Annotated in this window: 45 protein-coding genes (1 of these 45 running past the window's edge); 30 read left to right on the top strand and 15 right to left on the bottom strand. The window is 61.0% G+C overall.

From position 1 onward, the window contains the following. Positions 1–248: 248 nt before the first annotated feature. The 7 genes from ebgR (at position 249) to G5287_RS08030 (ending at position 9,884) form a co-directional block, all read left to right on the top strand. A complete protein-coding gene (gene ebgR, locus G5287_RS08060; protein ID WP_005342046.1) occupies positions 249–1,214 on the top strand; it encodes a transcriptional regulator EbgR in 966 nt (321 codons plus the stop codon). 321 nt (positions 1,215–1,535) lie between these two features. Next, a complete protein-coding gene (ebgA, locus tag G5287_RS08055) occupies positions 1,536–4,610 on the top strand; it encodes a beta-galactosidase subunit alpha (protein ID WP_421231132.1) in 3,075 nt (1,024 codons plus the stop codon). Continuing rightward, on the top strand, positions 4,607–5,062 hold the full coding sequence (locus G5287_RS08050; RefSeq protein ID WP_421231131.1) for a beta-galactosidase subunit beta: 456 nt from the start codon (positions 4,607–4,609) through the stop codon (positions 5,060–5,062). The genes ebgA and G5287_RS08050 overlap by 4 nt, the downstream gene beginning before the upstream one ends. A 103-nt stretch (positions 5,063–5,165) precedes the next feature. After that, on the top strand, positions 5,166–6,611 hold the full coding sequence (locus G5287_RS08045; protein WP_073348617.1) for an amino acid permease: 1,446 nt from the start codon (positions 5,166–5,168) through the stop codon (positions 6,609–6,611). A 76-nt stretch (positions 6,612–6,687) separates the two neighbouring features. Continuing rightward, the gene (locus G5287_RS08040; protein ID WP_005342042.1) at positions 6,688–7,026 is read left to right on the top strand and encodes a tRNA-binding protein; all 339 of its coding nucleotides are present in this window, start codon (positions 6,688–6,690) and stop codon (positions 7,024–7,026) included. A gap of 166 nt (positions 7,027–7,192) precedes the next feature. Then, positions 7,193–8,638, top strand: a complete 1,446-nt coding sequence (locus tag G5287_RS08035; protein WP_421231130.1) for an amino acid permease — start codon at positions 7,193–7,195, stop codon at positions 8,636–8,638. 295 nt (positions 8,639–8,933) lie between these two features. Next, positions 8,934–9,884 (top strand): bile acid:sodium symporter family protein, encoded by a 951-nt coding sequence (locus tag G5287_RS08030; protein ID WP_058056266.1) that lies wholly within the window; start codon positions 8,934–8,936, stop codon positions 9,882–9,884. 79 nt (positions 9,885–9,963) lie between these two features. On the opposite strand, the gene ovoA is transcribed toward G5287_RS08030, so the two are convergent. Next, entirely contained in the window at positions 9,964–12,114 is a 2,151-nt protein-coding gene (gene ovoA / locus G5287_RS08025) for a 5-histidylcysteine sulfoxide synthase (protein ID WP_421231129.1), read from the bottom strand. Between the two features lie 363 nt (positions 12,115–12,477). Here ovoA and G5287_RS08020 point away from each other — a divergent pair, with 363 nt between their 5' ends. Beyond that, positions 12,478–13,200 carry a head GIN domain-containing protein gene (locus G5287_RS08020; RefSeq protein ID WP_421231128.1) on the top strand — a complete coding sequence of 241 codons (723 nt, stop codon included), beginning with the start codon at positions 12,478–12,480 and terminating at the stop codon, positions 13,198–13,200. Positions 13,201–13,250: 50 nt separating this feature from the next. Here G5287_RS08020 and fghA read toward each other — a convergent pair whose 3' ends face one another. Together fghA and G5287_RS08010 are read right to left on the bottom strand one after the other, a co-directional pair. Then, positions 13,251–14,087 carry an S-formylglutathione hydrolase gene (gene fghA / locus G5287_RS08015; protein WP_421231127.1) on the bottom strand — a complete coding sequence of 279 codons (837 nt, stop codon included), beginning with the start codon at positions 14,085–14,087 and terminating at the stop codon, positions 13,251–13,253. A gap of 51 nt (positions 14,088–14,138) precedes the next feature. Further along, positions 14,139–15,266 carry an S-(hydroxymethyl)glutathione dehydrogenase/class III alcohol dehydrogenase gene (locus G5287_RS08010; RefSeq protein ID WP_421231126.1) on the bottom strand — a complete coding sequence of 376 codons (1,128 nt, stop codon included), beginning with the start codon at positions 15,264–15,266 and terminating at the stop codon, positions 14,139–14,141. Positions 15,267–15,385: 119 nt separating this feature from the next. On the opposite strand from G5287_RS08010, the gene G5287_RS08005 reads away from it, so the two are divergent. Next, entirely contained in the window at positions 15,386–16,291 is a 906-nt protein-coding gene (locus tag G5287_RS08005) for a LysR substrate-binding domain-containing protein (RefSeq protein ID WP_019446199.1), read from the top strand. A gap of 120 nt (positions 16,292–16,411) precedes the next feature. On the opposite strand, the gene G5287_RS08000 is transcribed toward G5287_RS08005, so the two are convergent. Further along, positions 16,412–17,275 (bottom strand): YicC/YloC family endoribonuclease, encoded by an 864-nt coding sequence (locus G5287_RS08000; protein ID WP_005342032.1) that lies wholly within the window; start codon positions 17,273–17,275, stop codon positions 16,412–16,414. A 147-nt stretch (positions 17,276–17,422) separates the two neighbouring features. On the opposite strand from G5287_RS08000, the gene rph reads away from it, so the two are divergent. The 9 genes from rph (at position 17,423) to G5287_RS07955 (ending at position 26,887) form a co-directional block, all read left to right on the top strand. Beyond that, positions 17,423–18,139 (top strand): ribonuclease PH, encoded by a 717-nt coding sequence (gene rph / locus G5287_RS07995; protein WP_005339589.1) that lies wholly within the window; start codon positions 17,423–17,425, stop codon positions 18,137–18,139. Between the two features lie 75 nt (positions 18,140–18,214). Continuing rightward, positions 18,215–18,868: an orotate phosphoribosyltransferase gene (gene pyrE, locus G5287_RS07990; RefSeq protein WP_010676102.1), complete on the top strand. Its 654-nt coding sequence runs from the start codon at positions 18,215–18,217 to the stop codon at positions 18,866–18,868. Positions 18,869–19,048: 180 nt separating this feature from the next. Further along, positions 19,049–21,478, top strand: coding sequence for a heavy metal translocating P-type ATPase (locus tag G5287_RS07985; protein ID WP_421231125.1), 2,430 nt, complete (start codon positions 19,049–19,051; stop codon positions 21,476–21,478). After that, positions 21,479–21,868, top strand: a complete 390-nt coding sequence (gene cueR, locus G5287_RS07980; RefSeq protein ID WP_106844324.1) for a Cu(I)-responsive transcriptional regulator — start codon at positions 21,479–21,481, stop codon at positions 21,866–21,868. Positions 21,869–21,995: 127 nt separating this feature from the next. Further along, positions 21,996–23,150 (top strand): GGDEF domain-containing protein, encoded by a 1,155-nt coding sequence (locus G5287_RS07975; protein WP_216952339.1) that lies wholly within the window; start codon positions 21,996–21,998, stop codon positions 23,148–23,150. Positions 23,151–23,180: 30 nt separating this feature from the next. Next, complete coding sequence (locus G5287_RS07970) at positions 23,181–23,444, top strand: YihD family protein (protein WP_005339598.1); 264 nt, start codon at positions 23,181–23,183, stop codon at positions 23,442–23,444. 155 nt (positions 23,445–23,599) lie between these two features. Then, positions 23,600–25,051: a cytochrome c oxidase accessory protein CcoG gene (gene ccoG, locus G5287_RS07965; protein WP_005357450.1), complete on the top strand. Its 1,452-nt coding sequence runs from the start codon at positions 23,600–23,602 to the stop codon at positions 25,049–25,051. Positions 25,052–25,151: 100 nt separating this feature from the next. Further along, positions 25,152–26,141: a serine/threonine protein kinase gene (locus G5287_RS07960; protein WP_204477875.1), complete on the top strand. Its 990-nt coding sequence runs from the start codon at positions 25,152–25,154 to the stop codon at positions 26,139–26,141. Positions 26,142–26,278: 137 nt separating this feature from the next. Next, positions 26,279–26,887 carry a thiol:disulfide interchange protein DsbA/DsbL gene (locus tag G5287_RS07955; protein WP_005339604.1) on the top strand — a complete coding sequence of 203 codons (609 nt, stop codon included), beginning with the start codon at positions 26,279–26,281 and terminating at the stop codon, positions 26,885–26,887. Between the two features lie 72 nt (positions 26,888–26,959). Here G5287_RS07955 and pncB read toward each other — a convergent pair whose 3' ends face one another. Beyond that, positions 26,960–28,138: a nicotinate phosphoribosyltransferase gene (gene pncB, locus G5287_RS07950; protein ID WP_323913142.1), complete on the bottom strand. Its 1,179-nt coding sequence runs from the start codon at positions 28,136–28,138 to the stop codon at positions 26,960–26,962. 89 nt (positions 28,139–28,227) lie between these two features. After that, complete coding sequence (locus tag G5287_RS07945) at positions 28,228–28,863, bottom strand: nicotinamidase (RefSeq protein WP_005357452.1); 636 nt, start codon at positions 28,861–28,863, stop codon at positions 28,228–28,230. A gap of 74 nt (positions 28,864–28,937) precedes the next feature. On the opposite strand from G5287_RS07945, the gene G5287_RS07940 reads away from it, so the two are divergent. After that, on the top strand, positions 28,938–29,588 hold the full coding sequence (locus G5287_RS07940) for an NUDIX hydrolase (protein ID WP_005339607.1): 651 nt from the start codon (positions 28,938–28,940) through the stop codon (positions 29,586–29,588). After that, positions 29,585–30,091, top strand: coding sequence for a DUF523 domain-containing protein (locus G5287_RS07935; RefSeq protein ID WP_319919241.1), 507 nt, complete (start codon positions 29,585–29,587; stop codon positions 30,089–30,091). The genes G5287_RS07940 and G5287_RS07935 overlap by 4 nt, the downstream gene beginning before the upstream one ends. Here G5287_RS07935 and G5287_RS07930 read toward each other — a convergent pair. From G5287_RS07930 to G5287_RS07920, 3 genes are all read right to left on the bottom strand, one after another. After that, positions 30,016–30,981 (bottom strand): acyltransferase, encoded by a 966-nt coding sequence (locus G5287_RS07930; protein ID WP_421172651.1) that lies wholly within the window; start codon positions 30,979–30,981, stop codon positions 30,016–30,018. The two genes, G5287_RS07935 and G5287_RS07930, sit on opposite strands and share 76 nt — an antisense overlap. 6 nt (positions 30,982–30,987) lie before the next feature. Next, a complete protein-coding gene (locus G5287_RS07925; protein ID WP_158110869.1) occupies positions 30,988–31,887 on the bottom strand; it encodes an acyltransferase in 900 nt (299 codons plus the stop codon). Positions 31,888–32,013: 126 nt separating this feature from the next. Further along, positions 32,014–33,528, bottom strand: a complete 1,515-nt coding sequence (locus tag G5287_RS07920) for a YifB family Mg chelatase-like AAA ATPase (RefSeq protein ID WP_421172650.1) — start codon at positions 33,526–33,528, stop codon at positions 32,014–32,016. 384 nt (positions 33,529–33,912) lie between these two features. On the opposite strand from G5287_RS07920, the gene ilvG reads away from it, so the two are divergent. The 5 genes from ilvG to ilvA all read left to right on the top strand — a co-directional run bounded on the left by ilvG (position 33,913) and on the right by ilvA (position 40,300). Continuing rightward, a complete protein-coding gene (gene ilvG / locus G5287_RS07915) occupies positions 33,913–35,559 on the top strand; it encodes an acetolactate synthase 2 catalytic subunit (protein WP_421231124.1) in 1,647 nt (548 codons plus the stop codon). Further along, the gene (gene ilvM, locus G5287_RS07910) at positions 35,556–35,834 is read left to right on the top strand and encodes an acetolactate synthase 2 small subunit (RefSeq protein WP_005342011.1); all 279 of its coding nucleotides are present in this window, start codon (positions 35,556–35,558) and stop codon (positions 35,832–35,834) included. Before ilvG ends, ilvM begins: the two co-directional genes overlap by 4 nt. A 12-nt stretch (positions 35,835–35,846) precedes the next feature. Further along, positions 35,847–36,791 (top strand): branched-chain amino acid transaminase, encoded by a 945-nt coding sequence (locus G5287_RS07905; protein ID WP_146062453.1) that lies wholly within the window; start codon positions 35,847–35,849, stop codon positions 36,789–36,791. A gap of 143 nt (positions 36,792–36,934) precedes the next feature. Then, a complete protein-coding gene (ilvD, locus tag G5287_RS07900; protein ID WP_139741313.1) occupies positions 36,935–38,776 on the top strand; it encodes a dihydroxy-acid dehydratase in 1,842 nt (613 codons plus the stop codon). Positions 38,777–38,779: 3 nt separating this feature from the next. Then, complete coding sequence (gene ilvA / locus G5287_RS07895; protein WP_216949828.1) at positions 38,780–40,300, top strand: threonine ammonia-lyase, biosynthetic; 1,521 nt, start codon at positions 38,780–38,782, stop codon at positions 40,298–40,300. A 49-nt stretch (positions 40,301–40,349) separates the two neighbouring features. On the opposite strand, the gene G5287_RS07890 is transcribed toward ilvA, so the two are convergent. Beyond that, positions 40,350–40,802, bottom strand: coding sequence for an HPP family protein (locus G5287_RS07890; protein WP_421231133.1), 453 nt, complete (start codon positions 40,800–40,802; stop codon positions 40,350–40,352). A gap of 76 nt (positions 40,803–40,878) precedes the next feature. Between G5287_RS07890 and G5287_RS07885 the strand changes: the two genes are divergently transcribed. From G5287_RS07885 to mgtA, 3 genes are all read left to right on the top strand, one after another. Then, positions 40,879–41,445: a TetR/AcrR family transcriptional regulator gene (locus G5287_RS07885; protein ID WP_182963048.1), complete on the top strand. Its 567-nt coding sequence runs from the start codon at positions 40,879–40,881 to the stop codon at positions 41,443–41,445. Between the two features lie 126 nt (positions 41,446–41,571). Beyond that, the gene (ompA, locus tag G5287_RS07880; RefSeq protein WP_421231123.1) at positions 41,572–42,666 is read left to right on the top strand and encodes a porin OmpA; all 1,095 of its coding nucleotides are present in this window, start codon (positions 41,572–41,574) and stop codon (positions 42,664–42,666) included. Between the two features lie 1,230 nt (positions 42,667–43,896). Next, the gene (mgtA, locus tag G5287_RS07875; protein WP_421172645.1) at positions 43,897–46,659 is read left to right on the top strand and encodes a magnesium-translocating P-type ATPase; all 2,763 of its coding nucleotides are present in this window, start codon (positions 43,897–43,899) and stop codon (positions 46,657–46,659) included. A 127-nt stretch (positions 46,660–46,786) separates the two neighbouring features. Here mgtA and G5287_RS07870 read toward each other — a convergent pair whose 3' ends face one another. From G5287_RS07870 to G5287_RS07850, 5 genes are all read right to left on the bottom strand, one after another. Then, positions 46,787–47,896 carry a YeeE/YedE thiosulfate transporter family protein gene (locus tag G5287_RS07870; RefSeq protein ID WP_227341751.1) on the bottom strand — a complete coding sequence of 370 codons (1,110 nt, stop codon included), beginning with the start codon at positions 47,894–47,896 and terminating at the stop codon, positions 46,787–46,789. A 129-nt stretch (positions 47,897–48,025) separates the two neighbouring features. Then, the gene (rarD, locus tag G5287_RS07865; protein WP_216952315.1) at positions 48,026–48,949 is read right to left on the bottom strand and encodes an EamA family transporter RarD; all 924 of its coding nucleotides are present in this window, start codon (positions 48,947–48,949) and stop codon (positions 48,026–48,028) included. A gap of 118 nt (positions 48,950–49,067) precedes the next feature. Next, the gene (locus G5287_RS07860) at positions 49,068–49,238 is read right to left on the bottom strand and encodes a hypothetical protein (protein ID WP_005341999.1); all 171 of its coding nucleotides are present in this window, start codon (positions 49,236–49,238) and stop codon (positions 49,068–49,070) included. 125 nt (positions 49,239–49,363) lie between these two features. Beyond that, positions 49,364–50,860: an aldehyde dehydrogenase gene (locus tag G5287_RS07855; RefSeq protein ID WP_421231122.1), complete on the bottom strand. Its 1,497-nt coding sequence runs from the start codon at positions 50,858–50,860 to the stop codon at positions 49,364–49,366. 125 nt (positions 50,861–50,985) lie between these two features. Further along, positions 50,986–51,528, bottom strand: coding sequence for a cupin domain-containing protein (locus tag G5287_RS07850; RefSeq protein WP_042012327.1), 543 nt, complete (start codon positions 51,526–51,528; stop codon positions 50,986–50,988). Positions 51,529–51,714: 186 nt separating this feature from the next. Between G5287_RS07850 and G5287_RS07845 the strand changes: the two genes are divergently transcribed. Further along, complete coding sequence (locus G5287_RS07845) at positions 51,715–53,046, top strand: aspartate aminotransferase family protein (protein ID WP_216952313.1); 1,332 nt, start codon at positions 51,715–51,717, stop codon at positions 53,044–53,046. Positions 53,047–53,127: 81 nt separating this feature from the next. Further along, a protein-coding gene (locus tag G5287_RS07840) for a CoA-acylating methylmalonate-semialdehyde dehydrogenase (protein ID WP_421206309.1) crosses the window boundary here: on the top strand, positions 53,128–54,091 show its 5' portion. 533 nt of this gene lie beyond the right edge of the window; the window shows 964 of its 1,497 coding nt (coding positions 1–964); the start codon lies at positions 53,128–53,130; the stop codon falls past the right edge of the window.

Genomic DNA, 54,091 nt, shown 5'->3' with positions numbered 1-54,091 from the left:
TCCCATGCCGAACTCAGAAGTGAAACGCGGTAGCGCCGATGGTAGTGTGGCATTCGCCATGCGAGAGTAGGACACTGTCAGGCACCTATTTAGAAGAGGCCTCCCATCCGGGAGGCCTTTTTGCATTTCTGGGTTCCAAAAATCTGCACCGCCGCCGGCATTTTAGTAAAAGTGCTGGGCTATCAAGGGATTGCCCGTTACTCTTTAGCCGTTACCGATTAACACGTGATGCTGCCAGCGAGGTATTGATGGCTACGTTGAAGGAAATTGCACAGGAAGCGGGGGTTTCTCTCGCGACGGTATCCCGGGTACTGAACGAGGATCCCAGCCTGAGCGTCAAGGAAGAGACCAAGCAGCGGATCTTCGAGATTGCCGAACGGCTGGAGTACAAGACCAGCAGCGCCCGCAAGGGGGTGCACAAGAGCAAGCTGCACTTTCTGGTGGTCTATGCCTATCCCCAGAGTACCGAGGTCAACGACCCTTACTATCTCGCTATCCGTTATGGCATCGAGACCCAGAGTGCCCGCCTCAATATCGAACTGACCCATCTCTACAACTGTGGTGAAGGGCGTGAATTGAGCGCCGTGGATGGCATTCTGGTGGTCGGCACACTCACAGCCGAACGTCTCGTCCAGCTAAGGGCTTGTTCCAGCCAGCTGGTGTTTGTCGACTGCCGTTCACAGGGAGAGTTCGACTCGGTCGATGTGGATCTCGCCCTGATCAGCCAGCAGGTCGTCGATTACTTCATCGCGCAGGGGCACCAGCGTATCGGTTATATCGGTGGCCAGGATGAGAATCCTGATCTGCGCGAACTGGCCTTCCGGGATTATGGCCAGCGGCTGGGGGTGGTGCAGGAGAGCGATCTCTATCGCGGCGACTTCTCCAGCGCCTCCGGCTACCAGTTGGCGAAGGAGATGCTGGCAGGGGATTGGCCCAAGGCGCTGTTCGTCGCCTCCGACTCCATCGCCATCGGTGTGCTGCGTGCCATTCATGAGAAGGGACTGGCGATTCCCCAGCAGATCGAGCTTATCAGCGTCAACGATATCCCGACCGCCAAGTTCACCTTCCCGCCGCTCTCTACGGTGCGGATCCACTCCGAGTTGATGGGCTCCCAGGGGGTCAATTTGCTGGTTGAGCGGCTGCGAGACGAGCGTGATATTCCACTTCGGGTGCTGGTGCCGAGCAAGTTGACCCTGCGTGGCACCACCCGCTGATTTTAGTAAAATAAGTCACTTTTTAGTCGCGCCATCTTGCGGTGGTGCGACACCTCTCCCAAGCAAACCTCTTTCCCATATCATCCAGTAACTTCATATCATATTGTTTTATAGTTGATTTTATTGCTAACCAGCCAACTCTTATCAACATCCATGCCACTCATCCATATCTTGCCCTCCTTTATCTCCCGCTTCTGATCTCGCTCACAAAACCATCTGTTCATTGTGATCAGGTTAAAACTTTACCAATCCAAAGCTGATATTTAGTAAATGTTTATCTAGAGTTTACCCAGTTAACGTTGCCTTGTTCCGGGAGGACATGTGAATAACTGGGAAAACGTCCAATTCGTTGGTGAAAACAGGCTGGCTCCGCGCGCCTACTTCTTCTCTTATGCCGACCACGCGCTGGCGGCCACTATGCAGCGCGAGCTGAGTCGCCGTTTTCTGAGCCTTGGCGGCCAGTGGCAGTTCCACTACTTCGACCACCCCCTGCAGGTGCCGGAGGCCTTCTATCACAGCCCCATGAACGAGTGGAGCCAGATCACCGTGCCCAACATGTGGCAGATGGAGGGTCATGGCCAGCTGCAGTACACCGACGAAGGTTTTCCCTTCCCCATCGACGTGCCCTTCGTGCCGACCAACAACCCCACCGGCGCCTATCAGCGCAGCTTCACGCTGAGCCCGGCCTGGGACGGCGAGCAGGTGATCATCAAGTTTGACGGGGTGGAGACCTACTTCGAGGTCTATGTGAACGGCCACTACGTCGGCTTCAGCAAGGGCAGTCGTCTCACCGCCGAGTTCGATATCAGCGCCTACGCCAAGGTTGGGGAGAACCTGCTGTCGGTGCGGGTGATGCAGTGGGCCGACTCCACCTATATCGAAGATCAGGACATGTGGTGGATGGCGGGGATCTTCCGCGACGTCTATCTGGTGGGCAAACCGGCCGCCCATGTGCAGGACTTCTTCATCCGCACCGCGCTGGCCGATGACAATCAGAGCGCTACCCTGAGCTGCGATATCCAGCTCGAGAACCTGGGGGCGGCCGCCCGTGATCACCGTCTGGTCTGGTCCCTGCTGGATCAGGGCAGCGAGATCGCCAGCGGCTCCCTCGACCATCTCGCCATCGACGGCAAGTGTGATTGCCACTTCACGCTGGATCTGGCCAACCCCCATCTGTGGAGCGCCGAAGACCCTTACCTCTACCAGCTGCAACTCTCCCTCTACAACGGTCGGGGTGAGCTGCTGGAAGTGATCCCGCAGCGGGTCGGGGTGCGTGAAATCAAGGTCAAGGATGGCCTCTTCTACGTCAACGGCCACTACCTCAAGCTGCACGGGGTGAACCGTCACGACAACGACCACCTCAAGAGCCGTGCGGTCGGCATGGACCGTGTTGAACGCGATATCGTGCTGATGAAGCAGCACAACCTCAACTCGGTGCGCACCGCCCACTACCCGAACGACCCGCGCTTCTACGAGCTGTGTGACCAGTACGGTCTGTTCGTGATGGCGGAGACCGACGTGGAGACCCACGGTTTTGCCAACGTCGGCGATCTCAGCCGCATCACTGACGATCCCTTCTGGGAGCCGGTGTTCGTGGATCGCATCGAGCGCCACGTGCACGCCCAGAAGAACCACCCCTCCATCATCATCTGGTCGCTGGGCAACGAATCCGGCTACGGCTGCAACATCAGGGCCATGTACCAGCGTTGCAAGGCGATCGACCCGACCCGGCTGGTGCACTACGAAGAGGATCGCGATGCCGAGGTGGTGGATGTGGTCAGTACCATGTACTCACGCGTCTCCCAGATGAACTGCTTCGGCGAGTTCCCGATGGCCAAGCCTCGTATCCTCTGCGAATATGCCCACGCCATGGGCAACGGCCCGGGTGGCCTCAGCGAATACCAGCAGGTGTTCGACCGTCATCCCCACATTCAGGGTCACTACATCTGGGAGTGGTGCGATCACGGCATTCTGGATCAGGACGAGCAGGGGCGCCCTGTCTACAAGTACGGCGGCGACTATGGCGACTACCCCAACAACTACAACTTCTGCATGGATGGCCTCATCTATCCGGATCAGACCCCGGGGCCTGGCCTGCGCGAATACAAGCAGGTGATCTGCCCGGTCAAGGTGCGCGCGCTGGATCTGGCGAGCGGCAAGCTGGCGGTGGAAAACCGCTACTGGTTCTCCACTCTCGACGACATCCGCCTGCTGGTTGAAGTGAAGGCTGAGGGCGAGCTGCTGGCCAGCCAGCAAATCCGGCTGGAAGGGGTAGCTCCCGGAGCCACCACAGAGTTGCAACTCGAACTGCCATCTCTCGATGGGCGGGAAACCTTCGTCCAGCTGCGGGTCATCAAGGTCACCGCCACCCGCTACAGCGCGGCGGAGCACGAGCTGGGCCAGTACCAGTTCCAACTGAAGGCATCGACTCGCCAGCTGCGACCCTTTGCCAATCCCAACGCTACTGCGCTGCAGATTGCCGACGAGCGCCTCGCGCTGACCTTGAGCGGCAGCGGCTTTGCCCTGCGCTTCTCGCGCCTCGACGGCAAGCTGGTGAGCTGGCAGCAGGATGGAAATGAGCTGATTGAGCGCTCGCCGCGCCTCACCTTCTTCAAGCCGATGATCGACAACCACAAGCAGGAGTACGAGAGCCTGTGGCACCCGAACCACCTGCAGATCATGCAGGAGCACTTCCGCACCTTAAGCTGGCGTCAGCTGGGCGAGGCGGTCGAGGTGACGGTCGAGAGCCTGATCGCGCCGCCGGTGTTCGACTTCGGCATGCGCTGCCGCTACGTCTACACCCTGAGCCCGAACGGTCAGCTGCACGTTGCGCTGTCCGGTCAGCCCTATGGCGGTTATGACGACATCATCCCCAAGATCGGCTTCGAGCTGGGCATTCGTCAGGATCTCGACCGGGTGCACTACTACGGCATGGGCCCGGGGGAGAACTATCAGGACAGCCGCCAGAGCAACTGGATCGACAGCTTCCAGAGCACAGTCAGCGAGATGTGGGAGCACTACCCCTTCCCGCAGGATAACGGCAACCGCCAGCAGGTGCGCTGGGCGACCCTGACCAACCGCCACGGCGCCGGTCTCTACGTGCGGCCTGATGCCCCCATCAACCTGAGCGTCTGGCCCTACAGCTGGGAGCATATCCACGCGGCGCAGCACATCAACGAGCTGGAACCGAGCGGTTATCTCACCCTCAATCTGGATCACAAGGTGCTGGGACTGGGTTCCAACTCCTGGGGCTCCGAGGTGCTGGACTCCTGGCGGGTGCGCTTCGAGCCGTTCAGCTTCGGCCTGACCCTGCTGCCCATCGCCCGTGGCAACCTCAATCCGGCTGCGCTGGCCGGGCTCGATCTCACCATCAACGGCGGGAGGAACCTCGCATGATCATCCTGGACAACCTGACCCTGTTCAAAAACATCTACCGGGAGGGCAAGAAGTGGGGCCGCTGCGTGGAGGCCATCAACAACCTGGCCAACCTCAAGCCCGGTATCTGCCACTCCATCGGTGACTCCCTCACCTATCGCTTGCAGGAGGGGGCCAGCCCGGTCACCTCCCTGTTCGAGGGGCAGCGCCGCTACTTCGACGTCCACTACTACCTGGAAGGGGCAGAGACGGTGGAGTGGGCAGCCAAGAGCGAGCTGCGGGTCGAGCAGGCCTATGACGACACCACCGACCGCGAGTGGCTGGCAGGTGAGGTGCGTGAGCGCCAGCAGGTCGGCAAGGGTCAGGTGGTGATCTTCGAGAACGATGAGGCTTACAGGTTTGTCGGCGACGGGCCGGTGAGCAAGGTGATCATCAAGGTCACCGTCGAAGGCGGCTACTTCAAGAACAAATAACAAGCCGCCGGTTCTGCACTGATAAAAGCCGGAATGGCGGGGCTCACCCTACAACCCATGCCCCGCCCTTTCGCTGAGATAACTACAGGTCTGGAGATGCACCATGTCTGATTCCAAACGGAATACGATAGGCAAGTTTGGTCTGCTGTCGCTCACCTTCGCGGCGGTATTCAGCTTCAACAACGTCATCAACAACAACATCGAGATCGGTCTGGCCTCGGCCCCGATGTTCTTTCTGGCCACCATTTTTTACTTCATTCCGTTTTGCCTGATCATTGCGGAGTTCGTATCACTGAACAAAAACTCCGAAGCAGGGGTGTATGCCTGGGTGAAGAGCTCCCTCGGCGGTCGCTGGGCCTTTATCTCCGCCTACACCTACTGGTTCGTGAACCTGTTCTTCTTCACCTCGCTGCTGCCGCGGGTTATCGCCTACGCCTCCTATGCCTTTCTCGGCTACGAGTACATTCTCACACCGGTGGCGACCACGGCATTGAGCATGGTGCTGTTTGCCTTTGCCACCTACGTCTCTACCAACGGTGCCAAGATGCTCGGTCCCATCACCTCGGTGACCTCGTCCCTGATGCTGCTGCTGACCCTCTCCTACATCCTGCTGGCGGGTGCGGCACTGGTGGGCGGCGTGCAGCCGGCTGACCCCATCACGGTAGAGGCCATGGTCCCCGATTTCAGCTGGGCCTTCCTCGGCATCACCACCTGGATCTTTATGGCGGCCGGTGGCGCCGAGTCGGTGGCGGTCTATGTCAATGACGTGAAAGGGGGCTCCAAGTCCTTCGTGAAAGTGATCATCATCGCCGGGATCTTTATCGGGGTGCTCTACTCCATCGCCTCGCTGTTGATCAACGTGTTCGTGCCGAGCGGCACCCTGAAATATACCGGCGGCTCGGTGCAGGTATTTGAGGGGCTGGCGGCCTACTTCGGCCTGCCGGAGATCCTGATGAACCGCTTCGTCGGGCTGGTCTCCTTCACCGCCATGTTCGGCTCCCTGCTGATGTGGACGGCGACCCCGGTGAAGATCTTCTTCTCCGAAATCCCGGCCGGCATCTTCGGCAAGAAGACGGTCGAGCTGAACGAGAACGGCGTGCCCGCCCGTGCAGCCTGGATCCAGTACCTCATCGTGCTGCCGCTGATGGTGATCCCGACCCTGGGCTCCAACACCGCGCAGGATCTGATGAACACCGTCATCAACATGACCGCCGCCGCCTCCATGCTGCCGCCGCTGTTCATCATGCTGGCCTACCTCAATCTGCGCCTGAAGCTCGACCACCTGCCGCGGGAGTTCAAGATGGGTTCGCGTACCACCGGCATCGCCGTGGTCTCGGTGCTGATCGCCATCTTCTCGGTGGGCTTCCTCGCCTCCACCTTCCCGACCGGTGCCGACATCATGACCATCATCTTCTACAACGTCGGCGGGATCGTGATCTTCCTCGGCTTCGCCTGGTGGAAATACAACAGATACGAGGCCTCCCTCAGCGCCGAAGCGCGCGCGAAAGAGGCCCAGCCGACAGCGCAGGTTGCCATGCAGACGCCATAGGCACTGCATTGAATCCCAATCAAACCGGGTGGCCGTTGGCCACCCGCAAACCGTTGAACCAGAAAAGGAAAAGAGCATGAGCGAGACGATCGAGTTTGCCGAATTCAAACGGGTCGAGATGAAGGTGGGCAAGGTGCTGGAGGTGGTGCGTCACCCCGGGGCCGACAAACTCTACATCGTCCAGATCGACGTGGGTGGCGAGCGGCCGCTGCAGACCGTCACCAGTCTGGTGCCCTACTACAGCGAAGAGGAGCTGATGGGCAGCGAGGTGGTGGTACTGACCAACCTCAAGCCCACCAAAATGCGCGGCGAGCGATCCGAGTGCATGTTGCTCTGCGCCGAGACCCCGGACGAGAGCCAGAGCGTGCTGCTGCAGCCGCGGGTGCCGATGGCGCCGGGCACTCCGATCGTCTGAATGGTATTGCGAGCCGGTGCGGGAGACGGTACCGGTTCAGCAACGAGGCCGTCCACGCGGCCCGATCATAACAAGAGAGTAAAGCGCGGGGCCGACAGACCCTTGCCAAACACATCACAGAGTCACAGCGTTACCCGCAGGGAGCGCAAGTCCACTGGAGGACACCATGTCTGAATCCGTACGCGGCACCATAGGCAAGTTTGCCCTGTTGTCGATGACCTTTGCCGCCGTGTTCAACGTGCGCAACATCGTCAACAACAACATCGAGCTGGGGCTCAGCTCAGCCCCCATCTTCCTGCTGGCGACCATCGTCTACTTCATCCCGTTCGTCTTCATCATTGCCGAGTTCGTCTCGGCCAACAAAAACTCCGAGTCGGGGATGTACGACTGGCTTAAAAAACCGCTCGGCACCCGGATGGCCTATCTGGGCTCGTTTCTCTACTGGTTCGTGAACCTGTTCTGGTTCGTCTCCCTGTTGCCCAACGTCATCGCCTACGCCTCCTACGCCATGCTGGGGTACGAGTACAGCTTCTCGCCCATGGTCACCTCGATCATCTCCATCGTGCTGTTTGCGGCGGCGACCCACATCTCCACCAAGGGGGCGAGCTGGCTCGGCAAGATTGCCGAAATAGTGGCCTACGGGGTGTTTGCCCTGTTCGCCATCTATGTGCTGGGCGCCCTGATGGCTTTGAGTGGCGATCATGTACCGGCCCAGCCCATCACGCTGGAGGCGATGACCCCTACCGTCAACTGGGCGACCCTCGGCATCATGTGCTGGATCTTCCAGGCGGCGGGCGGTGCCGAGACGGCGGCGGCCTACCTCAATGACGTGAAGGGCGGCCAGAAGTCCTTCATCAAGGTGATCATCAGTGCCGGTATCGTCATCGGTGCCATGTATGCGGTCGGTTCCCTGCTGGTGAACGTGTTCGTGCCGCGCGAGAGCCTCACCTATGCCGGCGGCATGGTGGAGATCTTCACCGGCATGGCGCAGTATTTCGGGCTTTCCGAGGCGCTGGTGGGCCGCTTCGTCGGCGTGGTGCTGTTTATCGCCATGTTCGGCTCCATGATGATGTGGACCTCGGCGCCGGTGAAGATCCACTTCTCCGAGATCCCGCAGGGGGTTTACGGCGAGAAGACCACCCAACTCAACGAGCACGGCGTGCCGGTGCGCGCCGCCTGGTGGCAGTTTGTCTTCGTGTTCGCGATGCTGGTGGTCAACGGCTTCGGTTCCGAGTCGGTGCAGCAGATGATGAACACCGCCATCAACCTCACCGCCGGCACCGCCATGTTGCCGCCGATCTTCATCATGGTGGCCTACTTCGTGTTCCGCTGGAAACATGACGACACCCCCCGCGACTTCCGCATGGGGTCGCGCAAGTTCGGGATGAGCGTGGTGTCGGTGCTGATCGCCATCTTCGTGGTGAGCATGAGTGCCTCCGCCTTCCCGGCCGGGGTGGATCTGGTGCGCGCCTTCTTCATCAACGTCTTTATGACCGCGGTATTCTCGGCGCTGGCCTACTGGTGGATCTCCCGTTTCGAGAAGCGGCAGGCCCACAAGCTCGGCGGCAATGAGAAGAAAAGCGGCAACGGCAAGCTGGTCAGCCAGCGCTGATCGGCTGGGTGAAAAAGCGGAACGGGCGGCCTTGGTCGCCCGTTTTTTTATCCATTTTTAGCCGTTTGGGAGCTGTCAGGGCCGACTTATCGTCAACTTTTGCTGCTCGATATGGCGACGGCGTTAAGCATTGATGAACAATTATTCGCCGCTCAACTTTGCGCCTCTCCGTTATCGGGGTAAGCTGGAGGTTCGTTTTAGCGGGAGGTGCCAGACATCTCCCGCTCTGTTTCTTGTCCTCCCCAATCCTGACTGTCGCCATGGCTGCAGGATGCCCTTCTGATGGAGACCTTTCGTGCGTCTGGATCCCTTTACTGTTGTGCTGATTGCGGTGGTCACTCTGGCCTCCCTCTTTCCCTGCGAGGGGCAGGTGGCTGTCTGGTTCGGTCTGCTGACCAAGCTGGCGGTGGCGCTCTTGTTCTTCATGCATGGCGCCAAGCTGTCGCGCCAGAACCTGCTGGCGGGCCTCGGCCACTGGCGGCTTCATCTGGTGGTGATGCTCAGCACCTTCGTGCTCTTTCCGCTGCTGGGGCTGCTGCTCACCCCGCTGGTGCCGAGCTGGCTGAGCCCGGCCATCTACCTTGGCTTCCTCTATCTCTGCGCTCTGCCTGCCACCGTGCAGTCGGCTATCGCCTTTACCTCCATGGCTGGCGGCAATGTGTCGGCGGCGGTGTGCAGCGCCTCGGCCTCCAGCATCCTCGGTATCTTTCTCTCGCCGGTGCTGGTGGGGATGATGATCCACGTACAGGGGGAGGGGATCGACACCTGGCACTCCATCCAGTCCATCATGATGCAGCTGATGCTGCCTTTTGTGGTGGGCCACCTGTCGCGTCCGCTCATTGGCCGCTGGGTCGACAGCCACCGGCCGCTCATCGGCAAGCTGGATCAGAGCTCCATCCTGCTGGTGGTCTATGTGGCCTTCAGCGAGGCGGTGGTGCAGGGGATTTGGCACCAAGTGGGCTGGTACGATCTGGCCAGTATCGTGCTGCTGAGTTGCGTCTTGCTGGCGCTGGTGCTCTGCTGGAACGTCTGGATCAGCCGTCGCCTCGGCTTCGACAAGGCGGACGAGATCACCATCGTATTCTGCGGCTCCAAGAAGAGCCTCGCCAACGGGGTACCCATGGCCAACGTCATGTTCCCCGCCGCCAGCGTCGGGGTGATGGTGCTGCCGCTGATGATCTTCCACCAGATCCAGCTGATGGTCTGCGCCGTGCTGGCCCGCCGCTATCATGAGCAGGGGCATTGATACTCGCGCCATTTTGACTGCCATGAAAAGAGGGAGGCCCGTTGGCCTCCCTCTTTTCATCTGCATGTCGACCGGCGTGCTAGCGTTTGCGCCAGACGGTCAGCTGCGCCACCGTGTGCTGGTATTTGCGGGCGGTCTCGCGGATGACGAAAGGCACATCCCGCGGCGGGCAGTGCTCCTCGAACTCCGCCGCCAGCAGCCGTTGCAGCGCCTGATAGGTGGTGAGCGCCTCGCCGTTTTCACGAATGCCGCCGAGCCAGTTGGCGGGCGGAGTATATTCCGCCAGCCAGGTATAGGGGCTGGTGAGCACCAGCAGGCCACCGCTGCGCAGCCGGGGAGCGATATCCCGCAGGAAGCGGGCGGGCTCCCGCAGCCGGTCGATCAGGTTGGAGGCGAGCACCAGATCATAGTGGTCATATTTGGACTTGAGGTTGCAGGCATCCCCCTGACTGAAGTGGATGCGCTCAGCCTGACTCGCCCCCAGCCCGTGGCTCGACAGGCGTGCCTCGCAATACTCCACCAATTCACCCTCCAGCGGAATGGCGTAGCGGAAGCTGTCCTGGCTGGCGAGGGCCAGCGCCACATCGATGAAGCGGGCCGAGTAGTCGACCCCGTCCACATGCTGGAAGTGGCGAGCCAGTTCGAAGCTGGCGCGGCCGGTGGCACAGCCGATATCCAGTGCCCGCTGGTGGTTGCTGCACAGCTCGCCAGCAAGATCAGCAAGCGTCTTGGCGTAGTTGGCGACCCCGAAGTGGCTGGGGCCGTACTGGAAGTCGAGGTACTGAGCGACCAGCGTGTCGGTTTCATAGGGATTCACGATAACGGGTTCCTGATAACGGGAGACCAGATAGCGGAAACCCGCATGCTGGAAGAAGTGACGCCGAAAGGCGTAACGGGATGATTTGAGCGCTTCGTTACCTGTGCTGATCCAGCTGCCCCCCTTGATCAGGGTGTGCTTGCCATCAAAGGTCGGGGTGGAGAAGTCGTCGTAGAGCGGGTGGATTTTAAAGCCGTCGAAGCCATCGATGGCGGTGCTGGTCCACTGCCAGACATTGCCCACCAGATCGAAGAACTCCCCTTGCGGGCAGGCATCCACCGGGCAGGAGGAGGCAAAACGGGCCAGATTGATATTGCCGGGGGCCTCTGTCCAGTCCGGCTGATCGCCGGGTAGCTGCTCGCGCAGCAGCTGCCACTCCGCCTCGCTCGGCAGCTGGATGGGGAGTCCGGTCCGGGCCGCCTTCCAGCGGCAGAAGGCAGCCGCTTCCAGCTGATTCACCTCGACCGGCCAGTCCCAGGGCATGGCGACCTGCTCGGTCATCAGCCGCAGCTGCAATTGTTCGGGCTCGGTGGGATCACCCACCCAGAAGGTGGGCATCTGCGCCTTGGCGTACTGGCACCAGCCCCATCCCTCCTCATCCCACCACTGTTGTTGGCCATAGCCGCCCGCCTGGACGAAGGCGAGGTACTCGGCATTGCTCACCAGCATGCGGCTGGCCTGAAACGGGGCCAGCTCGATCTGGCGCTCGCCATATTCGTTGTCCCAGCCGTAGGTGGCGTCCTGCTTGCCAAGGCGCACCTTGCCGCCGGCCACCGGCAGCAGGCTGTTGGCGGGCACCTGATCAATGCGGTGGCGTGCTTCGGCGCAGGCGGGCCAATAAGGCTGCGGCCGCACCCAGGCGATCGGCAACTGGCGGATCAGCACGCTGGAGGTCTCGAGGTGGATGCGCTCGTGCTCTATCCCCATCAGGATCACCCAGGCCGGACTCTGCCAGTCGATGGGCAGGGTGAGCGGCATCTGGCGGATGAAGTCGCACACCAGCGAACGGACTTTGGCCCGATAGCTGCGCAGCTCGCTAACTTTGGGCCAGTCGTAGTGGGTCTCGTCCAGATCGTCCCAGCTCATCTCGTCCACCCCGATGGCGACCATGGCCTCGATGCGGGCATCCAGCCGCTGATCGATCAGGCGTGCCGCCAGCAGCTTGTTGATAAAGAAGGCGGCGGTGTGGCCGTAGTAGAAGATGAGCGGGTGGCGCAGCGGGATCGCCTTGTTGAACCAGGCCCGCTCATCGGCCAGACAGTCGAACAGCGAGTCGTAGAGATCGAAGGTCTGGCAGAAGTAGGCGAGCAGCTCGCGCCGTTTCTGCTCGGGATCGCTGCCGGTCAGCAACGGGGTGCGAGTCGGTTCCGGCAGACCGGTGGCGGTGGCATAGAGAGGGCTTGCTTGGGTCACGCTCTGACTCCTTGTTGGCAGTGAAGACTGACAAGACAGTGGTAATGACATTACCGCAATGGAGAGCTTGGTACGCACGAAGTACCACTATTGGCTCAACAGACCGGCAGGACAATTAAAAACTTCCACGGGCTGTCAGCATAGTGACCGGCAGGACGACCCGCCAATCAGCCACAATCGTATCCGTTCGAGAATGGTTATTTTCACCAAAATATGGTCTAAATGGCTCTCTTAATTCTTCGTTCTGTTCTGGGTGAAAAAGTTATTTCCTTTTGAATCATTAGGTTAATTTTTGGCTCGCGCTTTGCATAGCATGAAAACCAATTGGCCCTGGATGGCCAACACATAAGGAGGAGAGTAGCGATGAAATGGATGATGGTTGTCATGTTGATGGCAGGGCTCAGTGGTTGTCACTGGCTGGATCAGACCAGAGTGACCGGAACGGGGGCTGTGGTCGAGCGCCAGCAGGCGCTCGGTGACGGGGTGACCCGGGTGCTGGCGGGTGTGCCTGCCACCCTCCATCTGGTAGCGGGGGAGCCGCGCGGTATCCTGATCAAGGGGCAGGAGAACCTGCTGCCCTATCTGGTGCTGACCGAGAGCGGCGACAAGCTGGAGATCGAGGTGAAGGAGGGTTACCGGCTCGAGCCTACCGAGCCGCTGGAGCTGACCATCACCTTGCCGGTGTTGAACGAACTGGCATTGGCCGGGACCGGCAACGGCGATCTGAGCGGCTTCAAGGGCGATGAGCTGGTGCTGTCGGTGGCCGGTACCGGTGACATCGTCGCCAGTCAGCTGGAGCTGCAACGGCTGGAAGGGAATATCGCTGGCACCGGCAGTCTGGAGCTGGGCAGCGGTTCGGCACAGGCTATCGAGCTGAACATTGCCGGTGCTGGCGATGTGCTCGGGAGCGAGATGCGCGGCAACGAGGTAGAGGTCAATATCGCCGGCAGTGGTGATGTGGCGGTACGGGCGCAGGAGACGCTGAAAGTCGGCATCGCCGGCTCAGGCAACATCGCCTACTGGGGCGATCCCAAGGTGGAGCAGCAGATCGCAGGCTCCGGCGGCGTGACCCGAGCGGGCAGCTGATATCAACCGATCACCACAACTGAAACAGGCCCGCAACGGGCCTGTGTTGATCAGAGGTGGCGGGCGTGAAAGCGCAGGTGCGCCTCGATAAAGCTCGCCACGAAGTAGTAGCTGTGGTCATAGCCCTCGTGGCGGTTGAGCTCCAGCGGCCACCCCTTGCTGGCGGCCACCTCGGCCAGCGCATCGATATGCAACTGCTCGGCGAGGAAGGGGTCATCCAGCCCCACATCCACCAAGGTTGGTAGCGGCGTGACCGGCTGGTGGCGCAGCAGCTGGCAGGCATCCCACTCCTGCCACAACAGCGGATTGCTGCCGAGGTAGGCGCCGAGCGCCTTCTGGCCCCAGGGGCAGCGGCTCGGGTGGCAGATCGGGCTGAACGCCGAGATCGAGCGGTAGCGACCCGGCTCTCGCAACGCGGCGATGAGCGCACCGTGACCGCCCATGGAGTGGCCGCTGATGGCGCGGCGGGTCGAGACCGGGAAGTGGGTCTCTATCAAGTCAGGCAGTTCGCGGGTGACGTAGTCATACATCTGGTAGTGCGCCTGCCAGGGGCTCTGGCTGGCATTGACGTAAAAGCCAGCTCCCATGCCGAGGTCATAACCGGGGTCGTCCGCTACGCCGTCACCGCGGGGGCTGGTGTCCGGCGCGACCAGGGCGATACCGAGATCGGCGGCAATGCGCTGGGCACCCGCCTTCTGCATAAAGTTCTCATCGGTGCAGGTGAGGCCGCTGAGCCAGTAGAGCACGGGCACCTTCTGGCCGGTGAGGGCCTGGGGCGGCAGGTAGATGGCGAAGCGCATCTCGCACCCCAGCACATTGGAGTGGTGGCGATACTGCTTGTGCCAGCCGCCGAAGCTCTTGTTGCTGCTGATGATGTCCAGATTCATGTAACGACTCCTTGCCCCGCCCATGCATCGATGGGCGGGGCGCTCATGGGATCAGTAGTGGATGACGGTGCGGATGCTCTTGCCTTCATGCATCAGATCGAACGCCTCGTTGATCTGCTCCAATGGCATGGTGTGGGTGATGAAGTCATCGAGGCGGAATTCACCCTGCATGTAGCGCTGTACATAGCTCGGCAGCTCGCTGCGACCGCGTACCCCGCCGAAGGCGCTGCCGCGCCAGACCCGACCGGTCACCAGTTGGAACGGACGGGTACTGATCTCTTGACCCGCTCCGGCGACGCCGATAATGACCGACTCGCCCCACCCCTTGTGGCAGCACTCCAGCGCCGCACGCATTACCTTGACGTTGCCGATGCACTCGAAGGAGAAGTCGACGCCGCCGTCGGTCAGCTCGACGATCACCTCCTGAATCGGTTTGTCGTAATCGTTCGGGTTGATGCAGTCGGTGGCGCCCAGCTTGCGGGCCAGTTCGAACTTGCTCTCGTTGATGTCGATGGCGATGATGCGACCGGCCTTGGCCAGACGGGCACCGATCACCGCCGAGAGGCCGATGCCGCCCAGCCCGAAGATGGCGACGCTCTCACCCTTTTTCACCTTGGCGGTGTTCATCACGGCGCCGATGCCGGTGGTGACGCCGCAACCGAGCAGGCAGACCTCTTCCAGCGGGGCGGCCGGGTCCACCTTGGCGATGGAGATCTCCGGCAGTACCGTGTATTCGCTGAAGGTGGAGGTACCCATGTAGTGATAGATGGGCTGGCCATCTTTCGAGAAGCGGGTGGTGCCGTCCGGCATCAGCCCCTTGCCCTGGGTGGCACGGATCTTCTGGCAGAGGTTGGTCTTGCCGGATTTGCAGAATTTGCACTCGCCGCACTCGGGGGTGTAGAGCGGGATCACGTGATCGCCCACCTTGACGCTGGTGACGCCCTCGCCGACGGATTCGACGATGCCGCCCCCCTCGTGACCGAGGATGCAGGGGAAGACCCCTTCCGGATCTTCACCTGAGAGGGTGAAGGCATCGGTGTGGCAGACGCCGGTGGCGACGATGCGCACCCGCACTTCGCCCGTCTGGGGCGGCATGACCTCGATCTCTTCGATGGAGAGGGGCTGGCCCGGGCCCCAGGCTATGGCGGCCTTACACTTGATGCTTTGAACCTGTGCCATGACGGATGTCCTTATTGTTGAGCAGGGTGAGGTGAATGGGTTCGGACATCCAGTGTAGTTTCCCGCTTATTTGGTGATAATAAGGCGAAATCTGAAATCACTTTTACACATAGGTAATAATGTTCGGCTGGGAAGGGATCTGTGAATTTGTCAGCGTGGCGGAGCAGGGGGGCTTTACCCCGGCGGCGCGCAAGCTGGGGGTGTCGGTGGCGCAAGTGAGCCGGCAGGTGGCACAGCTGGAGGATCGGCTGCAGGCCAAGCTGCTGCTGCGCACCACCCGTCAGGTGCGGCTCACCGAGCTCGGCGAGATTTATTATCGCCACTGTCGCCAGCTGCTGGACAACCTCTATGAGGCGGAGCTGGCGGTGGGGCGCCATCAGGCGGTGCCGCAAGGGTCGCTGCGCATCACGGCCCCCGTCTCCTACGGCGAGAGCCGCATCGCCCCGCTGGTGAATGACTTTATGGTGCGCTTTCCCCAGTTGGAGGTGACCCTCAACCTCACCAACCAGCTGCTGGATCTGGTGCATGAAGGCTACGATCTGGCGCTGCGGCTTGGCCACCTCAAGGATTCGACGCTGGTGGCGCGCAAGCTGGCGCAGCGGGTGCCCTATGTCTGCGCCTCACCGGCCTACACCGCCCGCCACGGCATGCCCAACAGCCTCTCCGAGCTGACCCGCCACACCTGCTTGGTGGGCAACAGCGACGAGTGGCACTTCACCCTGGATGGCCGCCCCCACAGCGTGCGGGTGCGCGGCCTGTTGCAGTGCAACAGCGGCCATGCCCTGCTGGATGCGGCGCTCAAGGGGATCGGCATTATCCAGCTGCCGGACTACTACGTGAGCGACCATCTGGCCCGAGGGGAGCTTATCGAGCTGCTGCCCGAACTGCGGGCTCCGGCCGAGGGGATCTGGGCCCTCTATCCCCACAACCGCCACCTCTCCCCCAAGGTGCGACTGCTGGTGGACTACCTCGCCGAGCGGCTGAGCGACCCGCACCAACCGGCGCTGGTGATGCCGATAGGTTAGGGCGCTTCCCAGCCGCTGACTTACCGGCGGTGGGCGACAGGTGCGATGGCCGGAAAATAAAAGAGCCCTTGAGGAATCAAGGGCTCTTTTGCAGGTAACAACCGGATGGTCAGTGACCCATCACTCGATGTTCTGGATCTGCTCGCGCATCTGCTCGATGAGAACCTTCAGCTCGACGGCGGACTGGGTCACTTCGGCGTTGATCGACTTGGAGCCCAGCGTGTTCGACTCGCGGTTGAACTCCTGCATCATGAAGTCGAGACGACGACCGCAGGCGCCACCCTTCTTCATGATCTTGTTGGTTTCGCTGATGTGCATCTCCAGACGATCCAGCTCTTCGGCCACGTCGATCTTCTGGGCCAGCAGCACGATCTCCTGCTCGATGCGGGCCGGATCCAGCTCCACCTTGGCTTCGGCCAGACGGTCGGTGAGCTTCTGGCGCTGCCACTCGATGATCTGCGGCAGGTGGACGCGCACCTTCTTCACTTCCACCTGAATGCCGGCCAAACGCTGTTCGATCAGGGCCTTGAGGTTGGCCCCTTCGCTGGCGCGGGAGGCGAGGAAATCTTCCATGGTCTGGTCAAAACCGCCGAGCAGCTCGGTGGCGACCGCGTCCATGTCCTGCTCGGCGGCAGCCATGACGCCCGGCCAGCGCAGCACGTCGACCGGATTGAGCTGGCCCTGACCCGCCTCTTTCATTACCCAGCTGGCGCTGTCGATGATGAGCTTGGCCAGCTCTTCATTAATGTGCAGCTGGCTGGCAGCGGCCTGAGCGGCTTCGAAACGCAGGTTGCACTCCACCTTGCCGCGCTGCAGCTTGGCGCGGAAACGCTCACGCAGAACCGGTTCCAGGCTGCGCAGTTGCTCCGGCAGGCGAATGTAGGTTTCCAGATAGCGCTGGTTTACCGAACGAATTTCCCAAACGGCTGTGCCCCAGTCGCCCTTGAATTCCTTGCGGGCGTAGGCGGTCATGCTGTGAATCATTGATTGTTCCGGGCTTGATGAAGTGTGCGGCCAGTATACTCAGCCCGGCCCTGCTCGTCAGCCGATGCCGTGGTTTTAGCGGCTGATATTTGGGGCGGGATCACTTATAATCCCCCGCCAATTTGAGCCAGCCCAGAGGTCCGTTCCATGTCACGTCCAAGCGATCGCAGTGCCGCGCAACTTCGCCCGGTTACCATTACCCGCAATTTCACCAAACATGCAGAAGGCTCAGTGCTGGTGGAGTTCGGTAACACTCGCGTGCTCTGCACCGCCAGCGTCGACACCAGCGTGCCGCGCTTCCTGAAAGGGAAGAACCAGGGCTGGGTGACTGCCGAATACGGCATGCTGCCGCGCTCCACCCACTCCCGGATGAACCGCGAAGCGGCCTCCGGCAAGCAGAGTGGCCGTACTCTGGAGATCTCCCGGCTGATCGCTCGCTCCCTGCGCGCGGCGGTAGACCTGACTGCGCTGGGCGAGCACTCCATCACAGTTGACTGTGACGTGCTGCAAGCCGATGGCGGCACCCGCACTGCTTCCATTACCGGTGCCTGCGTGGCGCTGGTGGATGCGCTGAACTGGATGGTCGAGAAGGGCATGATCAAGCAGAGCCCGCTCAAGCAGATGATCGCCGCCGTCTCCGTCGGCATGTATCAGGGTGAAGCCATCTGCGATCTGGAGTACATCGAAGACTCCGCCGCCGAGACCGACATGAACGTGGTGATGACCGAAGATGGTCGCATCATCGAGGTGCAGGGCACCGCGGAGGCCGAGCCCTTCACCCATGAAGAGCTGCTGGAGATGCTGGCACTCGCCAAGGGCGGCATCGCCGACATCATTGCGCTGCAGAAGCAGTCGCTCTCCTGATTTTAAAAACGCGGCATTGACCGCGTTTTTTTATACCCCCACACAAGACAACGACAAGCCAAGCAAGGAGCCAGAATGAAAGCCTACCAGCGTCAATTTATCGAGTTCGCCCTGGAGAAACAGGTTCTCAAATTCGGTGAATTTACCCTGAAATCCGGTCGTAAAAGCCCCTACTTCTTCAACGCCGGTCTGTTCAACAGCGGCCGCGATCTGGCCCGTCTCGGCCGCTTCTATGCCGCCGCCCTGATGGATGCCGGTATCGAGTTCGATGTACTGTTTGGCCCGGCCTACAAAGGGATCCCCATCGCCTCCGCCACCGCGGTGCAGCTGGTGGAGCAGCATGACGTGGATGTGCCCTGGTGCTTCAACCGCAAGGAGGCCAAGGATCATGGCGAGGGCGGCAATCTGGTGGGTAGTCCGCTCAAGGGGCGCATCATGCTGGTGGACGATGTCATCACCGCCGGCACCGCCATCCGTGAATCCATGGATCTGATCCAGGCCAACGGCGCCTCGCTGGCGGGCGTGCTGATCGCGCTGGATCGTCAGGAGAAGGGCAAGGGCGAGCTCTCCGCCATTCAGGAGGTGGAGCGTGACTACGGCGCCCACATCATCGCCATCATCCAAATGAGCGACTTGATCCAGTATCTGGAAGAGAAACAGGCCGAGCAGCCGGAGCTGGCGGCGCAACTGGCGGCTATGAAGGCTTACCGCGCCCAGTACGGTATCTGAGCTCCGCTCACACCGCGCAATAGCTGAATGCGGCGCCCGTTTGCTCTCTGGCAGCAAACGGGCGCCGTTTTTTTTCATCTGCAAAAAGTGGATCATGTGGCTTGAGCTTGCCCTTACAGTAAAGGTTAGGGTTTGCCAGTCGGCGTTTTGTGGTGCCGACGGGTTCCGGGGAGGAACAACATGACCACTCATCTTCAATCACCGATTCATCTGCAGTTGCCGCTCAGCGGCATGAGCTGTGCCAACTGCGCAGGCCGTATCGCGGCCAGTCTCAACAAACTCGACGGGGTATCGGCCACCGTCAACTTCGCGCTGGAGCAGGCGGCCATCGAGCTGGCCAGCCCCGACCGTCTGCCTGCGGTGCTCGACAGCATCAAGAGTCAGGGTTATGACTACGGTAGCGAGACCTTTTTGTTTCAAATTACCGGTATGACTTGTGCAGGTTGTTCGGCTCGACTGAACAAGATGCTGGCCGCGCTGCCCGGCGTTATCTCCGCCGAGGTCAATTTCTCCATTGAACAGGCCCGGATCGTGCTGGTGCCCGGGATGCAGACCCCGGCCGCTTTGCGCGAGCAGATCGAGGCGCTCGGCTTTGGTGCCCAGTTGGCGCAAGGCTCGGCCAGCGGCCGCCGCCAGCAGTTGCTGGAGCGGGAAGCGCAGGAGGCCGCCAGCGCCCGTCAGGCGCAAACCCGGGTCATCGTCTCGGCTTTGCTGACGCTACCGCTGCTGGTGGGGATGCTGGCCATGGCCGGGTTGTTCCCCTGGCATCTGCCCGCATGGCTGGAGCTGGTGCTCGCCACCCCGGTGCAGTTCTGGATCGGGGCCCGTTTCTATCGCGGCGCCTGGCTCGCCATCAAGAACCGCGCAGCCAATATGGATGTGCTGGTGGCCACCGGCACCAGTGCGGCCTACTTCTACAGCCTCTATCTGTTGTTGACGCTGGGGATGGCTGCCAGCGGCAAGCTCTATTTCGAGGCGAGCGCCATCATCATCACCCTGATTTCTCTCGGCAAGTTGCTGGAGGCACGGGCCAGACGCAGCACCCAGTCCGCCATTCGCGAACTGATGGCGCTGCGACCGGAAACTGCCACCGTCTGGCGTGGCGAGAGTTGGCAGAGCGTCGCTATCGACGAGGTGCTACGTGGCGATCGGCTGCGGGTGCTGGTGGGTGAGCGGGTGCCGGTGGATGGCAGAATCGTGAGCGGCGCCAGCGAACTGGACGAATCGATCCTCACCGGCGAGAGCCTGCCGGTGCCGCGCAGTGTGGGCGGCAAGGTGCTGGGCGGTGCCATCAACCGCTCCGGCGTGCTGGAGATCGAAGCCACGACAGTGGGGGAGGACTCCAGCCTCAACAAGATCATCGCGCTGGTGGAGAGCGCCCAGATGGGCAAGGCCCCGCTGCAACAGCTGGTGGACAAGGTCTCTGCCGTGTTCGTACCGGTGGTGATGGCCATCGCCTTTTTCACCCTGCTGGTGTGGTACGCCATCAGCAACGACTTCGGTCAGGCGCTGCTGGCGGCGGTAGCGGTGCTGGTGATCGCCTGCCCCTGTGCGCTGGGGCTGGCAACGCCTGCGGCCATCGTCACCGGTACCGGCGTGGCGGCGCGCCACGGCATTCTGATCAAGGATGTGGATACCCTGCAGAGGGCCCACGCCATCAAGGCGCTTATCTTCGACAAGACCGGCACCCTGACCCAGGGCCGGCCGGTGCTGGCCAGCTGGAGTGGCAACGACGAGCAGCTGCGCCTCGCTGCCGCCCTGCAGCAGGCGAGTGAACACCCGCTGGCGCTGGCGATGCGGGAGGCCGTCGGCACAGAAGTGGCGTTGCCCCAGCCGGAGGCAGTGGAGGTGCGGGTCGGTGCCGGTATTGTCGGTCAGGTAGCGGGTCACACAGTCGCCATCGGCAATGGCGCCCTGCTGGCCCAGCTCGGCATTGAACCGCCGCAACAGGATGAACAAGCCGCCGATGGGGCGACCCGGGTTTGGATTGCCGTTGATGGCACGGTCGCCGGCATCGCGGCGCTGGCCGATACCCTGCGCCCGGAGAGTCCGGAAGCCATCGCCACTCTGCGTCAGCGCGGCATTGCCAGCTGGCTGGTGAGCGGCGACGCGCCGGCCCCCGTGGCCCATATCGCCGCCAAGCTGGGGCTGGACGGGGCCTTTGACTCCGTGCTGCCAGCGGGCAAGGTGGAGAAAGTGGAGGCGCTGCGGGCGCAAACCCGCGGGCTGGTGGCCATGGTGGGGGATGGAGTGAACGATGCCCCGGCGCTGGCGGCGGCGGACGTCGGTATCGCCATGGGCTCCGGCTCCGATGTGGCGATGGAGACCGCTTCCATCACCCTGATGCGCTCTGATCCGCGGCTGGTGGCCGATGCCATCGATATCTCGGCGGCGACCTGGAGCACTATCCAGCAGAATCTGTTCTGGGCCTTCGTGTTCAACATCATCGGCATTCCGCTGGCGGCGCTGGGTTACCTGAGCCCCGAGCTGGCGGGGGCGGCCATGGCCCTGAGCAGCATTACCGTTTTGAGCAATTCCCTGTTATTGAAACGCTGGCAGCCCAGGGCGGCGCACGGGCCAGCATCCAACCCGATCAGTAAGGAGGCATAAATGAACATCAGCAAGGTTGCCAAGGCCACTGGGCTGACCGCCAAGACCATCCGTTATTACGAGAGCATTGGCCTCATCACAGCCCCGGTACGCAGTGACAACGGCTATCGCAGTTACACCGAGGGGGCGCTGCGGGAGCTGCGTTTCGTCAAGCGGGCGCGGGAGACCGGCTTCAATTTGGAGGAGTGTCAGGAGCTGCTGGCGCTCTATCGGGACGAGCACAGAACCAGCGCTCAGGTGAAGAAGTTGGCGCAGGAGAAGATCGTCGATCTGCGCGCTCGCATCGCCGGGCTGCAGGCCATGCTCAGCTCGCTGGAAGGGTTGGTCTGCTGCTGCCACGGGGATGAAAATCCCGAGTGCCCGATCCTAGACGAGCTGGAGAAGGGGTGAGCAAGGGCTCACCGGCCAGCGCAGGAGAAAGCGCCGATGATTGATTAACTTCTTAATAAACGGCGCTTTATTGTTGCCGGTCAGGGGGGAGTGGTAGACTGCTCGGCTCTTGTACAGGAGTACTCAGTTGACCCAGAGTGTGACACGCCAGGTTAAGCAGGCCATCATGGTCCAGCTCTATACCCATGCATCGTTCAGTCTCCCCTGTTTGGGCCTGCTGGCGTTTGGCTGGAGTCTGCTGTTTCACGACTATCTGCCTGCCGTCGAAGCGCTCGGCTGGTTGGCCGGGATCTTCTTCTGGCTGCTTGGTCGGGGGTGGCACCTGCGCTGGAGGCAATCCCGCCTGTACCAGACGCCATTGCCGGTGCTGGAGCGGGAGCTCTTTATCGGAGCCACCATCACCTCCATCATCTGGGCCCTCGGGGTGCTGCTCTACATGGACAAGTTGCCCGACACCTACCGGGCCGCCATGATGATGCTCTCCAGCCTCATTCTTACCGGCAGCGCCATCATGCTGTTTGGCAGCCGCCGTACCCTCTATGGTGCCGTGTTGCCGCTGGGTTGCGCTATGTTGTTTGAACTGGGGGCGGGCAATGAGCAGGAGCGAATCGTCTCCTGCATGCTGGCGGGCTATCTGTTTGTCTTTCTGCCGACTCTGCTGCGCCGGATGCGGCGGGAGCAGATCGCCTCGCTCCACCACCGTTTCTCCAACGCCGAACTGGTGGCCGAGCTGAAGGCGGTCTCCGAACATCTGCGTCTAACCTCCCGCCTCGATGGCCTGACCGGCATCGCCAACCGCGCCCACCTCGACGACTCTCTGGAGCGGGCCTGGCGCCGCTGTCACCGTGCCCGGGCACCGCTGTCGCTGGTGCTGGTGGATGTGGATTACTTCAAGCAGTTCAACGATCTCTACGGCCATCAGCTGGGGGATGACTGCCTGCAACAGGTGGCTGGCTTGCTGGCCGAGGTGGAGCGGCGCGAGGACGATCTGGCAGCCCGTTACGGTGGCGAAGAGTTTGCCTTGCTGCTGCCCTGCACCGGCATGCAGGGGGCACTGCAGGTGGCGGACAATGTGCGGCAGGCACTCAAGGAGCTGGCCATCCCGCACCAGAAGTCACTGGTCTCCGGTCGGGTCACATGTAGTTTTGGTGTTGCGACACTGATACCGGACAACAGCATGAAAATCGCCGATTTGATCCAAAAAGCGGATGCGGCACTCTATCAGGCCAAGCATAATGGACGGGATCGAATCGAAGTAGCCTTGATGGGTAAGGTTGCCTGAATTTAACGTGACAGATTAAAGAGGTTGTCTATGCAATGTCATCGTATCGAAGAGCTGCTGGAGTTGTTGCAGCCTGCCTGGATCAAGGAACAGGATCTCAGCCTGGTGCAGTTTGTTGCCAAACTGGCCCAAGAAGCGGGATTTGAAGGGCCTCTGTCCGAGCTGACCGACGACATGCTGATCTATCACCTCAAGATGCGGGAATCCGACAAGCAGGCGATGATCCCCGGTCTGGCCAAGGATCATGTGCCCGATTTCAAAGAGGCGCTGCTCAAGGCGCGCGGAATCAAGTGAATCTTTAGCGGAAGCGCATCACCTCGTGGTGATGCGCTTTTTTGTTGCCGAAAATTGCGATCCAACCCCAATATTAGATACATCTAATCCACACAATTAGCATGCCGTTTAAGATATAATCCGCTCCATAACAAATAAGGGAGCGATGTCTTGCAATGGCCGATCACGACAAAATCGATATCAAGGATGTCACCGACAAGGGCGTAACCGGGACCTTCAACCCCAATACGTTCAAAGCCAGCGACGACAGATTCAACCCAGGCAACCGCATCTATGTGCGGGCCCAGAAAGGGTATTGGCAGCGGATGCGCAAGGCCATGGGCTGGTTCTTTGTGGCGCTGTTCGTGCTGCTGCCCTGGCTGCGTTACGACGGGCGACAGGCGGTGCTGTTCGACCTCGGTCACCAGCAGTTCCATATCTTTGGCGCCACCATCTGGCCGCAGGATCTGACCCTGCTCGCCTGGCTCTTCATGATCGCCGCCTTCGGACTCTTCTTTATTACCACCTTTCTCGGTCGGGTCTGGTGTGGCTATCTCTGCCCGCAGACGGTCTGGACCTTCATGTTCATCTGGTTTGAAGAGAAGCTGGAAGGGCCCGCCAACAAACGGCGCAAGCTGGACGAGGCGCCCTGGAGCGGCGAGAAGCTGGCTCGCAAGGGGGCCAAGCATCTGGCCTGGCTGGCGATCTCGCTGGTAACCGGCCTGACCTTCGTCGCCTACTTCCAGGATGTGACTGAACTGGTGCCGGACCTCTTCACCCTGCAGGCCAGCGGATGGGTGCTGTTCTGGGTGATCTTCTTCACCATCATCACCTACGGCAACGCAGGCTGGATGCGCGCCATCATGTGTATCCACATGTGCCCCTATGCCCGCTTCCAGTCCGCCATGTTCGACAAGGACACCTTCATCGTCGGCTATGACACCAAGCGTGGCGAGACCCGTGGCGCCCGCTCCCGCAAGGCGGATCCCAAGGCGATGGGATTGGGTGACTGTATCGACTGCGATCTCTGCGTGCAGGTTTGCCCGACCGGTATCGACATCCGCGATGGCTTGCAGTACGAGTGCATCAACTGCGGCGCCTGCGTTGATGCCTGCGACCAGACCATGGAGCGGATGGGCTACCCGAAAGGGCTCATCAGCTACACCACCGAGCACAAGCTGGCCAACGACTCCACTCATGTGGCGCGGCCCAAGCTGATTGGTTACGGGCTGGTGATGGCGGTGATGCTGGGAGTCTTTGTCTACAACGCCATGTCCATCATGCCGATGGGGCTCGATATCCTGCGGGATCGCAACCAGCTGTTCCGCGAAAACAGCGAGGGGCTTATCGAGAACACCTACACCCTCAAGATCCTCAACAAGACCCTGCAGTCCCAGACCTACCAGCTGGATGTAGAGGGCTTGCCCGAGTATCAGTGGTTCGGCCCCCGTGAAGTGACCCTGAAGGCGGGCGAGATCTACACCCTGCCGGTCAGTCTGGCGGTCGATCCCTACAACCTGAAACGGCCGGCGCTGGATATCCAGTTCGTGCTGAAACGGGAGGGGGCGGCGCCCGATGACAGCAAGGGCAACCTGCGCCAGGGCAGCAAGTTTATCAGCCGGTTGTAACTGCGTGTGGCTGCGGGCCGTGGCAACAGTCCGGTCACCAGCGAGCACGGCAATGCCGGTCAGTGGTGATAGAATGGGGCGCAACGGCGCCCCTTTCTTTATGGTGGATGACATGCGTTTCAACTATTCCGACCTCAATCCCGACCTCATCATGGATGCGCTCGATCTCAGCGGCCTGCGGCTCGACTCCGGCCTTATCGAGCTCAACAGTTACGAAAACCGGGTCTATCAGTTTCAGGATGAGGAGCGTCGCCGCTATGTGGTGAAGTTCTACCGTCCCGGCCGTTGGAGCCGGGCCCAGATCCTCGAGGAGCACGAGTTTGCCACCCGCCTTGCAGAGGCTGAGATCCCGGTCGCCGCGCCACTCGCCTTTGCAGGCGAGACCCTGCTGGAGCACGAGGGCTACCCCTTTGCCATCTGGCAGAGCGTCGGTGGCCGCCAGTTCGAGGTGGATAATCTCGACCAGCTGGAGTGGGTGGGGCGTTTCCTCGGTCGCATTCATCAGATCGGCGCCAGCAAGCCGTTTCACCATCGGGTGCGGCTCGATGTGGAGAGCATGCTGCACGAACCGCGTCAGCTGCTGGCGTCTGGCGAGTGGCTGCCAAGCGGGCTGGCGAAGCAATTCTTCGGGGTACTCGATGAGCTGATCAAGCATGTCAGCGACGCCATGACCCTGGATGTGGCGCAGATCTCCCTGCATGGCGACTGCCACCCAGGCAACATCCTGTGGCGCGATGGCCCCATGTTTGTCGACCTCGATGATTGCCGCACCGGCCCCGCGATTCAGGATCTCTGGATGATGCTGAGCGGCGAGCGCCACGAGCAGCAGATCCAGCTCGATACCCTGCTGGCGGGCTACGAGGAGTTTATGGAGTTCGACTCGCGGGAGCTGGCGCTGATCGAGCCGCTGCGGGCGATGCGCATCGTTCATTACATGGCGTGGCTGGCACGGCGCTGGGAAGATCCCGCCTTCCCCCGTCACTTCCCCTGGTTCAATACCGATCACTACTGGCGTCAACAGATAGCGACCCTGCACGATCAGCTGGAGGCACTCAAGGCGCCGCCGTTGAGTCTGATGCCAAACTGGTGAAATAGATGGGATCTTGTGCGGCAAGGGGGACTCGATCTCCGGCCCTGACCATTGACGTTAGCATGGCGAAACAATAGGCTTGGCACTGCTTCGGTTCGCCGGGCGTGCCTCACAGTGATCCCTTAACAGGAAACATCATGAAAAAAGTTCTATTTTTCCTTGCTGCCATGCTGATGATCCCCATGGTTCACGCCGCCCCCGAGTTCAAGGAAGGCGTCAACTACGATGTGGTCAAACAGACTGGCAGTGCCCAGCCGGAAGTGATGGAGTTTTTCTCCTACTACTGCCCGCACTGCGCTACCTTCGAACCGATCGTTGAACAGTTGAAGGCCGGGTTGCCAGAGGGTGTGCCCCTCAAGAAGAACCCGGTTGCTTTCCTCGGTCGCGAGATGGGCCCCGAGATGCAGCGTGCCTATGCCGTTGCCAGCCTGCTCAATGCCGAAGCCAAGCTGACTCCGGCCATCTTCACCAAGATCCACACCCAGCGTCAGCCGCCTATGAGCCGTGACGACGTGAAGAAGATCTTCGTGGACAACGGCGTACCGGCTGAAGAGTTCGACGGTGCCGTCGACAGCTTCGCCGTCTCCGGCATGGTCTCCCAGTTCGATCGCAACACCGAGAGTTACAACATTCGCGGTGTACCGGCCTTCCTGGTGAACGGAAAGTACATGGTGAAGATTGAATCCATCACCTCTCAAGAGCAGTTCAACAAGCTGGTGCAGTTCCTGCTGGCCAAGAAAGACTGATACCCCTTGAGTCGATAAAAAAGCCCGCCGGTGCGAACCGGCGGGCTTTTTGTCTTCTGGCGATCTCGAAGATCAGACCCCGACGTGGAACGCCTGTTTGAGGTTGCGGATAAACTCCGCATCCCGGCAGAGGGTCTTTCCCGGGCTGTCGGAGATCTTGGCGACCGGGCCGCCATTGCACTCGATCAGCTTGAACACGATGTTCATCGGGCTGACACCGGGCAGATCGCAGGTGAGCTTGGTGCCGATACCGAAACTGGTGTTGATGCGGCCACGGAAGTGGCGGAACAGCTGCACCGCCTTGTCGAGGTTGAGCCCGTCGGAGAAGACCAGGGTCTTGTCGGTGGGGTCGATGCCAAGGCGCTGATAGTGGCTGATCGCCTTCTCGCCCCACACCACGGGATCGCCGGAGTCGTGACGCAAGCCCTGATAGCTGCTGGCCAGCTCGAAGTCGAAGTCGCGCAGGAAGGCATCCATGGTAATGCAGTCGGTCAGGGCGATGCCGAGATGGTCGGTGAACTCGTCCAGCCAGCTGGTGAGGGCGGCGCGCTGGCTGTGCTCCAGCGGGAAGCCGAGCTGCTGGTGCGCCTGGAACCACTCATGGGCCTGGGTGCCGACAGCGGGCAGCTTGTGCTTCTGGGCCAGCATGTAGTTGCTGGTGCCGCGAAACGCCGGCAGCCGCTCCTTGAGGCGACCCACTACCGCATCCTGTACCGCGTGGGAGAAGCGGCGGCGGGTGCCGAAGTCGATGAGGTTGAACTCGCTCATCTCGTCGCGGCTCAGCTCCTTCTCCAGCTTGTCGATCTTCTGATCGAGCCGCTCCAGTGCGTGGCTGACGCCGAACTGGGGGTAGCGGAAGCGGTTGCGCATCTCGCTGATGATGGCGAGCACCGGGATCTCCCACAGGATCACATCCTGCCAGGGGCCCTCGACCCGCACATTGATACGACCATCCTGCTCGAACACCTTGAGCAGGGAGGCGTCTAGCGGCTTGCGGCGCAGGTGGTCGAGGTAGTCAGGGGTGAAGAAGGGGCGCTCGGCCAGAAAATCGAGCTCGGGCTTGGTCAGTCGCAGGGATCCGGCGAGGCGCAGTTGCTCCTCGATCTGCCCCATCATGGGCAGCAGATCCTCTTCATTGCGGCTGTGAAACTCGGCCACCACCTCGGCATCCGGATAGCGATGGAACACCGCCTGCTGCATATGCAGCTTGTAGGCGTCGGTGTCGAGCAGGCTGGTAAGAATCGGTGGCATATCAGGCTCCCCGCAGGCGGGCGAACGCCAGTTGCATAGGTAAATTGCAGGCGCCGCTATCGGACAGGCTGGTGAGGATGAGGGGCATATCAGGCGTCCAGCAGGCGTTGTACATCGATCAGGGTCTGGGCCAGTTCGGCGCCAGCCTCGATCATCTGGGTGTGGGCGCTGGCAACCGTCGCGGGTGCAATGCCACGGCAGGCATCGAGATGGACGATTACCCGGAAACCGGCGCGGCGCAGTTGCAGCACGCTGGTTTTGACACAGTAGTCGGTGGCGAGGCCGCCGACCAGTACGGTATCGACCTTGCGGGCTTGCAGGAATTCGATGAGTCCGGTGCTGCGCCGTTCGGCCAGGTCGTGGAAGCAGGTGCCGTAGGGATGGAGATCCGGTTCGACCCCCTTCCAGACGAAGAAGTCATAGTCGATGGGAGCGGGCAGGCCGTCGAGCAGCTCGAAGCCCTTGCTGCCCGGTACGCAGTGCACCGGCCAGGTGAGGTCGGCGTTGGGCAGATCCAGCGGCAGCAGCATGCCAGCGGGGTCAGAGACGGCCCAGTCGGCATTGGCAGGGTGAGAGTCCTTGCTGCCGATCCGCAGCGTGGCGAGGGTGGCCTGAGCGTTGAGCGCAGCCACAATATCATCACCGCCCGCGACGGGCAGTTCGTTCGGGCAGAGGGGGGTAAAGCCCTTCTGCGCATCAATATCCAGGCTGGCGACGGTTCCCATGATTGGCTCCTGCACATACTATTCGTGTGATATTATCTACCAAACATTAATGGAAGGCGAGCAGGGCGATCGGCATGCTGAGAATGAGTCTGGATATGGTGGTGCTGCGGTTGCATGAGGAGCGGCTCGAGCTGCTGCTCGAGACCCGCGATCGCCCCCCCTTTGCCCATTGCTGGCAACTGCCGGCGCTGCGCATCGACGAGACCCGGGATCGGGATCTCGATGCCGCCCAGCGCCGTCTACTGGCGGAGTGGGGGCTTGGTCACTGCTACAGCGAGCAGGTCTGCACTCTCGGCAATCTGGAGCGGGATCCCCGCGGCTGGTCCACGACCCTGGTCTATCTCTGTCTGGTGGATCCGGAAGTGGAGGCGATCCACGGTTGCTGGCATCCGCTCGCCAACCTGCCGGGGCTGAGCCTCGCCTTCGACCATGTCCAGCTTATCGCCAAGGGACTGGAGCGGCTGCGGATCAAGAGCCGCTACAGCACCCTGCCGCTGCAACTGCTGGGGCCCGAGTTCACCCTCTCCGAGGTGCAGCGCGCCTTCGAAATCATCCTGCAAACACCCATGAATACGGCGGCATTTCGCAAGCGGATCCATCGCGCCGACATTCTGGTAGATACCGGCCGCAAGCGCACCGGCAAACAGCGTCCTGCCATCCTCTACCGGCTGGAGAGCCCCTGCTGCGTGATGTTCGATCAGGTGATGCACGGAGCGGAAGCATGAGTGAGACCGGTGTGCACAAGGTGCTGGTGAGTGCCTGCCTGCTGGGTCAGCCGGTGCGTTACGACGGTCAGAGCAAGGGGATCGTCAGCGACTGGCTGAGTGCGCTGGGAGCCGAAGGACGGGTGCTGGCGTTTTGCCCCGAAGTGGCGGGCGGTTTGCCGACCCCACGCCCCCCTGCCGAGCGACAGGGCGAGCGCGTAGTGACGGCGAGCGGGATGGATGTGACCGCCGAGTTTGATCGCGGCGCCGAGCTGACCCTCGCGCTCTGTCAGGCGCAGGGCATTCGCTTCGCCTTGCTGAAAGAGGGGAGCCCCTCATGTGGCAGCGGCCGTATCTATAACGGCCGCTTCGAAGGTGTTTCTGTGGCGGGCGAGGGCAAGACCACTGCTCTGCTGCGCCGCCACGGGATTGTGGTCTTTTCCGAAGATCAGTTGGCCGAGTTGGCTTCTGCGCTCTCTTTGGATTCCTCCCCGGATTTGGCGGCAACCGGCAGCGGCGCCTGACCGCTCTGCCACCCCTCCAGCACCTCGTCCTTCTCCTGCCAGCGCTGGTTTAGCCACTCCTGAAAACCGCGCTTGAACTGCTTGTCGTTGAAGTAATCTCCTATCAGCTGCTCATTCACCGGCAGCTCCTCAATCCGCACCTGAATGCGTTTTACCCGCCCCATCAGGAAGTCCTTGAACGGGGTCTCGGCGTTGTCCGGATAGCGGATGGTGACGTTGATCAGGCTGTCGAACTGTTCGCCCATGGCGGCCAGTGTGAAGGCCAGCCCCGCCGCCTTGGGCGGCATCAGGTGGCGATAGCGGGAGCGGGCGGCATCCCGTTTCTGCTCGGTGAAGCGGGTCCCTTCCACGAAGTTGATGACGGTAGTGGGGATGTGGCGAAACTTCTCGCAGGCGTTGCGGGTGGTCTCGATATCCTTGCCGCGCAGATGGGGATTTTTTAACAGAAACTCTCTCGAATAACGGCGCATAAAGGGCATATCGAGCCCCCAGCAGGCGAGCCCCAGCAGCGGGATGTAGATGAGCTCGTGCTTCATGAAGAACTTGGGCACCGGCAGCCTATCGCGGAACAGGTGGCCGAGCACCACGATATCGGTCCAGCTCATATGGTTGCTGATGATGAGATACCAGCCATCCTTGCGCAGCCTGGTGCTGTCCTCCACCTGCCAGTCGATGCGGGTGGTGAGGCGGATCACCAGCGCATTGCAGGCCAGCCACAGTCTCATGAAGCGGTTGTTGAGGCGGCTGCAGGCGCGGCCAAAGGCCGGGAGCGGCAGTATTAGTTTGGCCAGCGACACCAGCAGGATCAGGCTGGCGCACAAGGCGGTAAAGAGAATGGTCAGGCCCGCACTGATGATCAGCACCAGCGGGCCGGGAAGCAGGGATAGCATGAATGTTTACTGCGCCTTGGTTGCCAGCAGTTGGCTCAGGGTCTGGTCCTTTTCGTGCCAGATCCCGTTCAACCACTGTTGAAACTCTTGTTGGAACTCGGGGTCATTGAAGTAATCCCCCACCAGCTTGCGGTCGATCGGCAAATAGCGGACCTGAACCTTGATTTGCCCGACCCGGCCACACATGAAGTCCCAGTAGCTGGGGATGCCGTCCGGATAGGCGATGGTGACATCCACCAGTTGATGCAACTGGTCACCCATGGCTGCCAGGGTAAAGGCGATGCCGCCTGCTTTCGGTTGGAGCAGGTGACGATAGGGCGAACCCTGCTTCTGATGTTTGCCCTTGGTGAAGCGGGTGCCTTCGACGAAGTTCATCACACTCACTGGAATGTGGCGGAACCTGGCACAGGCTTTACGGGTTGTTTCAATGTCTTTTCCCTTCAGATGGGGATGCTTTTCCAGAAATTTCCTGGAATATCGCCGCATGAAGGGGAAGTCAAGCGCCCACCATGCCAGACCGAGAAAAGGTACCCAAATCAGCTCTTTCTTGAGGAAAAACTTCAGGAAGGGGATTTTTTGGTTAAAAACCCGCTGCAGTACCAGTATGTCGACCCAGGATTGATGGTTGGCAATCACCATATACCACTCATTCCGGTGCCCTTTGTCCACTCCGACCACCTCGAAAGGGGTTTTGATGATGGTTTTCTGGATCAGATTGTTGAAACCGATCCAGCAGCTGGCACAGCCATCGAGCAGCCAGTTGCAGAGGGTGCGCCACCCCTTGAGGGGGAGCAGGAGCTTGAGCAGACCCAGCGAGAAGATGGGGACAAACCAGAAGAGGGTGTTGAAAAAATAGAGCAGGGTGGAGAGGCTGCCGCGCAGTCGCTCTGTCAGCTTGTTGGGCATGAGTCGGGTCCGTCTTGCTGTCGATAAAGGGCCATCAAGTGGTCAGATCTGTGGCCATAATATCAGCCGATTGCCTGCGAGACCATTCAGAGCCGTTACGGGGTTGGACTCACCCTTTCCCTTCTGTCAGCTGCTGCGCAGTCGCGACAGCAGCCTGTCCATGGCGCGATAACCGAGCGCCTCGATAAGATGCTCCTTGCCGATGGCGGGTTGCCCGGCCAGATCGGCGATGGTGCGTGACACCCGCAGGATGCGATGCCAGGCCCGGATGCTGAGCCCCAGCTTCTGGATGGCGTTCTCCAAAAATTCGGCATCTTGCAGTGATAGTCGGCAAATATCCTCTATCTCGCGACTATCCAGCAGGTTGTTGAGCTTGCCGTTACGGCTCAGCATACGCTCTCGTGCCGCCAGCACCCGATCGCGGATCTGCCGGCTCGACTCCCCTCGCTCCGCCTTGCCGGTCAGACTCCCTTTGGGTAGCAGTGGCACTTCCACAGTCAGATCGAAGCGGTCGAGAAAGGGGCCGGAGAGTTTGCCGAGATAGCGCAGGATCTGATCCGGGCTGGAGCGAGTCTGGCCGTCGCCATAGTGTCCGCAAGGGCTGGGATTCATGGCGCCGACCAACTGGAAGCGGGCGGGGAAATCCACCTGGCGGGCGGCCCGGCTGATGGTGATGTGGCCGGTTTCCAGCGGCTCGCGCAGGGAGTCGAGCACCTTGCGCTCGAACTCGGGCAATTCATCCAGAAACAGCACTCCGTTGTGGGCCAGCGATATTTCGCCGGGCCGCGGGTGGCTGCCACCGCCCACCAGCGCCACCGCCGAGGCGCTGTGGTGGGGTGTGCGGTATGGTCTGTGGTGCCAGTGGCCGGCGCGCGGAGTGAGGCCCCCGATGGAGTGGATGGCGGCGGTCTGCTGCGCCTCCTGCTCGCTCAGCGGCGGCAGAATGCCGGGCAGACGGCTCGCCAGCATGCTCTTGCCGGTGCCGGGCGGGCCGATGAACAACAGGTTGTGGCTGCCGGCGGCGGCAATCTCCAGCGCCCGTTTGGCCTGTGACTGGCCGATCACATCCTGTAGATCCGGTACATCGGGCAGGCTCTCCGCGCTTTGTTGATCCGGCAGTGGCAGCTCGTACTGGCCGGCCAGCCAGGCGGTGACGGCCAGCAGTTGGTGAGCGGTGCGCACCTCGGCATCCTGAATGAGGGAAGCTTCGGGGCCGTTCTCCCGCGGTACCAGCAGGGTGCGCCCCGCATCGCGGCAGGCGAGTACGGCAGGCAGTACGCCGAGCACGGGACGAATTTCGCCGGTCAGGGCCAACTCCCCCAAAAATTCGTGATCGAGCAGATATTTTGCGGGTATCTGCTTGGAAGCGGCGAGAATGCCGATGGCGATGGCCAGATCGAAACGGCCCCCCTCCTTGGGCAGATCGGCGGGGGCCAGATTGACCGTGATGTGTTTGCTCGGGAACTCGAAGTTGCCGTTGAGCAGGGCGCTGCGCACCCGATCCCGCGACTCCTTCACCGAGGTTTCCGGCAGGCCGACCATGTTGAAGGCGGGCAGGCCGTTGGAGAGGTGAACTTCCACTGTAACTTGCGGGGCCGCGATCCCGAGGCTGGCACGGCTATAAACCACAGCTAATGACATAAATCCCGTCCTTGAGTTGATATATGTTCTGACTAACTGCTTGTTGTTGGTTTTTTATTCCAGAGTTCCGGCTGAGGAATAGCCAAAATCAGTGGGTTGTCACAGAAAAAAGGCTTGCCCAATAAAAATCATCGTGCTAGTTCTAATAGCCATTCGCGGTAAAAACCGCCCCAATTTCACAGGATTTCCGGTTGTAACTATGAACATGGCCTCCCGTTTCGTCAGCATTATTGTGGTCCTAGTGGTGATTATTATCTCACCGCTCGGGGCTCGTTTAGCTGCACGGAACAAGGGATAGACCCACCACCGGACAGAACGAAACAAGCGACCCCCGAGCCTCACAGCTCGGGGGTTTTTTTTCGACCAAAGGACAGGATTTTCCACATGAACGGCGCGCAGTTTTTGGTACAGGCTCTCAAGAAACAGGGTGTGACCCAGGTGTTTGGTTACCCGGGCGGGGCCATCATGCCGGTCTACGATGCCCTGTATGACGGTGGTCTGGCCCATCAGCTCTGTCGCCACGAGCAGGGCGCCGCCATGGCGGCGGTGGGCTACGCCCGCGCCTCTGGTCAGGTGGGGGTCTGCATTGCCACCTCCGGCCCCGGCGCTACCAATCTGGTGACCGGTCTGGCGGAGGCGCTGCTCGATTCGGTGCCGCTGGTGGCCATCAGCGGTCAGGTGCCCTGTTCCGCCATCGGTACCGATGCGTTTCAGGAGGTCGACGTGCTCGGCATGTCCCTCTCCTGTACCAAGCACTCCTTCATGGTGACTGATGCCGCCGATCTGGGGCGAGTGCTGGCAGAAGCTTTCGCCATCGCCACCGAAGGGCGCCCCGGCCCTGTGCTGATCGATCTCCCCAAGGATGTGCAGTTGGCCGCCGTGCCTGCCCAGAGCCCGCTGTTTGCAGTGGAAGAGTCGGAGGTGCTCAACCCCTCGGATCTGGCCGCAGCCCGCACCCTGCTGGCCGCCGCCGAGCGCCCGGTGCTCTACGTCGGTGGCGGGGTAGGCATGGCCAATGCCGAGCAGCAGTTGCGTGACTTTGCTGCCGTCACCGGCATGCCTGCGGTCACCACCCTCAAGGGGATTGGCGCGCTCGACCCCGATAGCGCCGTTTACCTCGGCATGCTCGGCATGCACGGTACCAAGGCGGCCAACTATGCGGTGCAGCAGTGCGACTTGCTGCTGGTGGTGGGCGCCCGTTTCGACGACAGGGTGACCGGCAAGCTGGAGGAGTTCGCCCCCGAGGCCAAGGTGATCCATCTCGATGTGGACGCCGCCGAGTTCGGCAAGCGCCGCGCCGCCGAGGTGGGGATCACCACGGATCTCAAACAGGTATTGCCACGTCTCGCTATGTCCCTCGCCATCGACCATTGGCGTGAGCACTGCGCCGCCATGGCCCGCGAATATGCGTTTCGCTACGACCATCCGGGTCAGGCAATCTATGCTCCGGCTCTGCTCAAGCAGCTCTCTGCCCGGCTGCCGGAGAGCAGCGTGGTGGCCTGCGATGTGGGTCAGCACCAGATGTGGGTGGCCCAGCACATGCGCTTCACCAGCCCGCGCAACCACCTCTCCAGCGCCGGTCTGGGTACCATGGGCTTTGGTCTGCCCGCTGCCATCGGCGCCAAGATGTCGCGCCCGGAGGATGAAGTGGTGCTGGTGAGCGGTGATGGCTCTTTCATGATGAACGTGCAGGAGCTCGGCACCATCCGCCGGGCCCAGCTCAAGGTGAAGATGGTGCTGCTGGATAACCAGCGCCTCGGCATGGTGCGCCAGTGGCAGGAGCTGTTCTTCGACGGCCGCTACAGCGAGACCATCCTCTCCGACAACCCCGATTTCGTCGCCCTGGCTGCCGCTTTCGGCATTCCGGGCGAGACCATTACATGCAAGGAGCAGATAGCCGGTGCCCTCGATCGCCTGCTGGCAAGCGAGAGTGCCTACTTGCTGCATGTGGCTATTTCAGAGGAAGAAAACGTCTGGCCCCTGGTTCCGCCGGGAGTCGCCAACCACCAGATGATGGAGCAACGCCCATGAACCCGCACACCCTTGCCCAGCCAGCATTTGCACAACACACCCTGCATATCCACGCCCAGCCCAGACCCGAAGTGATGGAGCGGGTGCTGCGGGTGGTGCGTCACCGCGGCTTCAATCTCTGCGCCTTGAATATGGAGCAGGATTGCCAACAGCTGCGGATCACGGTTACTGTCGAGTCGGTGCGTCCCATCCAGCAGTTGTGGAGCCAGCTGGTGAAGCTGGTGGACGTCTCCCGGGTCGATGCACTGGAACAGCAACCCCGGATCAGAGCTTAAGGAGCCAAGCCAATGTCACAGCCTTCCCAATCTGCCACTCACCCGCAATACATCTGGTTCAACGGCAAACTGGTGCCCTGGCAGGATGCCCAGGTGCACGTGATGAGCCACGCCCTGCACTACGGCTCCTCGGTGTTCGAGGGGGTACGAGCCTACGATACCCCCAAAGGCACCTGCATCTTCCGTCTGCAGGAGCATACTCGCCGCCTGTTCGACTCCGCCAAAATCTACTGGATGGACGTCCCCTACAGCGAGTCCGAAGTGAATGAAGCCTGCCGCACCGTGGTGCGCGAGAACGGCCTGAAGAGCGGCTATCTGCGCCCGCTGGCCTTTGTCGGCAACGTGGGGCTGGGGCTGCATCCGCCGCTGGATGCCAAGGCTGACCTGATGGTGGCCGCCCTGCCGTGGGGCGCCTATCTGGGAGAAGAGGGGCTGAAAAACGGGGTGGATGTGTGCGTCACCTCCTGGAACCGGCTCGCTCCCAACACCATTCCCACCGGCGCCAAGGCGGGCGGCAACTATCTCTCCTCCCAGCTGATCAGCCGCGAGGCCAAACGCAACGGCTTCGCCGAGGGGCTGGCGCTGGATGTGAACGGCTACCTGAGCGAAGGGGCGGGGGAGAATCTGTTCCTGGTGAAGAACGGCGTGCTGTTTACCCCGCCCGCTACCGCCGCCATCCTGCCCGGCATCACCCGTGACACCATCATGACGCTGGCCCGGGATCTGGGTTACGAGGTGCGCGAGCAGGCGCTGCCCCGTGAGGCGCTCTATGTCGCAGACGAGATCTTCATGACCGGCACGGCGGCCGAGGTGACGCCGGTGCGTTCCGTCGATCGGATGAAGGTGGGGGCCGGTTGCCGCGGCCCGGTGACCGAACAGCTGCAGAACGCCTTCTTCGGCCTGTTCAATGGCCAGACCGAAGACAAGTGGGGCTGGCTGACGCCCGTCAACGACTGATGAGAGAGGGGAGGCGCTGTGCCTCCCCGAGTCGCTTCCGGTGAGGGCACTGCGCTGTGTCCTCACCAGGGTCGATTCCGATCCACTCGTATCATCACCGCATAACGCATCGAGCCCATATGGGCATTCAGGGAGTAGAGACAATGCCGAAGTTGAGATCCGCCACCACCACCCACGGACGTAACATGGCCGGGGCCCGCGCCCTGTGGCGTGCCACCGGAATGACCGATCAGGATTTCGGCAAACCCATCATCGCCGTGGTCAACTCCTTCACCCAGTTCGTACCGGGCCACGTCCACCTCAAGGATCTGGGGCAACTGGTGGCCCGCGAGATCGAAGCCGCGGGCGGCGTCGCCAAGGAGTTCAACACTATCGCCGTGGATGACGGCATCGCCATGGGCCACGGCGGCATGCTCTACTCCCTGCCATCGCGGGAGCTGATCGCCGACTCGGTGGAGTACATGGTCAACGCCCACTGCGCCGATGCCATGGTCTGTATCTCCAACTGCGACAAGATCACCCCGGGGATGCTGATGGCCGCCCTGCGCATCAACATCCCAGTAATCTTCGTCTCCGGCGGCCCGATGGAAGCGGGCAAGACCAAGCTCTCCGACCAGATCATCAAGCTGGATCTGGTGGACGCCATGATCCAGGGGGCCGATCCCAAGGTGTCGGACGCCCAGAGCGAACAGGTGGAGCGCAGCGCCTGCCCCACCTGCGGCTCCTGTTCCGGCATGTTTACCGCCAACTCCATGAACTGCCTGACCGAGGCGCTCGGCCTCTCCCAGCCGGGCAACGGCTCCATGCTGGCGACCCACGCCGATCGCGAGCAGCTGTTCAAGCTGGCGGGCCAGCGCATCGTGACTTTGGCCAAGCGCTGGTATGAGCAGGACGATGCCTCGGCACTGCCGCGCAATATCGCCACCAAGGCGGCGTTCGAGAACGCCATGGCCCTCGATATCGCCATGGGCGGCTCTACCAATACCGTGCTGCACCTGCTGGCGGCGGCGCAGGAGGCCGGGGTGGACTTCACCATGGCCGATATCGACCGCATGTCCCGCAAGGTGCCGCAGCTCTGCAAGGTGGCGCCCTCCACTCAGAAGTACCATATGGAAGATGTGCACCGTGCCGGTGGCGTGGTCGCCATTCTGGGTCAGCTGGAAAAAGCGGGCCTGGTGCATGGGGATACCCGTACCGTGCTGGGTTGCTCCCTCGTCGAACAGCTCAATGAATATGACGTCAGCCGCCAGCCGAGTCAGGAGGTGGTGGACTTCTACCGCGCCGGGCCGGCCGGGATCCGCACCACCAAGGCGTTCAGTCAGGATTGCCGCTGGCCGGAGCTGGATCTGGACCGCGCCGAAGGCTGCATCCGCTCGCTGGACAACGCTTACAGCCAGGAGGGCGGCCTCGCCGTGCTTTCCGGCAACCTCGCGGTCAACGGCGCCATCGTCAAGACTGCCGGGGTGGATGAGGAGAACCTCACCTTCCGTGGCCCGGCCCGGGTATTCGAGAGTCAGGAGAGCGCGGTGAGCGGCATCCTCGATGGTACCGTGAAAGCAGGCGAGGTAGTGGTGATCCGCTACGAAGGGCCGAAAGGGGGTCCGGGCATGCAGGAGATGCTCTACCCCACCACTTATCTCAAGTCCATGGGGCTCGGCAAGGCGTGCGCCCTGATCACCGACGGCCGCTTCTCCGGCGGTACCTCGGGCCTCTCCATCGGCCACGTCTCGCCGGAAGCAGCCTCTGGCGGCACCATAGGTCTGGTGGAGGATGGCGACATCATCAGCATCAATATCCCGGCCCGCAGCATGGTGCTGGAGGTGGCCGACAGCGTGCTGGCCGCCCGCCGCGTCGCCGTGGAAGCCCGTGGCTGGAAGCCGCTCGATCGTCAGCGTCAGGTCTCCTTTGCCCTGCGCGCCTACGCCATGTTCGCCACCAGTGCCGACAAGGGCGCGGTTCGCGATCGCTCGATGCTGGGGGAATAAATCATGGTCTCTGCGGCGGATTATCTACGCAAGGTGTTGCTCTCCCCCGTCTATGAGGCGGCGCGGGTCACCCCCTTGCAAACCCTGAAGAAACTCTCCGAGCGACTCGGCAATCACGTCAGCCTGAAGCGGGAGGACCTGCAACCGGTTCACTCCTTCAAGCTGCGCGGGGCCTATCACAAGATCGCTACCCTGACCCAGGAGCAGAAGGCGCGCGGCGTTATCGCCGCCTCTGCTGGCAACCACGCCCAGGGTGTCGCCCTGTCGGCCGCCAAGCTCGGTATCAAGGCGATCATCGTGATGCCCAAGACCACGCCGGACATCAAGATCGACGCGGTGCGCCGGCAGGGCGGCAACGTCATGCTGTTTGGCAACAGTTTCGACGAGGCCTACGGCGAGAGCCGCCGCCTCGCCACGCTGGAGGGCTACACCCTGATCCCGCCGTTTGACGACGTCGAGGTGATCGCCGGGCAGGGCACCATCGGCAAGGAGCTGCTGGAGCAGGATACCCACCTCACCCACGTCTTCGTGCCGGTGGGGGGCGGCGGGTTGGCCGCCGGGGTGGCGGTCTATATCAAGCAACTGCTGCCGGATGTGAAGGTGATCGGGGTGGAGGCGGAGGGCTCCGCCTGCCTCAAGGCCGCGCTGGCGGCTGGTGAGCCGGTCAATCTGGAGCGGGTCTCGCTGTTTGCGGACGGGGTGGCGGTCAAGCGCATCGGCGAAGAGACCTTCCGCCTCTGCAACCAGTATCTGGACGAGGTGGTGACCGTCTCCAACGACCAGATCTGCGCCGCGCTGAAAGATATCTTCGACGACTGCCGCGCCATTGCCGAGCCGTCGGGTGCCCTGTCGCTAGCTGGCCTCAAGGCCTACAGCGAGCGGGAGCAGGTCAGGGGTGGCCGGATGGCGGCCATTCTCTCCGGTGCCAACGTCAACTTCCACAGCCTGCGCTACGTGTCGGAGCGCTGCGAGATTGGCGAGAAGCGCGAGGGCATGCTGGCGGTGACTATCCCCGAGCGCAAAGGTGCCTTCCTCGACTTCTGCCGTCAGCTCGGACCGCGCATGGTGACCGAGTTCAACTATCGCTACGCCGATGCCGAGCAGGCGTCGCTGTTCGTCTCGGTGCGCCTTACCGGCGGTGACGAGGAGCTGGGTCAGATCATCGATCAGCTCGGCGGCAACGGCTATCCGGTGGTCAACATGACCGAGAGCGAGCTGGCCAAGAATCATGTGCGCTATATGATTGGCGGCCGCCCGGCCCGGCCCCTTGGTGAACGTCTCTACAGCTTCAAGTTTCCGGAGCAGCCGGGTGCCCTGATGCGTTTCCTCGAGACCCTCGGTTGTCGCTGGAACATCAGTCTGTTCCACTACCGCAACCACGGTGCCGACTACGGCCGCGTGCTCTGCGCCTTCGAGCTGCCGGATGAAGACGTGGCAGCCTTCCACGACTACCTGCGCGAGATTGGCTACGGCTGGAAAGAGGTGAGCGACGACCCCGCCTACCGGCTATTCCTGGCTAGTTGATGGCGGGATCGCGATGAAGCAGGAGGGAGGCGTTGTCCTCCCTCTGTTTTTAGGCTGCAATTGGGAACTTCTGTCTGAGCCATTGAAATCCATGGGCCAGTGCCATCAGCAGCAGGGTGCCGGGCAGCACCGTTTGCCACAGGAAGGCTGGCTCTTGTCCTGTCATCAGGATCAGCAAGGGATTGGCGCCCGCCGGAGGGTGAAGAATATTCAGTCCCTGCATCAGGGCGATGGCCAGCCCGGTTGCCAGCGCCATCTGCACTTCTGCGGGGAGGGGAAGCAGGCCGATCACCAGTCCGACGCAGGCCGTCAGCAGGTGTCCACCCAGCACGTTTTTGGGGCGCGCCAGCGGACTATCTGGCAGGGAAAACAACAACACACAGCTGGCCCCGAAAGGTGCCATGACTAGCGCGACATGCCAGCTCAGATTGAGCCATCCCAATATGCCGATGGTGAGTGCGGCGCCCACACCTGCCCATAACGGGCCATACCATTTTGTCATCATGCTTTCCTCTTGGTTTGCCAGAACTGATTAGGCACATTAGGTAGACAGATCGGTGTACTTCAAGAGGCAAATCATGAGTGAGAAGCGTCAACAACTGGTGGCGACGGCCTACCGTCTGTTCAACCGTCATGGCTTTCATGCCACCGGCATAGATCGCATCTGGGCCGAGGCGGGGAGTACCAAGCGCACCCTCTATCGCCACTTCCCGACCAAGGATGCCTTGATTGAGGAGGTGCTGCTCGCTCGTGACCGGGAGTTCTTCGCCTTGCTTGACCAGCGGCTGGCCGGTGTGAGCGGACGTGAAGCTCGCCTCCAGGCGCTGTTCGATGGTTTCGCGGCGTGGTTTGGCCGCTCTGATTTCTATGGCTGCAACTTTATCAACGCCAGCGCCGAGTTTGCCGACCCACGCCATCCGGTGCGCAAGCTGGTGATGGCCCACAAGCAGGCGTTATTGGGCTGGGTGATAAACCAGCTCAACTGTTCTCTGGCACAGGCCACCGAGCTTTGCCTGTTGCTGGAGGGGGCGATCGTGATGGCTCACAGCTATCAGCAGCCACTGGCGTTGGAGCAGGCCAGAATGCTGGCAAAGACCATTTTGGCCGACGATGGCGCGATAATGCAGGCCGCTTCACACTCCTGAGATGCTGGTCATTTGAGGCTGCGTTCGGATGGGATACCCTGAATAGCGGAGAGGCCGCCTGACGGCTTCACACAGGGAAGAGTGCGCACTCAGGCGCCCATAACGACTTATTGCAGAGGCGAAAATATGAATAAATCCATGCTTGCCGTATTGGTCAGTGGTTTGCTGGCGGCCGGAGCCGTGCAGGCCGCTGCTCAGGACAATACCTGGTATGTCGGTGGCAAGGCCGGTTGGTCCAATTACTATGGCGTTGACCACAACCAGTATGCCGAGTCGATTGCCCAGACGTTGGGTAATACCAGCGAGAACACGGATGATCTGGGTCTGGGTCTGTTCGCCGGTTACCAGCTCAACCCCAACCTGGGGTTCGAGCTGGGTTATGACTGGCTTGGCAAATACGACACCACCTCGGGCACCGGCGCCAATACCCTCAATACCGAAGCCAAGAGCCAGATGATTCAGGCCACCATGAAGATCAGCTTCCCGGCAACGAATGTGCTCGATCTTTATGGCCGGCTCGGCGGTGCCTATGCCTGGACGGATAGCGAGATCAGCTTCGCCAATAGCAGCGAGACCGGTAAAAAGCATGGCGCCGCATTTGTCGGGGCGCTGGGTGCCGAGTACGCCATCGATCGTGACTGGGCCGCCCGTCTGGAGTACCAGTACACTACGCCGCTGGGAGATGCCTCTCTCGATCGCTCAGGCATCGAGCTGGATAACGGCCTGATTTCGTTCGGCATGCTCTATCGTTTCGGTCAGCAAGGGGGTGAGGTTGCTGTGCCGGCGCCAGCTCCGGCAGCCGAGCCTGCCCCGGCTGTGGTGGTGGAGCCCAAGACCTTCAGCCTTAGTTCCGATGTGCTGTTCGAGTTCAACAAGGCGACCCTGAAGCCGGCTGCCAATCAGGCGCTCGATGCCCTGTTCAGCCAGATTGTGGCGGCCAATCCGAAGGATGGCGTCGCGACCGTGGTCGGTTATACCGACCGCATCGGCTCCGATAACTACAACCTGGCCCTCTCCGAGAAGCGGGCCCAGAGCGTGGCCAGCTATCTGGTAGCCAAAGGCTTGTATGCTGACAAGGTGCGGGTCGAGGGGCGTGGCAAGGCCAATCCGGTCACTGGCAACAACTGCGCCAGCCGTTCCAAGCAGGAGCTGATCGCCTGTCTGGCACCGGATCGTCGGGTTGAAATCCATCTGGAAGGGGTTTCCCAGCCGGCGCAGTGATGCTGCGGTTAGAGATGGGATTCGAGAAGAACGGGAGGCCAGGCCTCCCGTTTTCTATGGTCAGCGTGATCGGATGGTGGTGCAGACCTGATTTGCCAACATCATGAGTTATCGAATCTTTTCCTAATAGGAATAGTTATTATATTTCCAGGAAATTACAGGATAAAAAAATAGAATTAAACTTTGCGCCTGAAGATCCTTTTGGTTAGAATCTCTGCGTGTTATCAATAGACAGGTAAATATTATGGACTGCGACAGTTGTAGCCGATTGCAAATCGCGATGCGGGTTTACCAGAGCTGAGGCCGAATATTTTATCTTCTCTCTCACTCTGATTGCTCGAATCACAAGCATAGAGTGCAGCATCTATATGAGTCAGCATCGACTCTCACAACCTCTTTATCCCGCCTTCATCAGGGATTCCGGTTGTAAATCTGGATCGTTCCGCTCATCTGCGAGCCATGCGAGCCATGCGCGCCTCGCGACCCCTGCAATTGAACGCTTCATCATGCATCCCGGTACTGCCCGTCAGGGCCGTCACAGCGTCGGAACCATGCATCCGTGCCGTGGTCGGGAAGGGATCAAGCGTAAAATAACAAGATGGATAATCTCATATTGAAAACTATTTCGTTTTCGATATGGCAGGTTGCACATTAAAATAAATGATGTGATTGATTAATATATTTCGGCGGTGGCAAGGGTCGCGCTGTAATATTTCTATAGGCGTGGTTTTCTCCGATGTTCTTACCCGCCAGATATCACTGATACTATTTCCTGCCCGCATCCAGTTATTTCAAACTGTCGTAATCCTGATTTTCTTTATGGGTGATGCCGCTCTAGTTGCGGGATCACCGGATTGGTCCGCTGATAATGCAGACTCGCGGCCATGCCTGCCAACGACAGTGTGTATCGCTGTCCATGGTTCGTCCGGCCCTCTCTCCACCCCACTCGGAGGATATCGTATGACCGAAGAGCCCAAACCTCGACCCTCGGGGTTCACGCCTCCCCACTCCTGATCCCCCCTGCGGGGACGGGATGCGGTGTTCTGACCCCTGATCTGACCCAACCATGCTGGTTAGCTCGACGGCAGACATTTGTCTGACGAGCCGCCCCGTGCGCGCCAGTTGAGCGTGCCGGCAACGAGTCGGGTTCACAGCTTTCGATATCAGTACTGACGCCTGGCCTGGCCCGCGACAGGGCCCTTCTGCAAGCGAAAATCAGGATTTAAAGTTATGAAGCAACAACATACTGCCAGCCGGCACAAGCAACAGGGGTTCGTCGCCCCGGGCCGTGCCAATGAGAAGCTCTCCTCCCGGGTGCTCGACGAGGCCGACAAGTCCCTCGAATACACCCTCACTGCCGTGCGCGGCAATATCGACGGCCTGACCGCGACCGAGGCGGCCAATCGTCTGGTCCAGTTTGGCCCCAACGAGGTGACCCACGACAAACCGCCTCATCCATTGATCCAGCTGCTGCACGCGTTCAAGAACCCCTTCGTGATGGTGCTGATCGTGCTCGGGCTGGTCAGTTACGTGATGGACGTGCTGATGGCTGAGCCCGGCGACGAGGACTGGGTCAAGGTGATCATCCTCGGTGTCATGGTGGGCTTGAGCGGTCTGCTGCGCTTCTGGCAGGAGTACCGTTCCGCCAAGGCGGCCGAGGCGCTCAAGTCGCTGGTGCGCAACACAGCCACCGTACAGCGTCGTCCCTCGCCGGGCGCCACCCCCCAGCGCAAGGAAGTGGCAATGACCGAGCTGGTGGCCGGAGACATAGTGCACTTGCAGGCGGGGGACATGATCCCCGCCGACATCAAGCTGATCGAATCCCGCGATCTCTTTATCAGCCAGGCGGTGCTGACCGGTGAAGCGTTGCCGGTGGAGAAGTACGACACCCTGGGCGCAGTGGCCGAGAAGTCGGCAGACGGCAACAGCACAGGGGACGTGGGGTTGCTCGACCAGCCCAACATCTGCTTCATGGGCACCAATGTGGTGAGCGGTACAGCCAAGGCTGTGGTGGTGGCCACCGGCAGCGACACCTACTTCGGTTCGCTGGCCCGCAACGTGGTGAGCCACAAGCGCATCGAGACCAGTTTCGATCGCGGCGTCAATAGCGTTACCAGGCTGCTGATCCGCTTCATGCTGGTGATGGTGCCCATCGTCTTTATGCTGAGTGGCATCAGCAGTGGTGACTGGATGTCGGCGCTCACCTTCGCGCTGGCGGTGGCGGTAGGGCTCACCCCCGAGATGCTGCCGATGATCGTCTCCGCCAACCTGGCGCGAGGGGCGGTGGCCATGGCCAAGCGCAAGGTGGTGGTCAAACGGCTCAACTCGGTGCAGAACTTCGGTGCCATGGACGTGCTCTGCACCGACAAGACAGGTACCCTGACCCAGGACAAGATCATCCTCGAGCACCACTACGACGTGCGTGGCAACCGGGACGACCGGATCCTGCAGCTGGCCTGGCTCAACAGTTATCATCAGAGCGGCATGAAGAACCTGATGGACATCGCGGTGATCGAGCATGCCGATGTGCTGGGAGCTGGCTGCAAGCCGGCTGGTTACAGCAAGGTGGATGAGTTGCCATTCGACTTCGTGCGCCGCCGGCTATCGGTGATCGTAAAGGATGAGCGTGGCCAGCAGCTGATGGTCTCCAAGGGGGCGGTGGAAGAGATGCTGGCCGTCTCCAGCCAGATCGCCGATGGCCAGGAGGTGCGGGATCTGACCGACGCCGATCGCCTTGCCCTGCTGCGCCAGAGCGAGGAGTTCAATGCCGAGGGCTATCGGGTATTGATCGTGGCGACCCGCGAGATCTCGGCAGGCGAGTGCAAGCAGAGCTATCGTACCAGTGATGAGGTCAATCTGGTGGTGCGCGGCTTCCTCACCTTCTTCGATCCGCCCAAGGATTCGGCCGCACCGGCCATCCGAGCGCTGAACGACTATGGTGTGGCGGTCAAGGTGCTGACCGGTGACAATCCCATCATCACCAGCAAGGTGTGTCGTGACGTAGGGCTGGAGCCCGGCTTACCGCTGCTCGGCAAGGATATCGAAGGAATGGATGACGTGGCGTTGTGCGAGGTGGTCAAGCAGACCACCATCTTCGCCAAGCTCACCCCGCTGCAGAAGTCGCGGGTGGTGAAGGCGCTGCAGGCCAACGGCAACACCGTCGGTTTCCTCGGTGACGGCATCAACGATGCGCCGGCGCTGCGGGATGCGGACGTAGGGATCTCGGTGGACAGCGGTGCCGACATCGCCAAGGAGACCGCCGACATCATCCTGCTGGAGAAGAGTCTGATGGTGCTGGAGGAGGGGGTGATCAAGGGGCGCGAGACCTTTGGCAACATCCTCAAGTACCTCAACATGACCGCCAGTTCCAACTTCGGCAACGTCTTCTCGGTGCTGGTGGCTTCCGCCTGGCTGCCATGGGCACCCATGCTGGCGATGCAGATGCTGATCCAGAATCTGGTGTATGACGTCTCCCAGATGCTGCTGCCGTGGGACAAGATGGATCCCGAGTTCCTCAAGCGACCGCGCAAGTGGGAGGCGAGCAACATCAAGCGCTTCATGCTCTGGCTTGGCCCGACCTCGTCGGTGTTCGATATCAGTACCTATTGCCTGATGTGGTTCGTGTTCGGTGCTGGCACCCTCTATGCCACCGCCAACGGCAGTATGGATCCGCTGGTCAACGGTCAGGCCATCATGAACTCCGGCTGGTTCATCGAGGGGTTGGTGTCGCAAACGCTGGTGGTACATATGCTGCGTACCCGCAAGATCCCGTTCCTGCAGAGTACCGCTACCCTGCCGGTGCTGCTCTCCACCTCGATCGCCATTGCCATCGGCTGCTACCTGCCCTTCTCGCCTGTGGCTGAGCACTTCGGTTTCATCAATCTGGATGGGCCCAAGTACTTCATGTGGTTGGTGATTACCATGCTGGCCTACATGGGGCTGACCCAGACCGTCAAGACCATCTACATCAAGCGCCACGGCCAGTGGTTCTGATGAAGAGCTAGCAAAAAGACCGGGGTGATCCCGGCGCGACGGAAAAAGAGAGCCAGCCGCGCAAGCGGACTGGCTCTCTCTATTTGGTGTGACCCGACTCCCTTGTTGGCGAGTACCGGTCTGTGGCTCAGAGCTTGAACAGCGGGCGCAGGCGGATGCCGATCAGGCTGCCGGCGAGGGCCATCAGCATCCAGACCCAGCCGTGCAGGCTGCCGGAGGCGGTACCGTCGAAGAAGCCGCCGAGGTTGCAGGCGCTGTACATGGCGCCCATCCCCATCAGCAGGCCGCCGAGGATGGAGGCCAGGCTGTTGCCGAGGCGCATCGGGGCGAAGGTGCCGCCACCGCTGATGCAGCGCGCCAGCATGGCCCCCAGAATACCGAGCCAGAACATGCCGACCATGGGGTTGATGAAGAGCGGCTGGGTCAGCTTGGGGTGGCCCTCGAACAGGCCGAACAGGGAGGCGCTGCGCAGCGCCATGTCATAGACGGCGCCGGTGATGGTCCAGGCCGAGCCGTGCAGAGCGACCACGGACGAGTTGAGCAGAGCTATGATGATGCCGCCGGTCAGCACGGTGAAGCGGCCATCGCGCCAGAACAGATTGCTGCCGCTGAAGAGGGGCTTGAGTTCGCCGGTACGTTTGAGCTCGCTGTTGCGAAAAAGCAGGAACAGCGCGGCGACCAGCGCCAGGTTGAGCAGCATGCCGCTCCAGATATTGCCGGTCAAATCCTTGGCCAGCATCACATGGCTGGAGAAGGTGGCCTCCAGCTCGGGGCGGAACTGGTTGCTGATAAGGGTGCCGATGCCGTAGCAGATCAGCACCAGCCAGAAGCGGGGTTGTCCCTCGCCGCAGCAATAAAGAGTGCCGGTGGCACAGACGCCTGCCAGCTGCATGCCGATGCCGAACAGGAAGGCACCGACGATGAAGGGAATGCCGATAGCCATCACGTTACCCACCATGGCATCGCCAAACAGGGCGTGGCTAAAGGAGAGGAAGGTGGTGAACAGCAGAATTTCGATGGCGATGGTGAGCAGGTGAACCCGCACATAGTAACTGTTGCGCTTGGTCAGCATCTCGCGCCAACCGAAGACGATGCCGAAGCGGCTGAAGGAGAGGGTGAAGCCGAAGCCGAATCCGATCAGGGCCATCAGAGCCCATTTCATACCAAAGGTGTTGCCAAGCCAGAGTAACGCTCCCCCCGCGATTGCCACGATGGGGAGCGACCATTTTCGAGTCATAGCTGTAATTCCTTATAGCTGGATGGAGAATAGGGAGTGCGGATCCTATTCCCACATTGAGTCCAAGGCTACCGGTTTAACAGGTCAGGGGGCGAGAAAATGGCATATCGCTTCTGATGACTTTGTTAGCTACTGATTTGATTTTGAAGGCTTTATATTGCTCGTTGCAGCAGGACGCTTGCCGTTGCGCAGCCCATCCAGCGTGAAGATCAGCAGCGCGCTCCAGATACAGGCGAAAGTAAGAGCCTTGTCCATTGCCAGCTCCTCGCCGTAGAGAGTGACAGCGAGGATGAACATCAGGCTGGGGCCTATGTACTGGAAGAAGCCCAGGGTGGAGAGCTTGAGCCGTGTCGCGGCGGCGGTGAAGCAGAGCAGAGGGGCTGTGGTGACGGCGCCAGCAGCGATCAGCAGCAGGTTGAGGTGCCAGTCGTTCTGGGTGAGATGGCTGGTGGGGCTGTCGGCAATGCCCCACAGATAGATTGCTGCCGGTGGCAGCATGATCATGGTTTCGATCAGCAGACCGGTAAGTGCATCGAGGGCCAGTTTTTTGCGCACCAGGCCATAGATGGCGAAGCTCGATGCCAACACCAGTGCAATCCAGGGCAGGGAGCCAAAGGCGATAAGCTGGATCGTCACCCCGGCAAAGGCCAGCGCCACCGCCCACCACTGCAGGCGGCGCAGTTTCTCGCTCAGAAACACCATCCCCAGCAGCACGTTGAACAGCGGGTTGATGTAGTAGCCGAGGCTGGCATCCAGCATGTGGCCGTTGTTGATGGCCCAGATAAACAGCAGCCAGTTGCCGCCAACGGTGACCGAGGTAAACGCCAGGGTGAGCAGCACTTTTGGCTGACGCAGCACTGCCTGCACCTTGTGCCACTGGCGGCCAGCCAGGGTGAGCACCATCAGCAGCACGCAGGACCAGATCATCCTGTGGGTCAGAATTTCAGCGGCCGGGACGGCAGAGATGGTCTTGAAATAGATGGGGGCTATGCCCCAAAGGGTATAGGCGCACAGGGCGTAGATGACGCCCTGGCGCTGGATCTGTTGCGGCATGCGGATGACCTTTACTGATGCGTTGGATGCGGGAAAACATCGCAAAAAATCAGTGTAGCGATCCTTTATCGAGGAAAGAAGCGAATAAACGAAGTTTGAGAATACGGTTGGAAGCTGGTCAGCCTTTGCCGCGACGGATCTTGTCGACGTCCATCAACAGCCACAACATCAGGGCGATGGCGGAGATCCAGGGGCCCCAGGTCACGTAGGCCTCGCCGTGCCCCAGCACGAAAAACAGCAGGGGCAACCCGATCACCAGAAAAAGTACGCTTCCCAGAAAAAATAGCATTTTTGTCTTTATATTTAATGGTTTGCTTATTTGATGATTATATCGATTGTGCCGCCTGATGGAAGACCAAAATGCAAAAGGGGGGATTTCTCCCCCATTGCTGATGATGATGGCTATTTATACCTTTATTCGAGCTGGATCCAGGTACTTTTCAGCTCGGTGTACTTCTCCAGCGCGTGCAGCGACTTGTCACGACCGTTACCAGACTGCTTGAAGCCACCAAACGGCATGGTCATGTCGCCGCCATCCCAGTTGTTGACGAATACGGTGCCAGCACGCAGGGCACGGGAACCCTTCACCGCCTTGTTGAGATCCGCGGTCCAGATCGCTGCTGCCAGCCCGTAGTCGGTGTCGTTGCCCAGTGCAATGGCCTCTTCGAGCGTGTCGAAACCGGTCACTGCCAGCACAGGGCCGAAAATCTCCTCGCGGAAGATCCGCATCTCGGGTGTCACCTCGTCGAAGATGGTGGGCTCGATATAGAAGCCGCCGCTCTCAAGATTGGTGCGTTTGCCTCCCAGCAGTAGCTTGGCTCCCTCCTGCTTGCCAATCTCGACATAGCGCAGCACCTGCTCCATCTGGATGTGATCCACCATGGCGCCGATGCGGGTCGCAGGGTCGAGCGGGTTGGCCGAGATCCACTCGCGGGCATGGGCCAGCAGTCGCTCCATAAATTGCGGCTTGATGCTGTTTTGCACCAGCAGGCGAGAGGCGGCGGTACACACCTCGCCCTGGTTGTAGAAGATGGCGCCAGCGGCGCTCTTGGCCGCGGCATCCAGGTCCAGCGCATCCGCCAGTATGATGTTGGGGCTCTTGCCGCCGCACTCCATAAAGGCGCGCTTGAGGTTGGACTTGCCGGAACACTCCACCAGGTGCTTGCCGATTTTGGTGGATCCGGTGAAGGTGATGCAATCCACATCCATGTGCATGGCCAGCGCCTCGCCCACGGTATGGCCAAAGCCCGGCAGTACGTTGAACACGCCGTCAGGAATGCCTGCCTCCTTGGCCAGACCTGCGATACGCAAGGCGGTCAGGGGGGACTTTTCGGAAGGTTTGAGAATGACCGAGTTGCCGGTAGCGAGCGCCGGCCCCAGCTTCCAGCAGGCCATCACCAGCGGGAAGTTCCACGGCACGATGGCGGCAACGACCCCGAGCGGTTCCCGGGTCACCAGCGCCAGGGCGGATTCCTCGACCGGCGCGACTTGATCGTAGATCTTGTCGATCGCTTCGGCGTTCCAGGCGATGCAGTTGGCGGCGGCAGGGGCATCGTAGCCCATGGCATCGCCGATGGGTTTGCCCATGTCCAGCGACTCCAGCAGTGCCAGCTCCACCTTGTTGAGACGCATCAGTTCGGCGAAGCGCTGCATGATCAGCTTGCGCTGTTTCGGCGCCATGCCGCTCCAGCGCTTGTCGTTGAAGGCATCACGCGCGGCCTGTACCGCCAGCTCGGCATCGGCGGCATCGCAGGCTGCTACCTTGGTCAGCAGCTTGCCGTTGGCCGGGTTGATACAGTCGAAGGTGGCACCATTGACGGCATCCCGATAGCTACCGTTGATAAAGGCTTGTGAGGGCAGGGTCAGATGGGCGGCCTTGTGTTGCCACTGGGCCAGGGTCAGGTCACTCATGTTCACTCCTTGAACCGGCAAAAGTCATTGTCCGCGTATCAATATGCTAAACATCCTGCCACTTGTAAATCCATTTTGTAACAATTCATTAAACATTGGCGGCTGGCTGGCCCCTTATCACCCTGTTAGAAACTGGCGGGGGTATTGGCCGAAATCAATACGCACTCCTGCTCGCCCACATTGCGAAAACGGTGAGGAGTGCGGCTGTCGAAGTAGTAGCCGTCCCCCGGTGTCAGCAGGTAGATCTGCTCACCCACGGTCACTTCAACCTCGCCCTTGATGACGATGCCGCACTCTTCACCCTCGTGGCTCAGCATGTCGTCGCCAGTGTCGGCGCCCGGTGGCAGCACCTCCTGCAACATGCCGATGGCACGGTTGGCACGGCTGTGGCCCACCAGCCGGTAGCTAATGGGGTGAGTGCCGAGATCCGGCATATCGGCGGCGCGAAAGATCACTTCGGAGTCCATTTCGGTCTCGTCAGTAAAGAAGCTGGCCAGTGACATGGGGATCCCTTCCAGCACCTTGCGCAGGGAGGCAACTGACGGGCTCACCTGATTCTTTTCGATCTGGGAGATGAATCCGTTGGTCACGCCCGAGCGTTTGGCCAGCTCGCGCTGGGAGAGGGCCGCCTTGGTGCGAACCGCCTTGAGACGGTGACCGATATCCATCGATAGACACTCCTTGACTGTTTACTATTATTAAATTTGTGTTAAATATCTTATACCACCCTGTAGAGTAATCTAGCTAGGGGTGGCATCAGACAGGGCGATAATGAGCCCTTTTTTATGGATTCAGGTGTTTAATTTAATAGGCAATGGCCAATAGTTGCTAAACACCTTAAGGATGAGGTGACCATGAAACCGATCAGCGACATCAATACCCCCTCCGACATGTCCGCCTTCTGGATGCCGTTCACCGCCAACCAGCAGTTCAAGGCGGCGCCGCGCATCCTGAAGTCGGCGGAGGGGATGTATTATCACTCAGAGGATGGCCGCAAGATACTGGATGGCACTGCCGGACTCTGGTGTTGCAACGCGGGCCATGGTCGGCGCGAGATTGCCGAGGCGGTCTCCCAGCAGATTTCCCACCTCGATTTCGCCCCCACTTTCCAGATGGGCCACCCGTTGCCGTTCGAGCTGGCCAACCGGCTGGTGGAGATCGCTCCCCAGGGCTTTGGCCATGTCTTCTATACCAACTCCGGCTCAGAGTCGGTCGATACCGCGCTCAAAATCGCACTGGCCTGGCAGCGGGCTCGCGGTCAGGGCACCCGCACCCGGCTGATTGGTCGCGAGCGGGGTTATCACGGGGTTGGCTTTGGCGGCATCTCGGTGGGGGGCATTCCTGGCAATCGCAAGTGGTTTGGCTCCCTGCTGACCGGGGTGGATCATTTGCCCCATACCCTCAACATCGCCAAAAATGCCTTCACCAAAGGGTTGCCTGAGGAGGATGTGGCGCTGGCCGACGAGCTGGAAAAGATCGTCTTTCTGCACGATGCCAGCAATATCGCGGCGGTGATCGTCGAGCCCATCGCTGGCAGTACCGGCGTGCTTATGCCGCCCAAAGGCTATCTCAAGCGGCTGCGGGAGATCTGTACCAAACACGGCATCCTGCTGATTTTTGACGAGGTGATCACCGGTTTCGGTCGTCTTGGCTCCCCCTTTGCCGCACAGGAGTTCGATGTCATCCCCGACATGATCACCTGCGCCAAGGGGCTCACCAACGGCGCTATCCCCATGGGAGCTGTGCTGGTGCAAAAGCATATTTATGACGACATGATGGCGGCAGGTAAGGGGGCTATCGAGCTGTTCCACGGCTACACCTATTCCGGTCATCCGGTGGCTGCTGCTGCGGGTCTGGCGACCCTCGAGATCTATCGCAACGAGAACCTGCTTAGCCGCGCCGCGGATCTGGCGGGCTACTGGGAGGAGGCGGCCCATTCGCTGAAGGGCTGCAAGCATGTGAAGGATGTGCGCAACTACGGGCTGGTGGCCGGTATCGAACTTGAATCCATGCCGGATGCGCCGGGCAAGCGCGCCTATGAGGTGTTTGTCCGCTGCTTCGAGAAGGGGGCGCTGATCAGGGTGACCGGCGACATCATCGCCCTGTCGCCACCCCTCATCATCGAGCGCAGCCAGATCGATGATCTCTTCACCCTGCTGCAGGATGCCCTGCAGGCACAACCCTAACCCATTTGATGGCCCCGCGCTGGCGGGGCCTTGCGTTGTCTTGTTCAGCGCAATCACCACATCAATTATCACGGAGGATACATGACATACAGGGTCAGCAACTTCATCAACGGCCAGCCGCAGGAGAGTCGTAGCGAGCGCCAGGGCGCCATCTTCAACCCAGCCTGCGGCAAGCAGCAGGGGAGCGTCGGGCTTTCCAGCGCCGCCGAGTGTCAGGAGGCGATCGCCATCGCCGAGCGTGCCTTTGCCGACTGGTCGCAAACCCCGCCGCTGGTGCGGGCTCGGGTCTTTTTCCGCTTCAAAGAGTTGATGGAGCAGCACAGGGACGAGCTTGCCCAGCTCATCAGCCGCGAACACGGCAAGGTCTTCTCCGATGCGCAGGGTGAGTTGACCCGAGGGCTGGAGGTGGTGGAGTTTGCCTGCGGCATTCCCCATCTGCTCAAGGGGGAGCACTCCCTCAACGTCGGCCGTGGGGTGGACAGCTACTCCATGATGCAGCCGGTCGGGGTCTGCGCCGGTATCACCCCGTTCAACTTCCCGGCCATGGTGCCGCTCTGGATGTTCCCGGTCGCCATCGCCTGCGGCAACACCTTTATTCTCAAACCCTCCGAGAAGGATCCCTCTCTCTCGCTGCGGATGGCCGAGCTGCTCAAGGAGGCCGGTCTGCCGGACGGCGTGCTCAACGTGGTGAACGGTGACAAGGAGGTGGTGGATGTGCTGCTGACCGACCCGCGAGTAGGTGCCGTGTCGTTTGTCGGTTCCACCCCTATCGCCCAGTACATCTATGCCACCGCCTCGGCCCACGGCAAACGGGTGCAGGCGTTGGGCGGCGCCAAGAATCACATGGTGGTGATGCCGGATGCGGATCTCGATCAGGCGGTCTCTGCCCTGATGGGGGCCGCTTATGGGGCCGCGGGCGAGCGCTGCATGGCCATTTCGGTAGCCGTGGTAGTGGGTGACGAGACCGCCGATGCCTTGGTAGCCAAACTGAAACCGCTCGTTGAGAAGCTGCGGGTGGGCCCGGGGCTGGGCCAGAGCCCGGAAA

It is taken from the genome of Aeromonas sp. 603079 (genome assembly GCF_049172135.1).
Classification (GTDB): domain Bacteria; phylum Pseudomonadota; class Gammaproteobacteria; order Enterobacterales; family Aeromonadaceae; genus Aeromonas; species Aeromonas veronii.
Note: the sequence above shows the minus strand (reverse complement) of the source record. Positions and strands in the feature narration are given on the sequence as shown.

Coding starts and splice junctions, on each gene's coding strand:
- G5287_RS08045 (WP_073348617.1), top strand. CDS start 5,166: ATGTCTGATTCCAAACGGAATACGATAGGCAAGTTTGGTCTGCTGTCG.
- G5287_RS07860 (WP_005341999.1), bottom strand. CDS start 49,238: ATGCTATTTTTTCTGGGAAGCGTACTTTTTCTGGTGATCGGGTTGCCC.
- G5287_RS07940 (WP_005339607.1), top strand. CDS start 28,938: ATGCTGAGAATGAGTCTGGATATGGTGGTGCTGCGGTTGCATGAGGAG.
- G5287_RS07925 (WP_158110869.1), bottom strand. CDS start 31,887: ATGCCCAACAAGCTGACAGAGCGACTGCGCGGCAGCCTCTCCACCCTG.
- G5287_RS07930 (WP_421172651.1), bottom strand. CDS start 30,981: ATGCTATCCCTGCTTCCCGGCCCGCTGGTGCTGATCATCAGTGCGGGC.
- G5287_RS08035 (WP_421231130.1), top strand. CDS start 7,193: ATGTCTGAATCCGTACGCGGCACCATAGGCAAGTTTGCCCTGTTGTCG.
- G5287_RS07985 (WP_421231125.1), top strand. CDS start 19,049: ATGACCACTCATCTTCAATCACCGATTCATCTGCAGTTGCCGCTCAGC.
- G5287_RS08020 (WP_421231128.1), top strand. CDS start 12,478: ATGAAATGGATGATGGTTGTCATGTTGATGGCAGGGCTCAGTGGTTGT.
- rph (WP_005339589.1), top strand. CDS start 17,423: ATGTCACGTCCAAGCGATCGCAGTGCCGCGCAACTTCGCCCGGTTACC.
- G5287_RS07855 (WP_421231122.1), bottom strand. CDS start 50,860: ATGAGTGACCTGACCCTGGCCCAGTGGCAACACAAGGCCGCCCATCTG.
- G5287_RS07935 (WP_319919241.1), top strand. CDS start 29,585: ATGAGTGAGACCGGTGTGCACAAGGTGCTGGTGAGTGCCTGCCTGCTG.
- G5287_RS07850 (WP_042012327.1), bottom strand. CDS start 51,528: ATGGATATCGGTCACCGTCTCAAGGCGGTTCGCACCAAGGCGGCCCTC.
- G5287_RS08050 (WP_421231131.1), top strand. CDS start 4,607: ATGATCATCCTGGACAACCTGACCCTGTTCAAAAACATCTACCGGGAG.
- G5287_RS07945 (WP_005357452.1), bottom strand. CDS start 28,863: ATGGGAACCGTCGCCAGCCTGGATATTGATGCGCAGAAGGGCTTTACC.
- fghA (WP_421231127.1), bottom strand. CDS start 14,087: ATGAATCTGGACATCATCAGCAGCAACAAGAGCTTCGGCGGCTGGCAC.
- pyrE (WP_010676102.1), top strand. CDS start 18,215: ATGAAAGCCTACCAGCGTCAATTTATCGAGTTCGCCCTGGAGAAACAG.
- mgtA (WP_421172645.1), top strand. CDS start 43,897: ATGAAGCAACAACATACTGCCAGCCGGCACAAGCAACAGGGGTTCGTC.
- G5287_RS08040 (WP_005342042.1), top strand. CDS start 6,688: ATGAGCGAGACGATCGAGTTTGCCGAATTCAAACGGGTCGAGATGAAG.
- ilvG (WP_421231124.1), top strand. CDS start 33,913: ATGAACGGCGCGCAGTTTTTGGTACAGGCTCTCAAGAAACAGGGTGTG.
- ccoG (WP_005357450.1), top strand. CDS start 23,600: ATGGCCGATCACGACAAAATCGATATCAAGGATGTCACCGACAAGGGC.
- G5287_RS08005 (WP_019446199.1), top strand. CDS start 15,386: ATGTTCGGCTGGGAAGGGATCTGTGAATTTGTCAGCGTGGCGGAGCAG.
- G5287_RS07885 (WP_182963048.1), top strand. CDS start 40,879: ATGAGTGAGAAGCGTCAACAACTGGTGGCGACGGCCTACCGTCTGTTC.
- ilvA (WP_216949828.1), top strand. CDS start 38,780: ATGGTCTCTGCGGCGGATTATCTACGCAAGGTGTTGCTCTCCCCCGTC.
- G5287_RS07870 (WP_227341751.1), bottom strand. CDS start 47,896: ATGACTCGAAAATGGTCGCTCCCCATCGTGGCAATCGCGGGGGGAGCG.
- ompA (WP_421231123.1), top strand. CDS start 41,572: ATGAATAAATCCATGCTTGCCGTATTGGTCAGTGGTTTGCTGGCGGCC.
- ilvD (WP_139741313.1), top strand. CDS start 36,935: ATGCCGAAGTTGAGATCCGCCACCACCACCCACGGACGTAACATGGCC.
- pncB (WP_323913142.1), bottom strand. CDS start 28,138: ATGCCACCGATTCTTACCAGCCTGCTCGACACCGACGCCTACAAGCTG.
- ebgR (WP_005342046.1), top strand. CDS start 249: ATGGCTACGTTGAAGGAAATTGCACAGGAAGCGGGGGTTTCTCTCGCG.
- cueR (WP_106844324.1), top strand. CDS start 21,479: ATGAACATCAGCAAGGTTGCCAAGGCCACTGGGCTGACCGCCAAGACC.
- G5287_RS07845 (WP_216952313.1), top strand. CDS start 51,715: ATGAAACCGATCAGCGACATCAATACCCCCTCCGACATGTCCGCCTTC.
- G5287_RS07905 (WP_146062453.1), top strand. CDS start 35,847: ATGTCACAGCCTTCCCAATCTGCCACTCACCCGCAATACATCTGGTTC.
- G5287_RS07960 (WP_204477875.1), top strand. CDS start 25,152: ATGGTGGATGACATGCGTTTCAACTATTCCGACCTCAATCCCGACCTC.
- G5287_RS07970 (WP_005339598.1), top strand. CDS start 23,181: ATGCAATGTCATCGTATCGAAGAGCTGCTGGAGTTGTTGCAGCCTGCC.
- G5287_RS08000 (WP_005342032.1), bottom strand. CDS start 17,275: ATGATTCACAGCATGACCGCCTACGCCCGCAAGGAATTCAAGGGCGAC.
- G5287_RS08010 (WP_421231126.1), bottom strand. CDS start 15,266: ATGGCACAGGTTCAAAGCATCAAGTGTAAGGCCGCCATAGCCTGGGGC.
- G5287_RS07890 (WP_421231133.1), bottom strand. CDS start 40,802: ATGACAAAATGGTATGGCCCGTTATGGGCAGGTGTGGGCGCCGCACTC.
- G5287_RS07955 (WP_005339604.1), top strand. CDS start 26,279: ATGAAAAAAGTTCTATTTTTCCTTGCTGCCATGCTGATGATCCCCATG.
- ilvM (WP_005342011.1), top strand. CDS start 35,556: ATGAACCCGCACACCCTTGCCCAGCCAGCATTTGCACAACACACCCTG.
- G5287_RS07920 (WP_421172650.1), bottom strand. CDS start 33,528: ATGTCATTAGCTGTGGTTTATAGCCGTGCCAGCCTCGGGATCGCGGCC.
- rarD (WP_216952315.1), bottom strand. CDS start 48,949: ATGCCGCAACAGATCCAGCGCCAGGGCGTCATCTACGCCCTGTGCGCC.